This window comes from Pseudomonas sp. NBRC 111131 (assembly GCF_001320525.1).
Classification (GTDB): domain Bacteria; phylum Pseudomonadota; class Gammaproteobacteria; order Pseudomonadales; family Pseudomonadaceae; genus Aquipseudomonas; species Aquipseudomonas ceruminis.
Map to the genome: position 1 here is coordinate 1 of NZ_BCBH01000032.1, position 57,671 is coordinate 57,671.

Sequence of the window (57,671 nt, forward strand, 5' to 3'; positions counted from 1 at the left end):
CCCCGCGAAGACGCCCGTCAGGCCACCGGTGCCGTCGCAATCATCGAAGGCCGCTTGCTCACCTCGGCATACCACGCCGCCAAGCCGGGCTGGTGCTCCCGCCAGCCGAAATCAGGCTGGCGCAAGTCCAGGTACCCCAGCGCGCAGGCCACACCGATCGCAGCCAGATCAAAGCCCGATATCAGCTCCGCCAGGTGCTCCTGCTCCAGGTTGGCCAGGCTGCGGCGTATCTTCCCGCTCTGGGCCGTGAGCCAGCCATCCCAGCGCTTGTCCTCAGGACGCAGAAAGTGCTCATAGCGGCTCGACACGGACGCATCCATGATCGCATCGGCTTGCGACGCCAGGGTCATGCGCCGCCAACGCGCGGAACCTTCGCGCGGCAGCAGCGGCAGGCCGACATGCTGCAGGTCCAGGTATTCGCAGATCACCCGGCTGTCGTGCAGCACGGTGCCGTCCGCCAGGCGCAGGGCTGGAATCTTGCCAATGGGGTTGTCCTGGTTGAGCTGCTCGTCGCCGCTGACCGGGCTGATGTTCACAGGCTGCAGCGCGACCCGGTCGAGCTGGCCGGTTTCGTGGAGCACCACCATCACCTTGCGCACAAAGGGCGACAGCGGCGAATGGAACAGCGTCATCGTGGTCATGGATCAGTTGCCCTGCAGGCTGGGCGGCAGGCACACGCCAGTGCCACCGATCCCGCAGTAGCCATCCGGGTTCTTGGCCAGGTACTGCTGGTGATAGGCCTCGGCGAAATACACGGTCGGTGCCTGGTCGATCTCGGTGGTGATTTCACCGAAGCCGGCCTTGTTCAGCTCCGCCTGGAAGGTGTCGCGGCTGGCTTTGGCTTCCTCTAGCTGTTGCGGGGAGGTGCAGTAGATGGCCGAGCGGTACTGCGTGCCCACATCGTTGCCCTGGCGCATGCCCTGGGTCGGGTTGTGCAACTCCCAGAACATTGCCAGCAGCTCGCGGTAGCTGACCTTGTCCTTGTCGAACACCACCAGCACCACTTCGGTGTGGCCGGTCAGGCCCGAGCAGACCTCTTCGTAGGTGGGGTTGGGGGTGAAGCCGCCGGCGTAGCCGACCACGGTGCTGACCACCCCTTCTCGCTGCCAGAAGCGGCGTTCGGCACCCCAGAAGCAGCCCAGGCCAAAGATGGCGAAGTCGATGTTGCCTTCGAAGAATGGGCCGAGCAGGGGGGTGCCTTCGAACACATAGTGGAATTCGGGCAGGGACATTGGCGTTTCGCGGCCAGGCAGGGCCTGTTCCGCAGTCGGTAGGACGTTTTTGTTCACCAGGATTTCTGAACGCAGGACCATGGCCGTTCCTCTGTGTTTTTCAGTTGGATAGGTGTTGAGCCCTTCGCGGGGCAAGCCCGCTCCCACAGGATTGGTGTTCAGACGCGAACTTGTGGGAGCGGGCTCGCCCCGCGATGAGGCCCGAATGGGCTCTATAGTGCCCGAGCTTGCAGCCGCTGTCAGGCCATTGGACCGCGCGGGTAGCGCTTGAGTTTTTCCGCAAGCTCTCGCCCGGGAATCGGCCGGTCGAACAGGTAGCCCTGGCCCACATCACAGCGGTGCCGACGCAGGAATGCCAGCTGCTCCGGCGTCTCGATTCCCTCGGCCACCACCTTGAGCTTGAGGTTGTGGGCCATGGCCACCACCGCCGAAGTGATCTCCATGTCGTCCTGGTTGTCTGGGATCTCGTTGATGAAGCTGCGGTCGATCTTGATGATATCGATCGGGAATTTCTTCAAGTAGCTCAACGACGAGTAACCGGTGCCGAAGTCATCCATGGCCAGGGTAAGCCCCAGGGCCTTGAGTTCGTCGAGCTGGCGGTGCGTGTCTTCGGTCGCCTCCAGCAACAGGCCTTCAGTCAGCTCCAGCTCCAGCAGGTGAGGGGGTAGCGCTTCTTCCTTGAGGATCGAGCCAATCGAAGCCACCAAGTCGGGGTCGGAAAACTGCTTGGGCGAAAGGTTGATGGCCACGTGCAGGTTGCCCATGCCGGCTTCGCGCAGTTGCTGGCTCATGCGACAGGACTGGCGCACCACCCATTTGCCGATGGGGATGATCAGGCCGGTTTCCTCGGCCACGCTGATGAACTGGTCCGGGCGGATCATGCCGCGCTCGGGATGGTTCCAGCGCAGCAACGCTTCCAGCCCCAGCAACCGGCCACTGCGCAGGCACAGCTTGGGCTGGTAGAACACCTCCAGCTCGTTCTGGGTCAGGGCGCGGCGCAGGTTGTTCTCGACGAACAGCTTGTAGCTGGCTTCGGCGTTGAGCACCTCGGTGAACACCTGCACCTGGTGCTTGCCGTTGGCCTTGGCCTTGTGCAGCGCCAGGCCGGCGTTTTTCATCAGCGTGGTCGGGTCACTGCCATGCAGCGGCGCGCAGGCCAGCCCCACCGAAGCGGTGACGTTGATCAGCTGGTTGTCGACGAACATCGGCTTGTCGAGGGTACGCAGCAATTGCAGGGCGACGCCCTGGCCGTCTTCCAGGCTGGTGTCGTCGAGCAGCACGGCAAATTCGTTGCTGGCAAAGCGGGCAAGTACGCCACTGCTACTGAGGCTGTTGCGCAGGCGACGGGCCAGGCTCACCAGCAGTTTGTCGCCCGTCTGGTGGCCGAGGCTGTCGTTGATCCGCTTGAAGTTGTCGATGTCCACCAGCAGCAGGCAGATCGGGTTGTCGCCGTCGCGGGCGAAACGTTCGTCAAGGCTGCGGATGAACGCCGGACGGTTGCCCAGGTTGGTCAGGTTGTCCGTGTAGGCCAGGCGTTCGATGCGTTGCTGGGCCAGCTTGGTTTGCGTGACGTCTTCGTAGATACCGATGTAGTGGGTCAATTCACGGTTGTCGCCATACACCTTGGAAATCGACAGCTGCCCCCAATAGGGCTCGAGGTTCTTGCGCCGGCTCTTGAATTCACCTTGCCAGCTGTTGCCCATGGCCAGGCTCGACGGCGTGTCGAACAGCAGCTCGCTGAGGTTTTCCAGCGCTGGCAGCTCGGCCAGGTGATGGCCTTGGACCTCATCGGTGCTGTATTGGGTGATCGCGGTGAAGCTTGGGTTGACGTACTCCACCACGCCTTCGCGGTTGACCAGCAGAAACGCGCTGGCGCTCTGCTCTACGGCGCGCTGGAACAGGTGCAGCGCGCTGGCGGCGGTGCGCCGGTTGTGGTTGGTGATGACCTGGGCAAACTGGTCGGCCAGCTCGCCGGCAAAGGCGATTTCGTCCGATTGCCAAGCCCGTGGCTGGCCGGTCTGCTCCAGGCACAGCACGCCGATCACCTGACCATCGACACGGATACTGGCATCGAGCATGGCGTTGTTGTCGCCATACAGGCTGGCCGCTAGTTCGCGGGTACGCGGGTCGTGGTTGGCGTTGTGCGCGTCGATGGCGCGGCTGGCGTGCAGCGCGTCGAGGTAATCGGGAAAGCGGCTGGCGTCGATGGGCTCGGGCAGACGATGCGCCTGCTCAAGCCGGAACCACGCGCTGATCGGCTCCAGGCGCTGGTCTTCCAGGTACCAGATGCTGGCGCAATCGACCTTGTAGATTTCGCAGGCGCTGCGGGTGATCAGCTGGGCGGCTTCGAGCAGTGAGTTCTCTGCACTGTAGCGTTGGCGGGCGAGGCGCAGGATCAGGTCCTGCTGGCCGCGCACGCGGTCCAGGTGTTCGAGCTGCTCCTGCTGGGCACGCTGGTTGAGCTGCAGGGCCAGTTGCAGGCGATTGTTGCGCGACTCAAGGTCGTTGGCGTCCAGCTCCCCTTCATCTTCGGCCTGGTGTTCGAGCACCGTCAGAAAGCCGCGCAGCAGTTGGCGATTATGCTGTTTGTAGGCCTCACCGGCTTCGAGCAGGCACAGCGAACGCGGCTGGGCATGCAGGGTGTAACGTACGCGGTAGTAACCACGCGTGGCCAGTTGCCGTTGGATTTCGTCGTGCAGTTTGTAGCGGGCCTCGGGTTCCATGAGGCTGGCATAGGGCGAGTCGACCAGCGCGCAAAGCTCGGCAGCGGGCAGGCCAAACTGGCGCTCGCAGGCCGGGTCCAGGTAGAGCATTGCCCAGGTGGCTTCGTTGAGCCTTTCGAAACGCAGCATACCCAGCCGCGAGGGCACGGGAAGCTGCGTGACGACCTCGGCCGCCACACGGCTGGCGGCATCGGGTTGGCTTTTCATCGAGGACTCGCTTGAAGAGGGGGACGCGGCCTGGGCGGCGGCGCATCTGGCAAGGTTGCATCATGTCCCGAGGGCTGGCAAGCAGCCGTGTGGGCGTCATCTATATGTTTTCGGCTGCGGGGTTGGAAACTGTAGGTTGCTGCCGCTTTGGGGATGGTGTGCAGACCAATCGGCGGCAATAGGGGCACTGCTTTTTCCGTGGGAGCCGCGTGCCGGCGATGAGGCCCTCACAGGCAAAAAAAGCCCCGCCAAATGACGGGGTTGAGGTACGAGCGTGGCAGCTCGAAAAGGGTACCTGCCCCCCGAAGGGAGGCAGGCTGGCTGCGTGTTACAGCAGCAGGGTGCGGATATCCGCCAGCACGTCGCCCAGGCGCTTGGTGAAGCGCGCGGCGGCGGCGCCGTTGATCACGCGGTGATCGTAGGACAGCGACAGCGGCAGCATCAGTTTCGGCTGGAAGGCCTTGCCATCCCAGACCGGTTGCATGGTCGCCTTGGACACACCAAGGATCGCCACTTCAGGCGCATTGACGATCGGCGTGAAGCCGGTGCCGCCAATGTGGCCGAGGCTGGAGATGGTGAAGCAGGCACCCTGCATGTCGTCGGCCGACAGCTTCTTGGTGCGTGCCTTTTCAGCCAGGGCCGCAGCTTCGCCAGCCAATTGCAGCAGGCTCTTCTGGTCGACGTTCTTGATCACAGGGACCAGCAGGCCGTCCGGGGTGTCCACGGCAAAGCCGATGTGCACGTACTTCTTGCGGATGATGGCCTTGCCGCTGGGTGCCAGCGAGCTGTTGAAGTCCGGCAGTTCCTTGAGCAGGAAGGCGCAGGCCTTGAGCAGCAGCGGCAGCACGGTCAGCTTGACGCCAGCCTTCTCGGCCACGGCCTTCTGCGCCACGCGGAAGGCTTCCAGCTCGGTGATGTCGGCGGAGTCGAACTGGGTAACGTGCGGCACGTTCAGCCAGCTGCGGTGCAGGTTGGCAGCACCGACCTGCATCAGGCGGGTCAGGGCCACTTCTTCCACTTCGCCGAACTTGCTGAAGTCCACGGCCGGGATCGGCGGGATGCCAGCGCCGCCAGTCGCGCCGGCAGCTGCCGGTGCTTCCTTGGCCTTCTGCATGACCGACTTGACGTAGACCTGTACGTCTTCCTTGAGAATACGGCCGTGCGGGCCAGTCGCGGTGACCGCGCCCAGCTCGACACCGAATTCACGGGCCAGCTGACGCACCGCCGGGCCTGCGTGAACCTTGGCGTTGCTGCCGGCAGCCGGTGCGCTAGCAACCGGAGCCGGGGCAGCAGCCGGAGCGGCAGCGGCAGGTGCAGCAGCCGGAGCAGCTTCAGCCTTGGCCGGTGCAGCCGCGGCCGGTGCTGGCGCTGCGGCCGGGGCGGCGCCGGCGACTTCCAGCTTGAGGATCAGGTCACCGGTGCCAACTTCGTCGTCCAGCTTGGCAATCACTTCCTTGACCACGCCAGCGGCGGGCGAAGGGATCTCCATGGAGGCCTTGTCGGACTCCAGGGTGATCAGCGACTGGTCGGCTTCGACGGTGTCGCCGGCCTTGACCAGTACTTCGATGATCTTGGCCTTGCCCGACGAGCCGATATCCGGCACGTGGATGTCCTGCACGCTGGCCGCAGCAGGGGCGGCAGCCGGCGCTGGGGCGGCCTCGGCAGCTGGCTTTTCAGCGGCCGCTGCGGCAGGCGCCGGGGCCTCTGCCTTCTGTTCTGCGGCAGGCGCCTCGGACGCCGCAGCGCCCTCGGCTTCCAGGACCAGCAGCTCGTCGCCTTCTTTCAGGCGATCGCCCAGCTTGACCTTCAGTTCCTTGATGACGCCGGCCTTGGGAGCCGGGATTTCCATGGAGGCCTTGTCGGACTCCAGGGTCAGCAGGCTCTGGTCTGCCTCGATACGGTCACCGACCTTGACGAACAGCTCGATGATTTCACCTTCACCGCTGCCGATGTCAGGTACGCGAATGAGTTCGCTCACTTAAAAATACTCCTCAGCAGTCCAGTGGGTTGCGCTTGTCCGGATCGATGCCGAACTTGACGATGGCGTCGGCCACCACCTTCGGTTCGATCTCGCCACGGTCAGCCAAGGCTTCCAGGGCAGCCAGCACCACGAAGTGACGGTCGACTTCGAAGAAGTGACGCAGCTTCTTGCGGCTGTCGCTGCGACCGTAACCATCGGTACCCAGGACTTTGAACTCTTTGCTCGGTACCCACTGGCGAATCTGTTCGGCGAACAGCTTCATGTAGTCGGTAGAAGCGATGACCGGGCCTTTGCGGCCGGCCAGGCACTGCTCGACATACGTCTGCTGTGGCTTCTGGCCAGGCTTGAGGCGGTTGGCGCGTTCTACGGCCAGGCCGTCACGGCGCAGTTCGTTGAAGCTGGTGACGCTCCACACGTCGGCACCGACGTTGAACTCTTCACGCAGAATCTTCGCCGCTTCGCGAACTTCGCGCAGGATGGTGCCGGAGCCCATCAGCTGTACGTGGTGCGCGGCATCGCGGGTGTCTTCCTCGAGCAGGTACATGCCCTTGATGATGCCTTCCTCGACACCGGCCGGGATGGCTGGCTGCTGGTAGGACTCGTTCATCACGGTGATGTAGTAGAAGATGTCCTGCTGCTCTTCGGTCATCTTCTTCATGCCGTCCTGGATGATCACCGCCAGCTCGTAGCCGTAGGTCGGATCGTAGGTGCGGCAGTTCGGGATGGTGCCCGCCATCATGTGGCTGTGACCGTCTTCGTGCTGCAGGCCTTCACCGTTGAGGGTGGTACGGCCGGCGGTACCGCCGATCAGGAAGCCACGGGTACGGCTGTCGCCAGCGGCCCAGGCCAGGTCGCCGATACGCTGGAAGCCGAACATCGAGTAGAAGATGTAGAACGGCAGCATCGGCTGGTTGTGGCAGCTGTACGAGGTACCGGCAGCGATGAACGACGACATGGCGCCGGCTTCGTTGATGCCTTCCTCGAGGATCTGGCCCTTCTTGTCTTCGCGGTAGAACATCACCTGGTCTTTATCGACAGGCTCGTAGAGCTGGCCGACCGACGAGTAGATGCCCAGCTGACGGAACATGCCTTCCATACCGAAGGTACGGGCTTCGTCCGGGATGATCGGGACGATGCGCTGGCCGATTTCCTTGTCCTTGACCAGTTGCGCGAGGATACGCACGAAGGCCATGGTGGTGGAAATTTCACGGTCGCCCGAGCCGTCCAGGATCGCTTTCAGCGTTTCCAGTGGCGGGGTCGGCACGCTGAAGCTCTTGGCACGGCGCTGCGGCACGAAACCACCCAGGGCGGCGCGGCGCTCGGCCAGGTACTTAGCCTCGGCGGAACCTTCCTCAGGCTTGAAGAACGGCAGGTTCTCAAGCTCTGCATCCTTGACCGGGATGTCGAAGCGGTCACGGAAGTGACGCAGGCTGTCGACGTCGACCTTCTTGGTGTTGTGCGCGGTGTTCTTGGCTTCGCCGGCACCGGTACCGTAACCCTTGATGGTCTTGGCCAGGATGACGGTCGGCTGGTCTTTGTGGTTGACCGCCTGGTGGTAGGCCGCATAGACCTTGTACGGGTCGTGGCCACCACGGTTGAGCTTCCAGATTTCGTCATCGGACAGGTCTTCGACCATGGCCTTGAGCTCTGGGGTGTTGAAGAAGTGCTCACGCACGTAGGCGCCGTCTTTGGCCTTGTAGTTCTGGTACTCGCCGTCGATGACTTCGTCCATGCGGCGCTGCAGGGCACCGTTGGTGTCCTTGGCGAACAGTGGGTCCCAGAAGCGGCCCCAGACGACCTTGTTGACGTTCCAGCCACCGCCGCGGAACACGCCTTCGAGTTCCTGGATGATCTTGCCGTTGCCGCGAACCGGGCCGTCGAGGCGCTGCAGGTTGCAGTTGATGACGAAGATCAGGTTGTCCAGCTTCTCGCGGCCAGCCAGGGCGATTGCGCCCAGGGATTCCGGCTCGTCGCACTCGCCGTCGCCCATGAAGCACCAGACCTTCTGCTTGCCGGCCGGGATGAAGCCGCGGGCTTCCAGGTACTTCATGAAGCGTGCTTGGTAGATCGCCTGGATCGGGCCCAGGCCCATCGAAACGGTCGGGAACTGCCAGAAGTCAGGCATCAACCACGGGTGCGGGTACGAAGACAGGCCGTTGCCGTCCACTTCCTGACGGAAGTTGTTCATCTGGTCTTCGTTGATGCGGCCTTCCATGAAGGCACGGGCGTAAACGCCTGGCGAAGCGTGGCCCTGGAAGAAGATCAGGTCGCCGCCGTGTTCTTCGGTCGGGGCCTGGAAGAAGTAGTTGAAGCCGATGTCATACAGGGTGGCACTGGAGGCGAAGCTGGAAATGTGGCCGCCCAGGTCCGAATCTTTCAGGTTGGTGCGCATCACCATGGCCAGCGCGTTCCAACGCACCATCGAGCGAATGCGGCGTTCCATGAACAGGTCGCCAGGCATGCGTGCTTCGTGGGTGACAGGGATGGTATTGCGGTATGGCGTGGTGATCGCGTACGGCAGCTGGGAGCCACTGCGGGTGGCCAGCTCGCCCATGCGGGTCATCAGGTAATGAGCGCGGTCTTCGCCTTCTTTGTCGAGGACCGACTCCAGGGCATCCAGCCATTCCTGGGTTTCGATTGGATCGAGGTCTTGCATGGCTTGCTCCAGGGCGGAAAGGCCACCAGAATCGGGGGCCTGAGTTTGCGACTGGCCTTATGGGCAGACGTCGTGAATTCTTGGATTACCGGAGTGTGACCCGGCGGCGTGTAGTTTTACTACATTTGCTTTCGCATTTCATGCTTTTGCACGGTCGGGGTAGTAGTAAAACTACACAAATGTGACGTTTGGTCGCACCTTGGCTTGTGAGGAAAAACGTTCATGTTGGTTGGCGTTGTGTCGCGATCAGGTGATTCTTGATGTTTCTTGCCAATGATTCGTTTTTTTCAGCTATTTCCAACTTTTGTACGACAGTCCAACCGTGGTCCAGTTTCCTCGTGGCCGCTTTTTCCCCTCACTTTCACGCCGATCAAGGATAGACCATGCGCCTGCCTTTGCCGCTCGAACTGCCTGCCACCCTGCAACCGCTGGTCGCGCGTAATCAGCAGTTTCTGCTCGATGCGCTGGCTAGCCATCCACACCTTGACCTGAACGCTTGGAGCCCGGCGCACCGGCAACAGTTCGATCAGGTTGCCGCCGCCAGCGACTTCGTCCTGGGCCTGGCCCAGCGGGAGCCGGCCATGCTGTTCGGGTTGCTGGAAAGTGGCGAGGTAGACCGCCGTTATGCCCCGGGCGAGCTGCGCGGGCACATCGCCGCCGCGGCCCAGGCAGCGCAGGGGGAAGACGAGCTGGCGCGCAACCTGCGCCGTGAGCGCAACCGCCAGCAGCTGCGCATCATCTGGCGCGACATCACCCGGCAGGCCGAACTGGGCGAGACCTGCCGCGACCTGTCCGACCTTGCCGATGCGGCCATCGACGAAGCCTACCAGTGGCTGTACCCGCGCCACTGCCAGCAGTTCGGCACGCCGATCGGCAATCGCAGCGGCGAGCCGCAGCACATGGTGGTGCTGGGCATGGGCAAGCTGGGGGCGGTCGAGCTCAACCTTTCGTCGGACATCGACCTAATCTTCGCCTTCCCCGAAGGTGGCGAAACCGAAGGGGTCAAGCGCTCGCTGGACAACCAGGAGTTCTTCACCCGCCTGGGCCAGCGCCTGATCAAGGCGCTCGACCCGGTCACCGTCGATGGCTTCGTGTTCCGCGTCGACATGCGCCTGCGCCCCTATGGCTCGGCCGGGGCACTGGTACTCAGCTTCAATGCGCTGGAGCAGTACTACCAGGACCAAGGGCGCGACTGGGAGCGCTATGCCATGATCAAGGCGCGGGTGGTGGCCGGTGACCAGGCCGCAGGCGCGGTGTTGCAGGACATGCTGCGACCGTTCGTCTACCGCCGTTACCTGGACTTCTCCGCCATCGAAGCGCTGCGCACCATGAAGCAGCTGATCCAGCAGGAGGTGCGGCGCAAGGGCATGGCCGAGAACATCAAGCTGGGCGCCGGTGGCATTCGCGAGGTGGAGTTCATTGCCCAGGCCTTCCAGCTGATCCACGGCGGGCGCGACCTGAGCCTGCAGCAGCGGCCCTTGCTCAAGGTGCTGGCAACGTTGGAGGGCCAGGGGTACCTGCCGCCGGCCGTGGTTACCGAATTGCGCGAAGGCTATGAGTTTCTGCGCTACACCGAACATGCCATCCAAGCCATTGCCGACCGCCAGACGCAGATGCTGCCGGAAGACCACATCGACCGAGAGCGGGTGGCCTATATTCTCGGTTTCTCCGACTGGCAGGGCTTTCACGACCAACTGACCTACTGGCGCGGGCGTGTCGACTGGCATTTCCGCCAAGTCATTGCCGACCCGGATGACGAGGAGGGCGAAGGCGAGCTGGTGGTCGGTGGCGAATGGTCGCCGCTGTGGGAGCAAGCGCAGGATGAGGAAGCCGCTGGCCGTCAGCTGGAGGAGGCCGGTTTCCAGCAGCCTGGCGAAGCCTTACGCCGCCTGGCCGGGTTGCGTGCCAGCCCGCAGTTGCGCTCGATGCAGCGCATTGGCCGTGAGCGCCTGGATGCGTTTATCCCCCGGCTGCTGGCCCAGGCGGTGGAACACGACAACCCGGACCTGGTGCTGGAGCGTGTACTGCCCTTGGTAGAAGCAGTGGCGCGTCGGTCGGCCTACCTGGTGCTGCTCACCGAAAACCCCGGTGCCCTGCGCCGGCTGCTGACCCTCTGCGCCGCCAGCCCGTGGATCGCCGAGCAGATCGCTCGCTATCCGCTGCTGCTCGACGAGCTCCTGAACGAAGGCCGGCTCTTCAGCCCGCCGCTGGCGCCAGAATTGGCCGCCGAGCTGCGTGAACGGCTGACGCGTATCCCCGAGGACGACCTGGAGCAACAGATGGAGGCGTTGCGCCACTTCAAACTGGCCCACAGCCTGCGGGTGGCTGCCTCCGAGATCAGCGGCAACCTGCCGTTGATGAAAGTCAGCGACTACCTCACCTGGCTGGCCGAGGCCATTCTCGACCAAGTGCTGGCCCTGGCCTGGCGCCAGACCGTGGCGCGCCACGGCCAGCCGAAACGCAGCGACGGCAGCCTGTGCGACCCCGGCTTCGTGATCCTCGGCTACGGCAAGGTCGGCGGCCTGGAGCTGGGCCACGGTTCGGACCTGGACCTGGTGTTCATCCACGATGGTGACCCGCAAGCGGAAACCGACGGCGCCAAGCCTATCGACAGCGCGCAATTCTTTACCCGCCTGGGCCAGCGCATCATCCACCTGCTGACCACCCAGACCAACTCCGGCCAGCTCTACGATGTCGACATGCGCCTGCGCCCGTCGGGCGCTTCGGGGCTGCTGGTCAGCTCGCTCGGTGCGTTCGAACGTTACCAGCAGAACGAGGCATGGACCTGGGAGCACCAGGCCTTGGTGCGCGCGCGGGTGTTGGTGGGCTGCAAGCAGGTGGCAGCAGCGTTTGAGGGCGTGCGGGCCAAGGTGCTGGGGCAGCCCCGAGACCTGGACAAACTGCGTGCCGAAGTCAGTGAGATGCGCGCCAAGATGCGCGGCAACCTGGGCACTAAAGCCACCGCTGCCGGCACGGCGGCCAATGCCTTCGATGCGGGAGTAGCGTTCGACATCAAGCAAGATGCAGGCGGTATCGTCGATATCGAATTTATGGTGCAATACGCTGCTTTGGCCTGGTCGCACGACCATCCGGCCATACTCCGATGGACCGATAACATCCGCATTCTGGAAGAGCTGGAGCAGGCAGGGTTGATGCCGGCCAGCGATGCGATCCTGCTGCGTGAGGTGTACAAGGCATTTCGTTCGGCCTCACACCGCCAGGCCTTGCAGAAGCAGGCCGGGGTGATCGATGCAGCGCAGTTTGCCGATGAGCGCCGCCAAGTGCGGCGGATCTGGGGGCAGTTGGGGCTGACTTGAGGCCCAATGGAGCCTCGGTGGTACACTGTCCGCCACATAGCCTGAATATAAAGAGGGGAGGCCAGGCTGTAATGCAGCCTGCAGCCTCCCCGAGCGTTTCTGGACTAAGCATGAGAATACTGATCATTGGCCCCAGCTGGGTCGGCGACATGGTAATGGCGCAGACCCTGTTCCAGTGCCTGAAACAGCAGCACCCCGACTGCGTGATCGATGTGCTGGCGCCCGAGTGGAGCCGGCCGATCCTCGAGCGCATGCCCGAAGTGCGTCAGGCCTTGAGCTTCCCGCTCGGCCACGGCGCGCTGGAGCTGGCTACGCGCCGGCGTATCGGCAAGTCCCTGGCCGGCCAGTACGACCAGGCGATCCTCCTGCCCAACTCACTGAAGTCGGCGCTGGTGCCGTTCTTTGCTGGCATCCCCAAGCGCACCGGCTGGCGCGGCGAGATGCGCTTGGGCCTGCTCAATGATGTGCGCAAGCTGGACAAGGCCCGCTACCCGCTGATGATCGAGCGCTTCATGGCCCTGGCTTATGCGCCGGGGGCTGAACTGCCGCAACCCTACCCACGGCCAAACCTGCAGATCGAAGCGCAGAGCCGCGACGCCGCGCTGGCCAAGTTCGGGCTGGAGCTGGACCGCCCGGTGCTTGCCCTGTGCCCAGGTGCCGAGTTCGGTGAGGCCAAGCGCTGGCCGGCCGAGCACTACGCCGAGGTGGCCGATGCCCTGATTCGCCAGGGCTGGCAGGTGTGGCTGTTCGGCTCGAAGAACGACCACCCTGTCGGCGAGCAGATTCGCGACCGGCTGATCCCGGGTCTGCGTGAAGAATCGTACAACCTGGCAGGCGAAACCTCGCTGGCCGAGGCCATCGACCTGATGTCCTGTGCCAATGCGGTGGTGTCCAACGACTCGGGCCTGATGCATGTGGCGGCGGCGCTGAACCGCCCGCTGGTGGCCGTTTATGGCTCTACCTCGCCAGGTTTCACCCCGCCATTGGCCGAACAGGTGGAGGTCGTGCGCACCGGTATCGAGTGCAGCCCGTGTTTCGACCGCACCTGCCGCTTTGGCCACTACAACTGCCTGCGCCTGCTGGAGCCTGGCAAAGTCATCGCTGCCCTGCACAGCCTGGGCGGGCCGAACCTGATCGATGCCGTGGCCGAGGTCGACTAAGTGCGGGTACTGATCATCAAGACCTCGTCGCTGGGTGATGTGATTCACACCCTGCCGGCGCTCACCGATGCCGCCCATGCGATACCGGGCATCCGTTTCGACTGGGTGGTGGAAGAAGGCTTTGCCGAAATCCCCAGTTGGCACCCGGCGGTCGATGAGGTTATCCCGGTGGCCATTCGCCGCTGGCGCAAGCATCTCTGGCAGACCATCAGGAGCGGCGAGTGGAAGGCGTTCAAGCAACGCGTGCGCGCACGCAAGTACGACCTGGTGATCGATGCTCAGGGCCTGGTCAAGTCGGCCTGGCTGACTCGCCTGGTCAAGGCGCCGGTGGCGGGCCTGGACCGTTACTCGGCCCGCGAAGGCTGGGCCAGCCGCTTTTACGACCGACGCCTGTCGGTTGCGGTAGGCCAGCATGCGGTGGAGCGAGTGCGCCAGTTGTTCGCCCTGGCCCTGGCCTACGACCTGCCCGAGGGCATTGGCAACTACGGCCTGGACCTCGACCGCCTGCAATTGCCGCCGGCGGCGCCCTACGTGGTGTTCCTGCACGGCACGACGTGGGCGACCAAGCACTGGCCCGAGGCGTACTGGCGAGAACTGGCCGAACGTCTGGGCCGGCGCAAGCTGCAGGTGCGCCTGCCATGGGGCAACCAGGCCGAAAAGGATCGTGCCGAGCGCATTGCCCAGGGCTTGAACAACTGTCAGGTGCTCCCCAAGTTGAACCTTGCCGGTGTCGCCCGGGTGCTGGCGGCGGCCAAGGCCTGCGTAGCAGTGGATACCGGCCTGGGCCACCTGGCGGCGGCACTGGATGTGCCGACCATCTCGTTGTTCGGCCCCACCAACCCAGGCCTGACCGGTGCCTATGGCCGCGTTCAGGTGCACCAGGCCAGCGACTTCCCCTGTGCACCGTGCCTGCAGAAAAAGTGCACCTATAAACCGAGCGCCGACGACCTGCGCCGGTTCGATCTCAAACGCGAGTGGCCCTTGTGCTTCACTCGCCTGAATCCCGAGCATGTGGCGAGCCGCTTGAGCGCGTTGCTGCTGGCTGAGGATGTTCGTTGATGCAACTGGCTTTCGTGCTTTACAAATATTTCCCTTTCGGCGGGCTGCAGCGCGATTTCATGCGCATTGCCCTGGAGTGCCAGAAGCGTGGTCATCAGATTCGCGTGTACACGCTTATCTGGGAAGGCGACATCCCGCCGGGCTTCGAGGTGTTGGTGGCGCCGGTCAAGGCGCTGTTCAACCATCGCCGTAACGAGAAGCTCAGCGCCTGGATGGCGGCAGACCTGGCCAAACGCCCGGTCGACCGGCTGATCGGCTTCAACAAGATGCCAGGTTTGGACGTGTACTACGCCGCCGACGGATGCTTCGAGGACAAGGCCCAGAATCTGCGCGGTGGCCTGTACCGACGTTGGGGCCGCTACCGGCACTTTGCCGAGTACGAGCGGGCGGTGTTCGCCAAGGACGCCCATACCGAAGTATTGATGATCTCCGAGGTGCAGCAACCGCTGTTCATCAAGCACTACGGCACGCCTGTGGAGCGCTTTCACCTGTTGCCACCTGGCATTTCCCAGGACCGCCGCGCGCCGGCCAATGCCGCCGAGATCCGCGCCGAGTTCCGCAAGGAGTTCAACCTGGGCGATGACGACCTGCTGCTGGTGCAGATTGGCTCGGGCTTCAAGACCAAGGGCGTGGACCGCAGCCTCAAGGCCCTGGCCGCGCTGCCTTCGGCGTTGCGCAAGCGTACCCGGTTGATGGTCATCGGCCAGGACGACCCCAAGGTGTTCCAGTTGCAGAGCGCTACCTTGGGCCTGGGCGAACAGGTGCAGTTCCTCAAGGGCCGCAGCGATATCCCGCGGTTCCTGCTCGGTGCCGACCTGCTGATTCACCCAGCCTACAACGAGAACACCGGTACCGTGCTGCTCGAGGCCCTTGTGGCCGGGTTGCCGGTGCTGGTGTCGCAGGTGTGTGGCTATGCCCATTACATCGCCGAGGCCGACAGCGGGCTGGTGCTGGACGAGCCGTTCGAACAAGAGCAGCTCAACCGCTACCTGCAACGCATGCTCGAAGACCCACAGGCCCGTGCCGAGTGGTCGCGCAATGGCCTGGCCTTTGCCGATACCGCCGATTTGTACAGCATGCCGCAGCATGCCGCCGACGTGATCCTGGGGCAGGAGACCGCATGAAGCTGATACTGGCCGAACCGTTCAAGCGCCTGTGGGCCGGGCGTGATGCCTTCGAGGCTGTGGAGGCCTTGCAAGGCGAGGTCTACCGTGAGCTGGAGGGGCGCCGCACGCTGCGTACCGAGGTCGATGGCGAAGGTTTCTTCGTCAAGATCCACCGGGGCATCGGCTGGGGCGAAATCTTCAAGAACCTGCTGACCGCCAAGCTGCCGGTACTCGGTGCCGGCCAGGAATGGCGGGCCATCCAGCGCCTGCATGAAGTCGGCGTGCCGACCATGACCGCGGTCGCCTACGGTGAGCGCGGCAGCAACCCGGCCACCCAGCATTCGTTCATCGTCACCCAGGAGCTGGCGCCCACCATCAGCCTGGAAGACTTCAGCATCGATTGGCTCAGGCAGCCGCCGGAGCCACGGCTCAAGCGTGCGCTGATCGCCGAGGTGGCGAAGATGACGGGCGGCATGCACCGCGCCGGGGTCAACCACCGCGACTGCTACATTTGCCACTTCCTGCTGCACACCGACCGCCCGGTGACGCCAGAAGACTTCAAACTGTCGGTGATCGACCTGCACCGCGCCCAGACCCGGGCGAAAATCAGCCGCCGCTGGCGTGACAAGGACCTGGCCGCGCTGTATTTCTCGGCGCTGGACATCGGCCTGACCCGGCGCGACAAGCTGCGTTTCCTGCGCGGTTACTTCCAGCGCCCGCTGCGCCAGGTTCTCGCCGACGAGGCTGCGTTGCTCGCCTGGCTCGATCGCAAGGCGCAGAAACTCTACGATCGCAAGCAACGCTATGGGGATGCACTCTGATGGCGGGTTGGACACTGGCGCCAGGTTACGAACACCTGGCGGCGGACTTCGGCAGTCTCAATGCGGTGTTCGCCCTGCAGGGCGAGCGCCTGACCCGCGACCCGTTGAGCGAGGTCGTCCGCATCGAGCGTGACGGGGTCAACTATTACGTCAAGCGCTATACCGGTGCCGGCAAGCACATGCGCCGTTACCTGGGCCGGCCGCGTATCAAGGCCGAATGGCAGAACCTCAAGCAGTTCGCCAAATGGGGTATCCCCACCGCCGAAGTGGTGGCTTGGGGGCTGGAGCGCAATGGCCTGGCCTTCGGCCGTGGGGCGATGATCACCCGCGAGTTGCCGCGTACCGAAGACCTCTCGGCGCTGGCCGAGCGCAATGACCCACGCCTGGCCGACCGTGCCTGGGTCGACCACATCAGCCGGCAACTGGCGCGTCACACCCGTGTCATGCACCAGCACCGGTTTGCCCACAACGATCTGAAGTGGCGCAACCTGCTGGTCGATGACCAGGGCACGCTATTCTTCATCGACTGCCCGACCGGCGACTTCTGGCGCGGCTTCATGTGGCGCCATCGGCTGATCAAGGACTTGGCGTGCCTGGACAAGGTCGCCAAATACCACCTGTCGGCAACCCAGCGCCTGCGGTTCTACCTGCAGTATCGCGAGCGCGAGCGCCTGAACGCGCGCGACAAGCGGCGGATTCGCCAGGTGCTGAGCTTTTTCGAGGGAAGGGAATGACCGATTACCTGGCCAGCGCGGACCTTGCGCTGCTCAAACGCCATGGCCTGAACGACTTTGAGGCGCTATGGGCGCTGCAGCTCGACGCCGTGGACGAACCCAACACCGGCCGTGGCGGCTGGAGCAGCGTCTTCCGCCTGGAGCTCGAAGGCAAAGGCTATTACCTCAAGCGCCAGAGCGACTACCTGACCCGTACCCTGCACCGGCCCTTCGGCGAGCCGACGTTCGCCCGCGAGTTTCGCAATATCAGCCGTTATCAGAAACTGCACATTCCCGCCCTGCAGGCGGTGTTCTACGGCGAGCGCAAGCAGGGCGGCCAGCACCGGGCGATTTTGCTGACCCGCGCCCTGGATGACTGGAGCGACCTGGAAAGCCTGTTGGCCCAGTGGCCACAGCTCGACGATGCGACCCGCCTTGGCATCCTCCAGGCCTGTGGCCAGCTGGCGCGTACGCTGCATGCCGCTGGCCAGGTGCATGGCTGTTTCTATCCCAAGCACATCTTCCTGCGTCAGCGCCGTGAAGGCTGGGATGCCCAACTGATCGACCTGGAAAAGACCCGGCCGCTGTTGTTCGGCATGCGCGACCGGCTGAAGGACCTGGAGCCACTGCTGCGGCGTGCCCGTGCCTGGAGCGAGGCAGATGTGCGCCAGTTGCTGGCGGCTTATCTTGCCCAGCCGGGCGACAGCGCCCTGGTCGATAACTGGCTGCAACGCCTGACGCAACGCCGTCGTGAAAAAGAGGCCCGCTGATGCGTTTGTCTGAACTCAAAGGTGCCGGGCGCAGCCCATCGCTGCCGCTTGCCGTGACCCTTGCCGATGCCGCTGGCAGTGCCGAGTTGCAACTGCTGAGCCTGCTGCGGGTGTTGCCGGGCCAACGCTATGTGGGAGCGGGTATATGGCGTGGCACGCCGGTGCTGGCCAAGTTGTTGGTGGGTGGTAATGCCGCCCGCCACTTCCAGCGTGAGCTGGAAGGCGTGAAGTTGCTCGCCGAACAAGGCCTGACCACGCCCCGTCTGCTGGCCGATGGCCTCAAGGAAGGCGAAGGCGGCTGGTTGTTGTTCGAATACCTCGATGGCGCCCAAAGCCTGGCCGATGCCTGGGCCGCGGTGGAGCACCTGCCGGTGCTCGCCGATGAGCAGCACCTGGTGCTTGGCGAGGCGCTCACTGCCGTGGCGCAGATGCATGCCAAAGGCCTCTGGCAAGAAGACTTGCACTTGGACAACCTGCTGCGCCATGGCGGCAAGCTGTACCTGATCGATGGTGCCGGCATCAAGGCCGAGACCCCTGGGCAGCAGCTTTCGCGCCCGCGTGTGCTGGAAAACCTCGGGGTGTTCTTCGCCCAGTTGCCCAAGCGCCTGGAGCCGTTCATCGAAGAGTTGCTGGTGCATTACCTGCTGGCCAACGCCGAACACGCGTTGCCGATGGAAGCGCTGCAGAAGCAGGTGGACAAGGTGCGCACCTGGCGCCTGAAGGATTATCTGGAAAAGGCCGGGCGCGAATGCACGTTGTTCAGCGTGCAGCGCAACCTGTCCGGGCTGCGGGCGATCTGCCGCAATGAAGTGCAGAACATGCTGCCGGTGCTGGAACAGGCTGACGCACTGATCGACCAGGGGCACCTGTACAAGACCGGCGGTGCGGCCAGCGTGGCACGCATTGAGGTGAACGGCCGCAAGCTGGTGCTCAAACGTTACAACATCAAGAACACCGCTCACTGGTTCAAACGCTTCTGGCGCCCCAGCCGGGCCTGGCACTCCTGGATCGAAGGCCACCGCCTGGCGTTTCTCGACATCGCCACGCCGCGCCCGCTGGCGGTGCTCGAACAACGGGTCATGGGCTTGCGCAGCCGGGCCTTCCTGGTCACCGAGTTCGCCGATGGCCCAGACCTTACAGCGTGCTTCGCGCCCTATGTGGAAAACGGCGATGCGCCCGAAGAGCAGGTCGATGCCTTGGTGCACCTGATGCAGCAACTGATCCGCGAACGCATCAGCCATGGTGACTTCAAGGGCCATAACCTGTTCTGGCAGAACGGCCAGTGGTCACTGATCGACCTCGATGCCATGTGCCAGCATGCCACTCAGCTCAGCTTCGCCCAGGCATACGCCCGTGACCGGGCGCGCCTGCTGCGTAACTGGCCCAGTGGCAGTGCCTTGCATCAGCGCCTGGAGCGTTTGCTGCCCAAGCTCAACGAACAAGGCTAGGGCAGCGGCAGCCAGTCGCTGCTGCGTCCCGCCTGACGCACACGGATTCGCCACTGGCCGCCCTGCCAGCGAAGGACGGCCCAGGGCACCACGCCAGCCTCCTCGGCGCCGGGTATGGGTAGGTGATAATGGCCGGGCAACAGGTGACGGCGTAACGGTAACTTGCCGCGGCGGGTGTGCAGATAAAACTGGTCGGCGGCCTGAAACAGGCCGTCCACCCCGTCGACCGGGGAGCCGTCGAGGGGTACCTGCGCGCGGCAATCTTCGAACAGGCGCTGCAGGTCAGGCAGGCCGTCATACCACAGTACCGGCGAGTCGATCACCCAATTGCCATTGGCAAGGCGCTTTATCGGCTGAGTCAGGTAGGCGTCTGGCTGATTCGGATCGATGGCTCGCCAGCGGCGTCCGTCGAAGGACACCTTGAAATAGCGCTTATCGGCATCCTGAATGAAGTATTCGGAAAAGCCCTCGAAGGATGACACCTTTTCGTACACCTGCTCGCCATACACGCCGTCAATTCGATACCGCAGACTGCCGGTAGGGGCCGCGACGCTGAAGCGCTGAGGCAAGGGCATCGGGGGTTGCTTGGGCATGCCGCGCATGATGCGGCGCATCATGCCGGTGCTGGCAAGGCTGGTACCCGCATCGTTGATGTAGCTGAGCGCGTTGTACGCATGGTTCAGCACCCCATTGAGGTCTTCCTCGCGATAGGCCTCGATGCCGTTCCACACCTCCAGCACCATGCGCCCCAGTGCCAGTGGGATCATCACTTTGACCGGCAGGAAAACACTGATCAGGTCCAGCAAGGTCATGGCAAAGGTCAGCGCCTGGCTGGCATCGACTTGCGCAGTGGTGTGGCTTTCGGCATCGACCGCAGCCAGGAGGCTGCGTACTTCGGCGTGGTAGCAGGCGAAGAACAGATCGTCATCGACGGCGGGGGTCCGCAGGGCTTGGCCCAGCCCGCCTTTGAGCAACAACTGTTCGACCTTGGCCGCCGGCAGAAGGCCCAGACGCTGGGCGATGTAGTGGCGCAGGGCGGGCTTCTCGCGCAACTGCCTGAGCAGCGCACGAGGGCTGGAATACGAGCGCCAGGCGCGTCGGTCGGGGGCGTCTGGCGTGTAGAGCACGAACGAGGTGACGCTGGGGGAGGGACTGGCCAGCAGCAATACGCCTTGCAAGGTGTGTTGGTTGACCAAGCACTGGTGAACGGTTACGACATGTCCGTCCACGGGCGGGCGCAGGGTGTTGTGCGGCTGCGACAACACCTGCTGCACCCAGCGGTAATCGCGCTCCGACCAGGCGGGCGACAGGTGCCCGGCATAGCGCGCCTTGGTCGCTTCGGCGCGCATACGAGCCTGATTGACCTTGGCGTGGGCGTGCAGGCGCCAATGGCCTACGGGCGAGTCGATCAACTGGGTGCGCAGGTAGTTGCTGTAGCCATCGCCAACATTCAGGCTCCTGACCAGTGTCTTGATGTAGGCGCTGGTCAGTTCCCTCGGGGGGGCCGTGCCATCCTTGGCGATCACCCGTGCCGTCAGCCAGTAGTCCCAGTCGAACCAGGCCAGGTTACGCATGGCCAGCTCATCGAGTGGGTAGCTCACGTGAACGGTTTCCACCATCTGGTCCTTGACCTTTTCGAACCCCCGCCAGGTGACGTAGCTTGAGGGTTGCAGTGGGTAGATCCAAGGCCCGCTCTGGCGTGTGTGGGTGACGGCGACGTGCACGTTTTCCGGCGCCAATGCCAACCCTAGGTCGCTGCGAAGGTGCGCCTGCAGACGTTCTCTGACCCAGTGGCGTAGCGTGTTGCTTTGGCGGAATTGCCGCAGCGTGAGAATACCGGGTGCAGCGACGCTTTGCCCCACCGCGACGAGTTCCTGCATGCTTTGCATGATGTGCGTGAGCACGGCGGTGCTGGCCCCGCGTAACCAACTGGGCAGGTTCTTCTCGAGCAGCAGCGCGTAGCGGGTGTCGAGCAGTGCCTTGCTGCCTGCTTCAGCGCCGATCGCAATGGCCTTGCACAAGGTTTCGCCAGCGTCGGACGCACCCTGCGCCAGGGTTGCCCAGGCAAGGTTCAGGCGTTGCCGCTGGGCCTCGAGCAGGTATTGGACTTGTGCCTGCAAAGGATCATCGGCGTACCATTCATAGTGCAGGCGGTCGGCCTGCCGTGCGTTTTCCCTATGCCGCTGGCTCACCAGCAGTTGCAGGAGCGGCGCACTTTGCAGGGGGTCGGCAAGGCGTTCGCACAATTCCTGGTGCAGTTCAGTAAGCGAGGGGTAAACCTCTATGCCTTGGCACAGCCCGCAGAGCAGTACCGGGCCGGTTGCCTGCTCAGGGGTGAGGTTTTGCCCTTCCTCCATACCGGTGGCGATCACGAACATGCCGGGCAGCGCGGCCCGCCATGCCGGGCTGCTGCGCGACAGTACCGGGCGATAGGCCTGAGCCCGCTGAGCCAGCGGCTGGGGCCGCCGTTGCCAGGCGTAGGGCAGGTCGAGAAAGGTGCTGATGACGGTGGCCAGTGACGCATCCAAGGTCTGGTCTGCCTGACGCAAGGCGGCTTCGGCGTGCATCATCGCGCGGCGGATGTCGGCCAGGCGAACCTGTCGCGAGCGGCCTTGGCCGTCAGCGACGGCCCAGAACTCGGCAAGTTCACCCTGCAACTGCTGGCGCGATGGCAGCGGCTGCGTGGGCGCCGGTATGGCTTCGAGCAAGGCCAGCAATTGCTGGTTGAGTAAGTCGATACGTTGTAGGGGTAGCATGCTCAGCTCCTGGCTTCAGGGAGCGGGCAGGGTGAATGGGCGCGCAACGGGCAGGTGGTTGCCGGCTACCTCACCGCCACAGGGCGCGCAGGCTCAGCCATGCCGGTACGCCCAGGCCAAGCGAGGCGAGGATGTCCCAGGCACCATCACCCAATAGGGCGGCAAACAGCCCCAGCGCGCCGAGCAGGGCGATGACGGCCGGCCAGGCGAACACCCGGGCGGTGGACTGTGAACGGTGACTCATGCCTTGGCCTCCCGGGAGCGGCGATGCTTGCCGAGCCAGAGGTACACGCCACTGCCGAGCACGATGATGGTCAGCACGTCCAGCACGGCCCACAGGATTTGCATCGGCCGGCCGCCGTAGTCGCCGAAGTGAAGCGGTTGCGACAGGCCCATGGCATCCATGTACCAGGGGCGCTCGCCGACAGCGGTCACCTCTAACGTGCGCGCATCGATCAGCACAGGCGTGAACAGGTGCGAGCTAAGGTGCGTGGCGCCTTTCATGAACACCGCGTAATGGTGTTCGCTGGAAAAGCGGGTACCGGGGAATGCGATGAAGTCTGCGCGCATGCCGGGCGCGGCCTGTTCAGCGATGGCCAGCAGGTGCGTAGCCGGGGCGCGCTCGCTGAGCGGCGGGGCATCATGATAGGGCGCGATCATGGCGGCCAGGCTGTCGTTGCGCCAGGCGGCGATCACCAGGTCGGAGAGTGCGCTGATTACCCCGGTCACCCCAACCGTCATGGCCCAGGTGAGGGTGACGATACCGATCAGGTTGTGCAGGTCGAGCCAGCGCAGGCGGCGCGACTTGTCATGGCGCACGGTAGCGAAGCCCAGGCGGCGCATGAACGGCGCATAGAGCACGGTGCCAGAGATGATCGCGAGCACGAAAAGCACCCCCATGAAGGCCAGCAGCAGCTTACCTGGCAGGCCGGCAAACAGGTCTACATGCAAGCGCAGCATGACCATCATGAAGCCGCCGTTGGCTGCCGGCATGGCCATGGCTTCTCCGGTGCGGGCATCGAGCATGAAGGTGTGCGACGAATTGGGCTCGGTGGCGGCGGTGGCGGCGGTAATCGCCACCACGCCATTGCGCTCGTCCTCGTCGTAGCCGAAGTACTGCAGCACTTCGCCAGGGCGGTGTTGCTGGGCCTTGAGCACCAGTTGCTGCAGGTCCAGGTGCGCAGTATTGGCAGGCATTTCGCGCAGCTCAGGGGCGTCGCCGAGCATGTGTTCGAGCTCGTGGTGGAAGATCAGCGGCAGGCCGGTGAGGGCCAGCAACAGCAGGAACAGGGTGCAGACCAGGCTGCTCCAGGTGTGGATGAAGGACCAGCGGCGGATGGTTTGGCTTTTCATTTCATTTTGTTTCTCGAGGTCCAGAAAGACCAAAGCCGCCCCCGGGGGACGGCTTGGTCGGCGCGCAGGTGTCGTCAGGGCCTCACCATTTGTAGGTGGCGCTTGCGACGACGCTGCGCTCATCTCCGTAGTAGCAGTAGTAGCTGTCACAGGTGGAGAGGTAGTCCTTGTTGAACACGTTGGTCGCGTTGACCGCTACCGACGCGCCCTTGAGGCTGTTGTTCAGGCGCCCGAGGTCGTAGTGCACGGCCGCATCGAACACGGTGTAGGCATTGGCTTTGCCCAGGTAGGTGTTGGCCTGGTCACCATAGGTGTTGCCGGTATAGCGGGAGCCCCCACCGATGCCGAAACCGTCGAGCACACCGGTGTGCCAGGTGTAGTCGGCCCACAGCGAGGCTTGCTGGTTGGGCATCAGTTGCAGGCGATTGCCTTTGTACAGGCCGTCCTGCACGTCGGATTTGGCCAGGGTGTAGGCCGCAGTCACCTTGAGGTTCTTGGTGACGTCGGACACGGCTTCCAGTTCCAGGCCACGTACCTTCACTTCGCCGGTCTGGCTGGTAAAGGTCACACCCCCCTCGTTGTTGGTGACCGCGACGTTTTTCTGGGTCAGGTCGTACACCGCAGCCGACAGCAAGGTATTCGAGCCCGGTGGCTGATACTTGATACCCAGTTCCCACTGTTTGCCTTCGGTGGGTTTGAATGACTCCTGCGCCGAGACGCTTGCGTTGCTCGACGGCTGGAAGGACTCGGCGTAGGAAAGGTAAGGCACGAAGCCTGAGTCGAAGACATAGCTCAGGGCAGCGTTGCCGCTGAACTTCTTGTCGCGTTGGGTATTGGTGGCATCGCCCTGGTTGAAGAACGTGGTGCCGGTATGCACCCAGTCTTCCCGGCCGCCCAAGGTCAGGCGCCAGTTGCCCAGGGCCATCTGGTCCTGAACGTACAGGCCGGTCTGACGGGTTTTCTGGTTGTAGTCGTAGAAGGCTGTCGAACGGTCCGGGCGGGTGATCGGCAGCCCGTAGACCGGATTGATGACGTTGCTGTCCGGCACGGTGAAGTCGAAGATCGACAGGTAGTTGGTGTTGACGCGCTGGTGGTCCAGGCCGATCAGCAGCGTGTGGCTGATGTCACCGGTGGCGAAGTCACCCTGGAAGTTGTTGTCCACGGCGAACTGGCTGATGTCTTCATCGGTGTTGGTGGACATGCGGCTGACTGTTCCGTCGTCTTGCACAGGGCCACCGGGCGAGTAGTAGCTGCCGGGTGTGATGGTCTGGAACGCCAGGTCCGACTTGGTATAGCGCAGGTTCTGACGGAACTGCCAGACATCATTGATGCGGTGCTCGAAGGCATAGCCCAGCGCGTAGTAGGTGCGGTCGTAGAACTCGTAGTCCGGGTCGCCCAGGTTCTTGTGGTGGGAGATCTTGCCGAACGGCATGTCGAGCTTGGTGCCCTGGATGGGCCTGAACTGACTGGTGGCGCCGGTATCGTCGCGGGTGAACTGGGTCAGGAAGGTCAGCGAGGTGTCGTCGTCGATGTTCCAGGTCAGGCTTGGCGCGATGTTGTAGCGCTTGTCGTCGATATGGTCGATGGGGGTGCCACCATCACGGATCACGCCACTGACGCCGTACAGGAACTGGCCCTGGTCGTCGATCTTGCCAGTGCTGGCAAAGTTGATCTGCCGGTGGTTATCGCTGCCGTATTGCACCTCGATTTCGTGAGCGCTTTCAGCCTGGGGGCGGCGGCTGACCATGTCCAGCAAGCCGCCAGGTGGGGTCTGGCCGTAAAGCGAGGAAGCCGGGCCGCGCAGCAGGGCGAGGCGGTCGAGGTTCCAGGTCTCGGCTTTTGGGTTGGCGTACACGCCACGGGGCAGCGGCAGGCCATCGAGGAACTGGGTCGGCTCGAAGCCACGCACGCGCATCCAGTCATAACGGGTATCGCTGCCGAAGCTGGCGGACACGATGCCAGGCATGTACCGCACGGCGTCATCCAGGCTGTGCACGCCGCGGTCGCTCATTTGCTGGCGGGTGGCGACGGAGATGGAGCGCGGGATCTCCACCAGTGCGGTATCGGTCTTGGTGCCTACTGCGCTGCGCTTGGCCAGGTAACCTTCTACCGGGCCCCAGGCGTTTTCGCTGTCGCTGGCGGCGTTTATGCTGGTTTCCGGCAACGCCAGGCTGCCGTCTGGCACGGCCACCAGGCTGTAGCTGCCGACACTGCTTTGCTGCAGTTGCAGGCCGGTACCGCGCAGTGCGGCCTGCAGGGCGCCAAGGCCGTCGAACTGGCCGTTGACCGGCGCCGACGTGTGGCCGCTGACCAAGGCCGGGTCGATGACCAGCGCAATGCCCGACTGGCTGGCGATCTGGTTCAGGGTGCTGGCCAGCGGGGCGCTGGGCAGGTCGTAGGCACGCGGGGCGGGTTGCTCGGCGGCGCACAGGGCGGGGCTGGCCAACGGGGCGCCAAGGCCAATGGCCAGGGCCATCAGGCTGGGACGCAGGATACGATCAACAGCACGGGACATGCAGCGGCTCCTCGACGGATAAGTGCGAACTGCTTCCTTGCCGAGCGAGATTTCAGAAGTGACAGGGGGGTCTGAAAAAAAGTTGTATTTCTGTGCCGAGGCTTCGCGGGTTTACCCGCGAAGCCTCGGCAGGCCATCTACTTGGGAACCACGTTGACCCACCACTGCGTATGCCGCTCGATCTTCACCGGCAACGCCGGCACCAGCGAGGCCAGGGCCAGGTCTGTATTGTTCAGCGGGAAGCTCCCCGTGACACGCAGGTCGGCGATTTCATCGGCCACGCCCAGGTGCCCGTTGCGGTATTGCCCCAATTGGGCCAGCAGGTCGGCCAGGCGTACGTTGTCGACCACCAGCATGCCGCGGGTCCAGGCATCGGCACCGGCCACCACAGGGGTGACGGCGCTGAGGCCGTTGGCGTTCATCAGCACCTGCTGGCCTTCGCCCAGTACCTGCTCGTCGCCGCTGTTGCGGGGCATGGCGGCGACCGAGGACTGCAGTACCTCAAGGCGTGTGCCGTTGGCCTCGCGACGCACCAGAAAGCGCGTGCCCAGGGGGCGCAGGCGGCCATCGTCGGTGCGCACCAGCAACGGGCGCGGGTCTGCATGGCCGGTTTCCACCGAGATTTCACCCTGGTGCAGCACCAGCTCGCGTTGCCCGCCTGCGTAGTTGATGTCTACAGCGGTGTGGGTGTTGAGGCTCAACAGCGTGCCGTCTTCCAGGCGCAGTGTGCGCAACTCGCCAGTGGCGGTGCGCTGATCTGCCAGCCAGTAATTGACTGACAGCGACGGCGCGCCGAGCCAGGCCAGTAGTGAGCCGAGCAGCAACATACCGGCGAGCCCGCCGCCTGCCTTGCCAACCCGCCGACGCAGGCTGATACGCGATTGCTGCAGGACCTGGCGGGCGGGGCCGACTGCAGCGCTCACGCGTTGATCGAGGGTACCCAGCTGGCGCCAGGCACGGGCGTGTTCTTCACTGGCGGCGTGCCAGCGCATGAATTCGCTGCGTGCATCGGGCGTGCCGCTGCTGTCGTCCAGGCTGAGTTTCCAGGCAATGGCAGCTTCGAGAACCCGGGCCGAAACCGGTGAGTTGTTCACGTCGGCTCACCGTACAAGGCCACGTAGCACTGGCGCATGCCTTGGGCGAGGTACTGGCGCACGCGCGATACGGAAACGCCCAGGCGCTCGGCGATTTCAGCGTGGCCCATACCGTCCAGGCGGTTATGCAGGAAAGCGGCGCGGGCCTTGCTCGACAGTTTTCCAAGCAGCCGGTCGATGGCCTTGAGGTCTTCGAGGATCAGGTGCTGGATTTCCGGGGAAGGCTGTTCGGCCTGTGGCAGGCGCGCCAGCTCGGCCAGATACGCCTGCTCCAGCGCGGCACGGCGGAAGTGGTCGAACATCAACCCCTTGGCTACAGCGGCGAGGAAGGCGCGTGGCTCGCGTGGGGTATCCAGCCGCTCCCGGCCGAGCAGGCGCACAAAAGTATCCTGGCTCAGATCTTCGGCACGCTGACGGCAGGCCATGCTGCGTTGCAGCCAGGCGAGCAGCCAGCCGCGGTGGTCGCGGTACAGCGCACCGACCAGATCGGCATGTGGGCTCTGTGCAGAAGACAAGCAGCGTCCCCCCGGAACGAATGCATTAACTAACGATAATTATTCGCGATTGTTACAGAGGCAGGGGGTGGGGTGCAATGGACGCTTATCGGATTGCCATCCCCAGCGGTAGCGCCGGTAATCAGCGATCAGAGGCCGTGCCCCTGCACGCTACGCCGACGCCACCCGCGCAATCGCTGTTCGAGTTGCAATGGGCTGTCGAGTTGCTGGCGACGGGCCTGGCTGAACAGAATCAACGCCAGTTCGGCGGTGACCTGGGCATCGGCGCTGGCATGGTGGCGTTCGTCTACCTGCAGGCCGAAACGCGTCACCCAGTCGTCCAGGCCAGCCTCGCGCAGCACGGTGTCGGGGTTGAGCATCGGTGCCAGTTCGGCGACATCGAGAAAGGGATGCTGCAACCGATAGCCCAGGCTTTCTTTCAGCGCCCGGGCCAGCATGCGTTGATCGAACGGGGCATGGAAGGCCAGCACCGGGCTGGTACCAATGAATTCGAGCAGGTCAAGCAACGCCTCGGCTGGGTCGCAGCCTGCCGCCAGGGCGCTGGGGCCCAGGCCATGGATCAACACGCTGGCGTTGGTCTTCTGCGTGGGCCGGTGCAAGGTCCGTTCGAGCTGCTGAGAGAAGTCGATGGCACCATCTTCGATGGCCACGGCACCCACCGACAGCACCTGGTCACGGTTGGGGTTCAGGCCGCTGGTTTCCAGGTCGAGGACCACCCAGCGCTGCTCACGCAACGAGCAGACACCCAACGGTGCGGGTTTGGCCACGTGCGCCAGGCGCTGGCGCAAGGTGTCGTCCAGCAGGGGAGCTGCAGGGCGCAGCCAGGCGAACAGGCTCATAGCTGATACCGCAAGGCCAGGCTGCTCTGCAGGCGCTGCGCCTGGCGCAGGGATTCACGCAGGATGCGCCGGTCCAGGTGGTTGAGGCTGTCTGGATCGACCCGGTTGGAGTAGGGCAGGTTGTCGCGCGTCTGGCGCTGGTGCTGCTGCATGCGGGTTTGCTGAATGAAGTGGTAAGCCTCTTCATATGCCGCGCCATCGAGCGCCTCGATGATGCCTTTGTCGACCAGTTGGCGCAGGCGCTCCAGGGTGTTGCAGGCGCCGATGCCATGGGCCAGGGCGAGCAGGCGTGCACCATCGACGAAGGGGGTAAGCCCCTGGACCTTGAGGTCGAGGGTGGCAGCTTTGTCGTTGCCCTGACGGGTCAACACGAACTCGCGCAGGCGGCCAACCGGCGGCCGTTGGCGCAGGGCGTTGTCGGCCATCATGCGCTGGAAGATACGGTTGTCGGCGACCTGCTCGAGCATCTGTTGACGCAGTTGCTCACACCCTTGTTCGTCGCCCCACACCACGCGCAGGTCGAAGTAGATGCTCGAGCCGAGCAGGTTCTCCGGGCTGGCTTCGCGAACGAAGCCGGCAAAGCGCTGGGCCCATTCGGTGCGCGAAAGGCAGAGCTCGGGGTTGCCGGCCATGATGTTGCCTTTGCACAAGGTAAAGCCGCACTGGGCCAGGCACTGATTAATGTACTGCGCCAGAGGCAGCAGCCGTGCGCGAATGGCATCGGCCTCGCTGCCGTCGGGCGCTTCGAACAGGATGCCGTTGTCCTGGTCAGTGTGCAGGGTCTGTTCACGGCGGCCTTCGCTGCCGAAGCACAGCCAGGTAAATGGCACGCCAGGGTCACCGCGCTCGGCCAGTGCCAGTTCGATTACACGGCAGACAGTGTGGTCGTTGAGCAAGGTGATGATCTGGGTGATCTGGGTCGAGGAAGCGCCATGGGCAAGCATGCGTTCGACCAACTGGCCGATTTCGCCGCGCAACGATACCAGCGAGTCCAGGCGTGGCGCATGGCGGATGGTACGCGCCAGGTGCACCAGATCGACCCGTTGCAGGGAAAACAGGTCGCGCTCGGATACCACGCCGCACAGGCGGCGGTTTTCCACCAGGCAGACATGGGCAATGTGCCGTTCGGTCATGGCCATGGCCGCATCGAAGGCACTGGCACCAGGGCTCAGGTAGAAGGGCTTGGCGGTCATGTGCCGAGCGATGGGCGCGCCCAGGTCGGCATCGGCGGCAGCCACCACCTCACGCAGGTCACGCAGGGTGAAAATGCCCACCGGATACCGTTGCGGATCGACCACGACAATGCTGCCGACCTGCTGCTCGTGCATCAGCCGCACGGCATCACGCAGTGGCATGTCTGGGGCGCAGACCACCGGGTGGCGCATGGCCAGTTCACCCAGGGGAGCATTGAGTGAATATTGGGTGCCGAGGGTTTCTACCGCACGCTGGCGCACTTGCTGGTTGACTTGATCGAGCAGGCTGCTGACGCCGCGCAGGGCAAAATCTCGAAACACTTCTGACAGGGAGAACAGGCGGATGAACGCCGCCTTGTTCAGTTGCAGGCAGAACGTGTCTTCGCCGGCCAGATGTTCGGTGCGGGTGGCGCGTTCGCCAAGCAGGGCTGCCAGGGGGAAGCACTCGCCGCCGGTGATCTCGAATGTGGTTTCCACACCCGGTTTGACCAGGTGCTGGCGCTCACCGACAACGCGGCCCTGTTTGACGATGTAGAAGTGCTCCACCGGGCCGTCCGCCGGCTTGATGATGCTTTCGCCGCTGGCATAGAAACGCAGCTGGCACTGTTCCACCAGAAAGGCCAGGTGGCTGTGCTCCATCTGGTTGAACGGGGGGAAACGCTGCAAAAACTGCAGTGTGCCCTGGATGTTCTGCAGAACAGCGGTTCTGCCCGCCTGGCTGTAGGCGTCCTTTTTGCTCATGAAACTGACCGTATCGCTATGCCGAACTATATATATCTATATATAGGTGCGGCCTTGTTGTTCTCGGCCCCCATGGTCGGCTGGCGGCCGTGCGGTGCCCATTGGACGTAAGTCTATGAGCGGTGTGTGATCAATATCGCAAGGTGCGGTCTTACCGGTGAGCAAGATACTTTTGACGAGACGACCATGGCTGAGCATGACGACATCCTGAGTGACGCTGAACGCGAGGCATTGGCCGGAGTAAGTGCCCCCATGGCGCCCAAGCCGGTGGTGCTGGTGGTCGATGACAACCCGGTCAATAGCGAGGCGCTGTGCCTTTACCTGAAGAGTAGGGGCATCGACTGCATGAAGGCCGATGGTGCCCAGGAGGCGATGTTCAAACTGCATTACGAGCCGCGGATTGCCTTGATGATCACCGACCTGCGCATGGAGCCCAAGGATGGCCTGGAGCTGATTCGGCAGGTGCGTGAGTCGGAGCGGGCGGCGTTGTCGATCATCGTGGTGTCGGGCGACACCGATGTGAAGGAGGCGGTGGACGTAATGCACCTGGGGGTGGTGGACTTTTTGCTCAAGCCGGTGGATCTGGGGAAGCTGCTGCACTTGGTGAAGAAGGAGTTGAAGGTCGAATAACGGGGGTGGATGCAGCCCTATCACCGGCTTGCTGGCGATAGGGCTGCAGCGCAGCCTCTTACATATTACAGCCCGTTACGCGCCTTGAACTCGCGACGGCGGCGGTGCAGCACCGGCTCGGTATACCCGTTCGGCTGCTTGGCACCCTCGATCACCAGCTCCACAGCCGCCTGGAACGCGACGTTGTCGTCGAAGTTCGGCGCCATCGGACGGTACAGCGCGTCACCGGCGTTCTGCTTGTCGACCACCGCGGCCATGCGCTTGAGGCTTTCCAGCACCTGGTCCTGGCTGACCACGCCATGGCGCAGCCAGTTGGCCAGCAACTGAGCTGAAATACGCAGGGTGGCGCGGTCTTCCATCAGGCCGACGTCGTTGATGTCCGGCACCTTCGAGCACCCTACGCCCTGATCGATCCAGCGCACCACATAGCCAAGGATGCCTTGGGCGTTGTTGTCCAGCTCGTTGCGGATCTCTTCGGGCGACCAGTGGGTATCGGCAGCCAGCGGAATGCTCAGGATATCGTCCACAGACGCCGGTGTACGTGAAGCCAGCTCGCGCTGACGTGCCTGTACGTCGACCTTGTGGTAATGCAGGGCGTGCAGGGTGGCGGCGGTTGGCGACGGTACCCAGGCTGTGTTGGCGCCGGCCAGCGGGTGAGCGATCTTCTGCTCGAGCATGGCTGCCATCAGGTCTGGCATGGCCCACATGCCCTTGCCGATCTGCGCGCGGCCTTGCAGCCCGGTGGCCAGGCCAACGTCAACGTTGTTGTTCTCGTACGCGCCGATCCACTTCTCATTTTTCATGGCGCCTTTACGTACCACGGCGCCAGCCTCCATAGAGGTGTGGATTTCGTCGCCGGTACGGTCGAGGAAGCCGGTGTTGATGAACGCAACGCGCTCGGCGGCCGACTTGATGCAGGCTTTGAGGTTGACCGTGGTGCGGCGCTCCTCGTCCATGATGCCGACCTTGACGGTGTTGCGCGGCATGCCCAGCAGGTCTTCGACGCGGCTGAAGATCTCGGCGGCGAACGCCACTTCTTCAGGGCCGTGCATCTTCGGCTTGACGATGTACACACTGCCTGTGCGGGTGTTCTTGCGGCTGGTATTGCCGTTGAGGTTGTGCAGGGCGATCAGGTTGGTGAACAGCCCGTCCTGGATACCTTCAGGGATTTCGTTGCCTTGAGCGTCGAGGATCGCCGGGTTGGTCATCAGGTGGCCGACGTTGCGCACGAACAGCAGCGAACGGCCATGCAAGGTGACGCTGCCGCCGTTGGGCGCGGCGTATTCGCGGTCCGGGTTCATGGTCCGGGTGAAGGTCTTGCCACCCTTGCTCACGTTCTCGGCCAGGTCACCTTTCATCAGGCCCAGCCAGTTACGGTAGACGATGACCTTGTCGTCGGCATCGACGGCGGCGACCGAGTCTTCGCAGTCCATGATGGTCGTGAGCGCCGATTCCATCAGGATGTCTTTGACACCCGCGGCGTCGGTGCTGCCAACCGGGGTGCTGGCGTCGACCTGGATCTCGAAATGCAGGCCGTTGTGCTTGAGCAGCACGGCGGTAGGCGCGGCGGCGTCGCCGTGGAAACCGATCAGTTGCGCGTCGTCACGCAGGCCGCTGTTGCTGCCGCCCTTGAGGGCGACGATCAGCTTGCCGCCTTCGATGCGATAGCCGGTGGAATCGACGTGGGAACCGGCCGCCAATGGCGCGGCTTCGTCGAGGAAGGCGCGGGCGAAGGCAATGACCTTGTCACCACGCACCTTGTTGTAACCCTGGCCTTTTTCCGCGCCGCCTTCATCGCTGATGGCGTCGGTGCCGTACAACGCGTCGTACAGCGAGCCCCAGCGAGCGTTGGCAGCATTGAGGGCGAAGCGGGCGTTCATCACCGGCACGACCAGTTGCGGGCCAGCCATGTGGGCGATTTCTTCGTCGACATTCTGGGTCGTGGCCTGGAAATCGTCGGCTTGTGGCAGCAGGTAGCCGATTTCCTGGAGGAAGCTCTTGTAGGCTACGGCGTCATGGGCCTGGCCTTTGCGTGCCTGGTGCCAGGCGTCGATCTTGGCTTGCAGCTCGTCGCGCTTGGCGAGCAGGGCTTTGTTCTTTGGGGCGAGGTCGTTGATGATCTTCTCGGCACCCGCCCAGAACTGCTCGGCGACGATGCCGGTCCCCGGAATGGCTTCGTTGTTGACGAAGTCGAACAGGACCTTGGCGACCTGAAGGCCACCGACTTGAACGTATCCAGTCATTGCTTGCCTCACCTCTGCTCAGCTATTTCGCTTTCGCTCTTCTGTATTAAGCCTGTAGCGCTTCTCTAAACACGGCACCCGCAATGCGCGAGCGCGGTTGGGTGCGGCTCGCCAGACGGGCTGGCGGGCGGTTGGCGTATTTTCACAGGCGCCTTGGCAGACATCCAAACGACGTTTTGTAGTCCACGCCGACGCATACTACATGAAGCAGCAGGCAGGTAAACATCAGACTAAAAGCGTCGCTCTGCGACCGGTTGGTCGCGTAGGGTCATGCTGGGAATGGCTATGTTCGCAAAAAACGAGTGGATTGTTCCAGATAAATCTTGAAACAGTACACGATTAGTTGTGCGAACTGCCCTGCGGCAGGTTGCCGCGCCTTGCCTATACTGAGTCGACCCCCGTATTTTCGCCGCCTCGGGCGGCTCGACGCAGAGGTAGGGCCTGTGGACCATCTTGTACTGACCGTGATTGCCCCCGACAAGGCTGGCCAGGTTGAACGTATCGCCGAATGCATCGCTGAACATAGCGGCAACTGGCTGGAGAGCCGTATGTCGCGCATGGCCGGGCAGTTTGCCGGGATCTTGCGGGTGGCGGTGCCGGCGGAGAACTTCGATGAACTGGTGAAGGCACTCCAGGCGTTGGGCCAATACGATATCCGGGTGCTGATTGCCGAGAGCGGAATCGAGCCTTCGTGCACCTGGAAACCGATTGCCATGGAGCTTGTGGGCAATGATCGCCCGGGGATCGTGCGCGACATCACCCGTTTGCTGGCCGACCAGGGTGTGAACCTGGAGCGTTTCACCACCGAGGTGCGCCCGGCGCCGATGAGCAGCGAGCCGCTGTTCCATGCCGATGCGCTGCTGGCGCTGCCGTTGACCCTGTCGCTGGATGACCTGCAGCACAAGCTGGAAAGCCTGGCCGATGACCTGATGGTGGAGTTGAAGCTACGCCCAGAGGATTGAGCGGCAACTGCCGGGGGCCGCTTTGGGCCCCCTGCGGGTTATCCCGGTTTAACGGGGACGTCCCTGTGGATAACCTGGGGGCGTACCTCGCCAGCCCAATACCACCAAGGCCTCCCGCGATTTGGATAAAAAACGTACAGTTATCAGCAGCTTGTGCACAAAGCGCGGGGACGAGGGTGTGGATAACCTCTGGAGAGGTTCTGCCAGGCCACGAATTGCGTGGCCTGTAGAGTTTTGATCGTTTTTTGATCAGGCGCGTTTGCGCAGGTTCAACCAGGCATCGACGCTGTAGAGTGCCAGGCCGGCCCAGATACACACGAACGCTACCAGGCTGCTCGAGGACAAGTGCTCATCAAACAGCAGCACGGCCTGCAGCAATACCAGGGTCGGTGCCAGGTACTGCAAAAACCCCAGGGTGGTGTAGGGCAAGTGCCGCGCGGCGGCGTTGAAACACACCAGTGGCACCAGGGTAACCGGGCCGGCCGCCACCAACCACAGCGCTTCGTTGCTGGTGTAGAACGCGCCCTGCGCGCTCACGGCAGAGGGGTGTAGCAACAGCCAGCCAAGCGCCAGCGGCACCAGCATCCAGGTTTCCACCACCAACCCAGGCAGCGCCGCTACCGGTGCCTGCTTGCGGATCAGGCCATAGAAGCCAAAGCTCAGGGCCAGTACCAGCGATACCCAGGGCAGGCTGCCGACCTGCCACACCTGCTGCGCCACCCCGACCGCAGCCATCGCCACCGCGAGCCATTGCAGACGCCGCAGGCGCTCACCCAATAGCAGCATGCCCAGCAGCACGTTCACCAGGGGGTTGATGTAATAACCCAGGCTGGCCTCGAGCATGCGCCCGTTGTTCACCGACCAGACGTAGGTCAGCCAATTCGCGGCGATCAACGTGCCACTCAGGGCCAGAATCCCCAGCCGGCGTGGGTTCTCACGTAATTCGCGCCACCAGCCTGGGTGTTTCCAGGCCAGCAGCAGGAGCGAGCCGAACAGGGCCGACCAGAGCACCCGGTGAACGATGATCTCCACCGCCGGAACGCTTTGAATTGCCTTGAAGTAAAGCGGGAACAGACCCCAGATGATGTAGGCACTGAGGCCCAGGATGTACCCGCGTTGCGGGTTTGCGGCGTGCATGCAGAATCCTTGCTTAGGTAACTAAACACAACGACGGCTATTGTAGACAGACCCTCGTGTGCTTCTAGAACAATTTCAGCGGTTGCTCATCGAGTGCGGCGGTCTGCTCGCGCAGGGCAAGGATCTGGTCACCCCAGTAACGGGGTTGGCCGAACCAGGGGAAGCTGGGAGGGAAGGCCGGGTCATCCCAACGCCGTGCCAGCCAGGCGCTGTAGTGCAGCTGGCGCAGTGCGCGCAGCGGTTCGATCAGCGCCAGTTCGCGAGGGTCGAAGTCGTGGAACTCGTTGTAGCCGTCGATCAGTTCGGCCAGTTGCCCCAGGCGTTCCTCGCGGCTGCCGGCAAGCATCATCCACAGGTCCTGCACCGCCGGGCCCATCCGACAGTCGTCGAGGTCGACGACGTGATAAACCTCGTCGCGGTGCATCAGGTTCCCTGGGTGCAAGTCGCCGTGAAGGCGAATCTGCTTATGTGGGGTGCGCGCATAGATGTCCTCGACCCGCTTGAGCAGGTCGCGGGCTACGGACTCGAATGCGGGGAGCAGTTCCCGCGGCACGAAGTTGCCCTCCAGCAGGGTTTGCAGCGAAGCGTGGCCGAAGTTGTCCACAGCCAGCGCTTCGCGGTGTTCGAACGGTCGCGTCGCTGCAACGGCGTGAAGGCGACCGAGCAACTGCCCAAGGCGGTAGAGCTGGTCGAGGTTGCCAGGTTCCGGGGCGTGACCGCCGCGACGGGGGAACAACGTGAAACGAAAGCCCTGATGTTCGAACAGGGTCTGGCCATGGTGCTGCATCGGCGCGACCACCGGGACTTCGCAGTCGGCGAGCTCGGCACTGAAACGGTGCTCCTCGAGGATCGCTTCATTGCTCCAACGGCCGGGCCGGTAGAACTTGGCAATCAGCGGCTGCTGGTCTTCGATGCCTACCTGATAGACGCGGTTCTCGTAGCTGTTCAGGGCCAGTACGCGGGCGTCGCTGAGAAAGCCGAGGCTTTCCACGGCGTCGAGCACCAGGTCGGGGGTAAGCGTCGCGAAGGGGTGGGACATGAGTGCTCCGAAATGGGCTGCAAGGGCCAATGGTATCAGTGCCAGCCCTCGCGCGGGGCAGCCTATACCGGCACCCCCAGCAATACATTGGAGGGATGGAACTGAACCCGTATCACGCTTGCAGCAGCGACCGCCTCGCGTGCCAGCCAATCCCTTTCGGCAAACCCACACAGGGTCTGCCCATTCCCCAGCGCCAGCCGTACTTCACTGGGTTCATTGCCGTCGGCCAGCACCTCTTCGACGGTCGCATCCAGCACATTGCTGCCGGCCGCAGGCTCATCCGCTGCACCCAGCAACTGCACCCACCCGGCCTTGAGCAAGGCCACCACCATGGTGCCCAACGTCAGTTCCAGGCGCGCAGTACTGTCGTGGGTGATCAAAGCCTCGATTTCCAGCCCGCCGCCCAGTGCCAGGCTCACCCGATCATGGCGGCCTTCGCGGCGCAGGCCACTGACCTGCCCTTGCAACTGGTTGCGGGCGCTGGTGCGCAGCATCAGGCGCCCGAGCAGATCCAGGTCGCTGGACTCTTCGGCCGCTTCCAGAATTTGCGCTTGCAGGGCCTGCAGGCGCTGGTACAGGCGCAGCACCCGCTCACCTTCTACCGACAGCCGTGCGCCGCCACCGCCGCGCCCACCGGTACTGCGTTCGACCAGCGGTTGGCGGGCCAGGTTGTTGAGCTCGTCGATGGCGTCCCAGGCCGCCTTGTAGCTGATACCGGCCGCCTTGGCGGCACGGGTGATCGAACCTTGCTCGGCGATATGCTGGAGCAGGGCGATGCGTTGGGGCCGACGGGCGATGTGCTGGGTGAGCAGAGCGGGCAAAGACATGGTGGCGCCTATCTGAGACTGACCCGTCAAGCTTGCCCCGGTTTTGCCGTGCGTGCCAGGCAATACACGTCAACGCGTCGTGCGCCGGCGCTGCGCAGCAGCTGGGCGATGGCGTGTGCGGTGGCCCCGGTGGTCAGCACATCATCCACCACAGCCACATGCCTGCCCTTGACCGCATCTTCTGCGGCCAGGGCAAATGCCCGTTGCAGGTTACGGTGGCGAGCCCTGGCGTCCAGGCTTTGCTGGGCGGGTGTTTCGCGTGTGCGCAGCAGTAAGCGGTCGTTGCAATCTATTGCCAGGCCCTTTGACAACCAGCTTGCCAACATGCCGGCCTGATTGAAGCCGCGCTCGCGCAGTCGACGCCGGGCCAGAGGTACGGGTAACAGCAGCTCTGGCCTCGGCTGGCCTTCTTCGAAACGGTGGCGCAGGTTCAAGCTGAGCATTTCGGCCATCAAGCGGCCCAGCGGCCATTGGCTGTTGTGCTTGAAGCGGTGGATCAAGGTGTCCATCGGAAACCCATAGTGCCAGGGCGCAACCACCAGGTCGAAGGCTGGGGCACGGCGGCTGCACTGGGCGCAGGTCAGCCCGGCCATCGGCAGGGGCAACGCGCAGTGCAGGCAGTACTCATCCAGCCAGGGCAGCGCTTGTTCGCAGGCGATGCACAAGGGGTAGGGCTGCTGCGCACTTTCATCGCAGAGCAAACAGGCTTGATTAGTATTTATACACTTGTAAACCAGTGCTTTTAACCAAGGTTGACAGTTCATAGGCCTTCCATGACTATGCGAGCTATCCGTGATGCGCTGGTGGGCAGTCCTGTCCCGGCGCCAGCTACAGCCTAAACAAGGAAACACCGATGAGCGCCAGCACAACTGCAACAACACGTCACGACTGGGCCTTGGCCGAGGTAAAGGCCCTGTTCCTGCAACCGTTCAATGACTTGCTGTTCCAGGCGCAGACCGTGCACCGCGCGCATTTCGACCCTAATCGCGTCCAAGTCTCCACCTTGCTGTCGATCAAGACCGGTGCCTGCCCGGAAGATTGCAAATATTGTCCGCAGTCCGGCCACTACAACACCGGGCTGGAAAAACAGAAGCTGATGGAAGTGCAGAAAGTGCTGGAAGAAGCCGCACGGGCCAAGGCCATCGGTTCGACCCGCTTCTGCATGGGCGCGGCCTGGAAGCACCCGTCCGCCAAAGACATGCCCTACGTGCTGGAGATGGTCAAAGGGGTCAAGGCCATAGGCCTGGAAACCTGCATGACCCTGGGCAAACTCGACCAGGAGCAGACCCAGGCCCTTGCCCAGGCTGGCCTGGACTACTACAACCACAACCTCGACACTTCGCCAGAGTTCTACGGCAGCATCATTACTACCCGCACCTACGCAGAGCGCCTGCAAACCCTGGCCTATGTACGTGATGCCGGGATGAAGATCTGCTCTGGCGGCATCCTGGGCATGGGCGAGTCGCTGGACGACCGTGCCGGCCTGCTGATCCAGTTGGCCAACCTGCCCGAGCACCCGGAGTCGGTACCGATCAACATGCTGGTGAAAGTAGCTGGCACGCCGTTGGCCAATGAAGAAGATGTCGACCCGTTCGATTTCATCCGCATGCTGGCGGTCGCACGGATCCTCATGCCGAAGTCCCACGTGCGCCTGTCTGCCGGGCGCGAGCAGATGAACGAGCAGATGCAGGCCCTGGCATTCATGGCCGGCGCCAATTCGATCTTCTACGGCGAAAAACTGCTGACCACTGCCAACCCGCAGGCTGACAAGGACATGCAGCTGTTCGCCCGCCTGGGCATCAAGCCCGAAGCACGCGAAGAGCACGCCGACGAAGTGCACCAGGCCGCCATCGAGCAGGCGCTGGTCGAACAACGCAGCAGCGAACTGTTCTACAACGCCGCGTCTGCCTGACATGGCTTTCGACCTGGCAGCGCGCCTGGCCGAACGGCGCGCTGCGGACCTGTATCGGCAGCGGCCACTGCTGGAAAGCCCGCAAGGGCCGGAGGTGGTGGTGGATGGCCAGCCACTGCTGGCCTTCTGCAGCAATGACTACCTGGGCCTGGCCAACCACCCCGAGGTCGTCGCCGCCTGGCAGGCGGGTGCCGAGCGCTGGGGTGTCGGCGGCGGCGCGTCCCACCTGGTGATTGGCCACAGCACGCCGCACCATCAGGTTGAAGAGGCACTGGCTGAGTTGACCGGTCGCCCACGTGCGCTGCTGTTTTCCACCGGGTACATGGCCAACCTCGGCGCCATTACGGCGTTGGTGGGGCAGGGCGATACTGTGCTGCAAGACCGCCTCAACCATGCCTCGTTGCTCGATGGCGGCCTGCTCAGCGGCGCCCGTTTCAGCCGTTACCTGCACAACGATGCGGCAAGCCTGGCCAGCCGCCTGGAGAAAGCCAGCGGCAACACCCTGGTGGTCACCGACGGCGTGTTCAGCATGGACGGCGACCTTGCCGATCTGCCAGCGCTGGCCAAGGTCGCGCGGGCGCGGGGCGCCTGGTTGATGGTCGATGATGCTCATGGCCTGGGGACCTTGGGGGCTCAGGGCGGCGGTATCGTCGAGCACTTCGGCCTGGGCATCGATGATGTGCCGGTGCTGATCGGTACGCTGGGCAAGGCCTGTGGCACGGCGGGTGCCTTTGTCGCTGGCAGTGAAGCGTTGATCGAGGCGCTGGTGCAGTTCGCCAGGCCCTACATCTACACCACCAGCCAGCCGCCGGCACTGGCCTGCGCCACGCTCAAGAGCCTGGAATTGCTGCGCCGTGAAACCTGGCGCCGGGAACACTTGGCGGCGTTGATCCGCCAGTTCCGCCAGGGCGCCGAGCAGATTGGCCTGCACCTGATGGACAGCCCCACCCCGATCCAGCCGATCGTGATCGGCGACAGTGCGCAGGCATTGCGCCTGTCACGCATGTTGCGTGAACGCGGCATGCTGGTGACTGCCATCCGCCCGCCTACTGTGCCCGCCGGCAGCGCCCGCCTGCGGGTCACCCTGAGCGCCGCGCACAGCGAGGCGCAGGTGCAGCTATTGTTGAATGCATTGGCCGATTGTTATCCACAGCTGGAGGCCGCCGATGCGTAACCGATTGATCCTTTTGCCTGGCTGGGGGCTGGGCACTGCGGCGCTGGAACCGCTGGCCGCCAGTTTGCGCGCCCAGGATGCCCGTCTGCAGGTCGAGTTGATGCCCTTGCCGGAACTGCCTGACGCCGATGTACAGGCATGGGTCGACCATCTTGACCGCAAGTTGCCCAGCGATGCCTGGCTGGGGGGCTGGTCGCTTGGCGGCATGCTTGCCAGCGAGCTGGCGCGCAAGCGCGGCGACCACTGCTGCGGGTTGCTGACCCTGGCCAGCAACCCCAGTTTCGTGGCGCGGGGGGATTGGCCACATGGCATGGCGGATGACACCTTCGGTACGTTTCTCGACGGTTGCCGCAGCCATACCTCGGTGACCCTCAAGCGTTTCCGGACCTTGTGCAGCGAGGGTGCCCTGCAGCCGCGCACGCTGTTGCGCCAGCTGGGTGTCGGCGTGCCGGACACCGACCCGCTCTATCTGGCCACCGGGCTTGAAGTACTGGCCAAGCTCGATACCCGCGAAGCACTACAAACCTACGCAGGCCCGCAACTGCACCTGTTCGCCGGCAGCGACGCGCTGGTGCCCCCGGAAGCGGCCAAGGCGCTGTGCGAACTGCTGCCCGACGTCGAGGTCGGGCTGGTTGAAGACAGTTCCCACGCCTTCCTGCTGGAGTACCCACAGGAGCTGGCGGCGGGCATCAAGAATTTCCTGCATGAGAGTGGCGATGACTAACCTTTCCCATCCAACCCTGCCAGGCGCTTTGCCGGACAAGCGCCAGGTCGCGGCGTCGTTCTCCCGTGCGGCGGCCAGCTACGACAGCGTGGCGGCGCTGCAGCGCGCCGTGGGCATGAGCCTGTTGGAACATCTGCCCGACCCGTTGATGCCTTCACGCTGGCTGGACCTTGGCAGTGGCACCGGGCACTTCAGCCGTGTGCTGGCCGAGCGTTTCGCATCAGCAAGTGGGGTGGCCGTGGACATTGCCGAGGGTATGTTGCGCCATGCCCGCGGCGAGCAGGGTGGGGCCCAGTACCATGTGGCGGGCGACGCTGAGCGCCTGCCGCTGCGCGATGCCAGTGTCGACCTGGTGTTTTCCAGCCTGGCGGTGCAGTGGTGCGGGCAGTTCGCCAGTGTGTTGGCCGAAGCCAGACGGGTATTGCGCCCCGGCGGTTTGCTAGCTTTCAGCAGCCTGTGTGTCGGTACCCTTGATGAACTGCGCGCCAGTTGGCAGGCCGTGGATGGCAGGGTACATGTCAATCGCTTCCGCCGCTTCGAGGATTACCAGCGCCTGTGCGCGGCAAGTGGCTTTGAGTTACTGGGCCTTGAACGCCAGCCACATGTGCTGCACTACCCGGATGTGCGCAGCCTGACCCATGAGCTCAAGGCACTTGGCGCGCATAACCTCAACCCTGGCCGGCCTGCCGGTCTGACCGGCCGCGCCCGCATGCAGGGCTTCTTGCAGGCGTATGAAGCGTTTCGCCAGCCTCAGGGGCTGCCAGCCACCTACCAGGTGGTCTATGGTGTGTTGCGCAAGCCACAGGCATGAGAGGAGCGAGATGAGCCAGGTCTATTTCATCGCCGGGACCGATACCGATGTCGGCAAGACCACCATTGCCGCTGGCCTGCTGCATGCCGCGCGGCTGCAAGGCCTGAGTACGCTGGGCGCCAAGCCGGTGGCGTCCGGCTGCACCGTGACGGCAAAGGGGCTGCGCAATGCCGATGCCCAGGCGCTGATCGACCAAAGCACGTTCAAGCTGGCCTATGAAGCGATCAACCCCTTTGCCTTCGAGCCGGCCATCGCACCGCACGTGGCCGCGCGTGAGGCGGGCGTTGCGCTGGAGGTGCCTGCACTGCTGAAGGCAATGAAACACGTGCTGGATCAGGGCGCGGACTTCACCTTGGTCGAAGGCGCGGGTGGCTGGCGGGTACCGTTGTCCGATCATGCCAACCTCTCCGACCTGGCCATCGCCCTGAAGCTGCCGGTGATTCTTGTAGTAGGTGTGCGCCTGGGCTGCATCAACCACGCCCTGCTCAGCGCCGAGGCGATTGCCCGTGACGGGCTGCAACTGGCAGGCTGGGTGGCCAACATCATCGAGCCGCGCACTTCGCGCCTGGAAGAGAACCTGGCCAGTCTGGCCGAGCGCTTGCCAGCGCCTTGCCTGGGGCGCGTGCCCCGGCTCAAGCACGCGAGTGCCGAAGCGGTGGCGGCGCATCTGCAGCTGGATTTGCTGGATTAGTTGAGGGGCCGCTCAGGGCTGTCATATGTCCATGGCCTATCAACTAGCACTAGGCCATTAGGGATTTAAACGGGCCTTTTCTACCTTGGCCTGCTTTAATTGACCCTGCTCACATCCAGCGTCATTGGAGTTTTGACATGGAAATCACCGGTAGCTCCGCCTACTACGCGGGCCTCAGCGCCATTCAGACCGGGCAGAACCGCATCGACCAGGCCGCCGGCCAGATCGCCAACACCACGGTCGAACGCGCCGCCACCAGCCAGTCCAGCGACTTTCAGGCCGAGCGCCTGCGGGCGGTGGATCGCAGCCAACAGATGGACCTGGCCACCAGCACTGTGCAGCTTGCCCTGGGTAAAACCGAGGTCGAGCTGGGTGTGAAGGTTGCCAAAGCTTCCGACGAAATGCTCGGTCGCTTCATCGACACCTACGCCTGACCCTCAGGCACCCCCACGAAACCACCATGGAAGCGGGTTTACCCGCGAATGTGTCCTGCCAGAGACCCTTACGGTTTGGCAGGGCTTATTCGCCGGTAAACCTGCGGCTGCACGCGCGTTTTTTGTGCGATGGCATAAAAGCCATCTTTCGCGGCGTAAATGGCACCATAGTCCCTCCTTGACATCGGGCCATGCTAAACGTAAGTTTCAAACAACTGTTTGACCGAAAGCCACCCAAGAGCTGGTCGGTATCAGCGGTCTCCCCACCGGACTCATCACAGAGGTTCATCGCAATGCCTGATTACAAAGCCCCCTTGCGTGATATTCGTTTCGTTCGCGACGAGCTGCTCGGCTACGAGGCGCACTATCAGAGCCTGCCGGGTTGCCAGGACGCCACGCCTGACATGGTTGACGCGATCCTCGAAGAAGGCGCGAAGTTCTGTGAACAGGTGCTGGCCCCGCTGAACCGTGTTGGTGACCTGGAAGGCTGCACCTGGAGCGAGTCGGGCGTGAAGACGCCTACCGGCTTCAAGGAAGCCTATGAGCAGTTTGTCGAGGGCGGCTGGCCGAGCCTGGCGCACGATGTCGCCCATGGTGGCCAAGGCCTGCCAGAGTCGTTGGGCCTGGCCCTGAGCGAGATGGTCGGGGAGTCCAACTGGTCATGGGGCATGTACCCAGGCCTGTCCCATGGTGCGATGAACACGATTTCCGCCCATGGCACTGCTGAGCAGCAGGAGGTCTACCTGACCAAGCTGGTATCCGGCGAATGGACCGGCACCATGTGCCTGACCGAACCGCACTGTGGTACCGACCTGGGCATGCTGCGTACCAAGGCCGAACCGCAGGCCGACGGCTCCTACAAGATTTCCGGGACCAAGATCTTCATCTCTGCCGGCGAACACGACATGGCCGGCAACATTGTCCATATCGTTCTGGCCCGCCTGCCCGACGCACCCGCCGGCACCAAAGGCATCTCCCTGTTCATCGTGCCCAAGTTCCTGCCCACCGCCGAAGGCGGCGTGGGTGAGCGCAATGGCGTGAGCTGTGGCTCGATCGAGCACAAGATGGGCATCCACGGCAACGCTACCTGCGTGATGAACTTCGACAGCGCCACCGGTTACCTGATTGGCCCGGCGAACAAGGGCCTGAATTGCATGTTCACCTTCATGAACACCGCTCGCCTGGGTACCGCGCTGCAAGGCCTGGCCCACGCCGAGGTGGCGTTCCAGGGTGGCTTGAAATACGCCCGTGACCGTCTGCAGATGCGTTCGCTGACCGGCCCTAAAGCCCCGGACAAGGCCGCTGACCCGATCATCGTCCACCCGGACGTGCGTCGCATGCTGCTGACCATGAAAGCCTTCGCCGAAGGCAATCGTGCAATGGTGTACTTCACCGCCAAGCAGGTGGACATCGTCAAGTACAGCCAGGACGAGGAAGAGCGCAAGAAGGCCGATGCGCTGCTGGCCTTCCTGACCCCGATCGCCAAAGCCTTCATGACCGAAGTCGGCTTCGAGGCGGCCAACCATGGCGTGCAGATCTACGGCGGCCACGGCTTCATTGCCGAGTGGGGCATGGAGCAGAACGTGCGCGACAGCCGTATCTCCATGCTGTACGAAGGCACCACCGGCATCCAGGCACTCGACCTGCTGGGCCGCAAAGTGCTGATGACCCAGGGCGAGGCGCTCAAGGGCTTCACCAAGATCGTGCACAAGTTCTGCCAGGCGCAGGAAGGCGTTGAGGCGGTCAAAGAGTTCGTCGAGCCACTGGCTGCGCTGAACAAGGAATGGGGCGAGCTGACCATGAAGGTGGGCATGGCTGCCATGAAGGACCGCGAGGAAGTGGGCGCTGCGTCGGTGGACTACCTGATGTACTCCGGTTATGCCTGCCTGGCGTACTTCTGGGCCGACATCGCTCGCCTGGCTGCCGAGAAGCTGGCTGCCGGTACCTCGGAAGAGGCGTTCTACACTGCTAAGTTGCAGACTGCGCGCTTCTACTTCCAGCGCATCCTGCCGCGCACCCGCGCTCACGTGGCGGCGATGCTGTCCGGTGCCGGTAACCTCATGGCAATGAAGGAAGAGGACTTCGGTCTGTCGATCTGATCCTATCGTTTGCCAGCAAGCCGTCTGCCCTCACGGGCAGGCGGCTTTTGCATTTTTAGGGCGCTGCAAAAGCGGCCCCCTAAGATTCAGTAACAACAAAAGCTCAAGCCCTCCGCCCCTGCTGCCGTTACCCGTGTATTCATCTATTCATGTGCGCTGCCGATGAAGTAAGGGCACAATGCCATTATTGATCTGCCGGGTCGGAGATTACCCTTGTTTCGTCTAAACGCTGTACGCGCCAGCCACTTCCTGCCTTCGCTGTTCCTGTTGCTGGCAGGGCTTGCGGCGGCCTATGCAAGAGACCTTAGCGTCTTTTTCACCTCGCTGTTCAACGTGCTGCCCACCTTGGTCCTGTTGCTCGGCGGCGCCTATTGCGCCGTGTACCGCCGTCAACGCGAGCTGTTTCTGATGGTCACGGTGTACATCGCCTACTTCCTGCTCGATACCCAGACCGATTATTACCGCGACAACGGCCGCGTACGCGATGACGCGGCGGTGATCTTCCACCTGGTGTGCCTGCTTTTGCCTGCGCTGTTCGGCTTGTATGGCGTCTGGCAGGAACGTACCCACCTGGCCCAGGACCTGCTTGCCCGATTTGCCGTGCTGTTTGCCGTCAGCGGCGTGGCTGTGGCACTCGAGCAGAGTTATCCCGAGGCGCTGCTGAGCTGGCTGGCGGAAATCCGCTGGCCGTCGCTGCATGGGCAGTGGATGAGCCTGATCCAGATGGTCTATCCGCTGTTCATCGGGGTTTTGATCCTGTTGGTGGTGCAGTACCTGCGTGAACCCAGGCCGTTGCACGCGGCGCAGATCATCGGCTTGCTCGGCATTTTCTGGATGCTGCCGCAAACCTTCATCCTGCCGTTCACGCTGAACATCATGTGCAGCCAGGTGATGCTGATGATCGCCGCGGCCGTGTCCCACGAGGCGTATCAGATGGCCTTCCGCGACGAGCTCACCGGCTTGCCCGGGCGGCGCGCGCTGAACGAGCGCATGCAACGCCTGGGGCGCAACTACGTGATCGCCATGACCGACGTCGATCACTTCAAGAAATTCAACGACACCCATGGCCACGATGTGGGTGACCAGGTACTGCGCCTGGTGGCCAGCCGGTTGTCCAAGGTGACGGGTGGTGGCCGCGCCTACCGTTATGGCGGTGAGGAATTTGCGCTGGTGTTCGCTGGCAAGACCGCCGAGGAATGCCTGCCCCATCTGGAAGCCGTTCGCGAGATGATCGCCAACTATGCAATGCAGCTGCGTGACCAAAATAGCCGCCCGCAGGACGATAGTGCAGGGCGACAGCGGCGTATCGGCAGCGCTTCGAGCACGGTATCGGTGACCATCAGTATCGGTGTGGCCGAGCGCCAGGTGGAGCACCGTAACCCGGAGGATGTGCTCAAGTCCGCCGACCAGGCGTTGTACAGCGCCAAGGGGGCAGGGCGGAACTGCGTCATGGTGGACGGGCAGCAATCGCGCCGTGGGGCGATTCGCATGGCGTGACCGAAATGGACTTACTAGTCGCGTGATGACCCTATGTCTCGCAAAAGTTGTTCGGTTACACTGGATTCAATCCCCGTGCCGCGGTTTCGTGAGACCGCCCCGACCCGACCAGCGAGAGGTTGTGATGGCTGACTATAAAGCGCCCCTGCGCGACATGCGCTTCGTTCTGAATGAAGTCTTCAATGTGGCCGAACAGTGGGCGCAGTTGCCCCCACTGGCCGAAGCGGTCGATGCCGAAACCGCCCTGGCCGTGCTGGAAGAAGCTGGCAAGGTCACCAGCAAGACCATCGCTCCGCTCAGCCGCGCTGCTGACGAAGAAGGCTGCCACTGGGACAACGGAGCTGTGCGCACGCCTGCGGGCTTCATCGACGCCTACAACACCTACGCCCAAGGCGGTTGGGTTGGTGTAGGCGGCGACCCGCAATTCGGTGGCATGGGCATGCCCAAGTCGATCTCGGCCCAAGTCGAAGAAATGGTCAATGCCTCGAGCCTGGCCTTCGGTCTGTACCCGATGCTGACCGCAGGCGCCTGCCTGTCGATCAACGCTCACGCCAGCGAAGCGTTGAAGGAGAAGTACCTGCCGAACATGTATGCCGGCGTGTGGGCCGGGTCCATGTGCCTGACCGAGCCCCATGCCGGCACCGACCTGGGCATCATTCGCACCAAGGCCGAACCCCAGGCCGATGGCAGCTACAAGATCAGCGGCACCAAGATCTTCATCACCGGTGGCGAGCACGACCTGACCGAGAACATCATCCATCTGGTGCTGGCCAAGCTGCCGGATGCGCCGGCCGGGCCCAAGGGCATCTCGCTGTTCCTGGTGCCGAAGGTGCTGGTCAATGACGATGGCAGCCTTGGCGCGCGCAACCCGGCCACCTGCGGCTCGATCGAGCACAAGATGGGTATTCAGGCCTCGGCTACCTGCGTGATGAACTTCGATGACGCGGTGGGTTACATCGTCGGTGAGCCCAACAAAGGCCTGGCGGCGATGTTCACCATGATGAACTATGAGCGCCTGGGCGTGGGCATTCAGGGCCTGGCCTCGGCAGAGCGTTCTTACCAGAACGCCGTCGAGTACGCCCGTGACCGTCTGCAAAGCCGAGCCCCTACTGGCCCGCAAGCCAAAGACAAGGTCGCCGACCCCATCATCGTCCACCCGGACGTGCGCCGTATGCTGCTCACCATGAAAGCGCTGATCGAGGGGGGGCGTGCGTTCTCCACGTATGTGGCCATGCAGCTGGACAGCGCCAAGTACAGCGAAGACCCCGGTACGCGTAAGCGCAGCGAAGAGCTTGTGGCGTTGCTGACGCCGGTCGCCAAGGCATTTCTGACCGACCTGGGCCTGGAGTGCACGGTGCATGGCCAGCAGGTATTTGGCGGCCACGGCTACATTCGCGAGTGGGGCCAGGAGCAGTTGGTGCGCGATGTACGCATCACCCAGATCTATGAGGGCACCAACGGTATCCAGGCCCTGGATTTGATGGGACGCAAGGTGGTGGCCAGTGGCGGTGCCTACTACACGCTGTTCTCCGATGAGATCCGCCGCTTCATCGCCAGTGCGGGCAGCGACCTGGAAGAGTTTACCAAGCCTCTGGCCGCCTCCCTCGATCAGCTGGACGGGTTGACCGATTGGGTACTGGACCGGGCCAAAGGCAACCCGAACGAGATTGGGGCTGCGTCGGTCGAGTACCTGCATGCCTTTGGTTATGTGGCCTACGCCTACATGTGGGCATTGATGGCCCGGGCGGCCAAGGCTGGCGAAGAGGACCCAGCGTTCTACTCGGCCAAGCTGGGCACCGCACGGTTCTACTTTGCACGCCTGCTGCCGCGGGTAGATTCGCTGGTGGCGTCGGTGAAGGCGGGGAGTGAATCGTTGTACCTGCTGGAGGCGGATCAGTTCTGACGTGCGGTGCGGCCATGTGCCATCCTGATGGCTAATGGCCGCTTTTTTGTAAGCCTTTTCCTACGTAACGCAGTGACTTTTCGCCACTGGTTTCAGATTGGATCCACGGTTAATCTTTGTTCATGGACGTTGCGCAGGAAGCGCAAAGGACAGAACAGGGACAACGACGGATTTCCTGCCAGGGTGGCGGGGCGATAAGGATGTCACAGGGAAACAGTCTGGAAGACCCCGCTTCGGCGGGGTTTTCTTTGTGCGCGCTTTTTAGCCCAGCACATCCAGTGGCGAGGCCCCCAACTGGCGGGCGTCGGTCTCTTCCTCCAGCAATGTCCGCAGCAGCTCTACCGACGCCTGCTGGCGTTGGGCATCGCGGAACACCAGGCCGACCTTCAGCGGCACCCGTGGCTCGCTCAAAGGCTTCCACAGCAATCCTTGATCGTCTTCTGCGGCATCCTTGGCCCGGCCGGGCAGGATGGTGGCCAAAGCGGTGTGGGCCAAGCTGTCGAGAATCCCCCCCATGTTGTTCATCTCAGCCTGAACCTGCGGGCGGCGGCCCAGGCTGGCCAACTGTTCCTTCCAGATCTGGCGGATTTGAAATTCCTCACCGAGCATCAGCATCGGCAGCTCTGCGGCCTGGCTGATCGACACCTTCTTGAAGTCTTTCAATGCATGGGTATCGGGGATGACCAATTGCAGTTCATCTTCGTACAGCAGCAAGCCGTGCAACCCAGGTTGGCGCGGTGGCAGGTAGCTGATACCGATGTCCAGGCTGCCGTTGAGCAGGCGCCGCTCGATCTCAAGCCCTGACAGTTCGTAAATCTGGACCACCAGGTGCGGCTGGGCCTTGCGAACCCGCTCCAGCAACTGCGGTACCAGGCTCGGACGCACGGTCTGCAGAACGCCAATGGCCAGCGTGCGCAACGACTGGCCCTTGAAGTTGCGCATCGCCTCATGGGCGCGCTGCAGGCCATCGAGCAGCGGCAGGGCATGGTTGTACAAGGTGTGCGCCGCCAGGGTGGGCAACAGGCGCTTGTTGCTGCGCTCGAACAGGCTCAGGTCAAGGCTGTGTTCGAGTTGGCGAATCTGCTGCGACAGTGCCGGCTGGGACAGTGACAGGCGTTCAGCGGCACGGCCAACGTGGCCTTCTTCATAAACCGCGACGAAATAACGCAGTTGGCGGAAATCCATAAGCAACACTTATCAAAAAAGCTGGAAAAACGGAATGGCCGCAAGCGCCGCCGAAGCCTAGTCTATCGCCGTATTCCAACGGGTTACAGCGCTCAATCAACGCATTGTTACCCCGTTTGAAAAACACTTTTGATAGGCAAGGCAAAATTATCAAGCGCCGGCAACACGACCGGACCCTGGCCGCCCTTTACCGTGATTGGTTGGAGCCCCGATGAACCTGTTCAACCTGCGCCGCTCGGCCCCTGCCACGGTTGCCGAGCCTAAGCGTGCGCCGGTGTCCGTGCCGGATGCGCCGCCGTTGTCCCGCGAGCGCCTGATGCCGAGCACTGAGCGCGCGGCGCAAGTGTTTGTGCGGGGGCAGGGCTCCTGGTTGTGGGACAAAGAAGGGCACGCCTACCTGGATTTCACCCAGGGTTGTGCAGTCAACAGCCTTGGCCACAGCCCGAGCGTGCTGGTCAAGGCGCTGGGCAACCAGGCACAAGCGCTGATCAACCCAGGTGCAGGCTTTCATAGCCGTGGCCTGCTGGAGCTGGTCAACCGCCTGTGCCAGAGCACCGGCAGCGACCAGGCCTACCTGCTCAACAGTGGGGCTGAAGCCTGTGAAGGGGCGATCAAGCTGGCGCGCAAGTGGGGGCAACTGCACCGTAACGGCGCCTATCACATCATCACCGCCAGCCAGGGTTGCCATGGTCGTAGCCTCGGCGCGCTGTCGGCGTCCGACCCGCTGCCGTGCAACCGCTGCGAGCCGGGTTTGCCGGGTTTCAGCAAAGTGCCGTTCAACGACCTTGCTGCACTGCACGCGCAAGTCGATTCGCGCACCGTGGCCATCATGCTCGAGCCGATCCAGGGTGAGGCGGGTGTGATTCCGGCGACGCGCGAGTACCTGCAGGGTGTGGAGAAGCTGTGCCGAGAACTGGGCATCCTGTTGATCCTCGATGAGGTGCAGACCGGGATTGGCCGCTGCGGTGCGTTGCTGGCCGAAGAAACCTACGGCGTTCGCGCCGATATCATCACCCTGGGCAAGGGCCTGGGGGGCGGCGTGCCACTTGCCGCCTTGCTGGCCCGGGGTACGGCATGTTGCGCCGAGCCGGGCGAGCTGGAAGGCAGCCACCACGGCAACGCGCTGATGAGCGCGGCGGGCCTTGCGGTGCTCGACACCGTGCTGGAACCGGGCTTCTTCGAGCAGGTTCAAGACAGCGGGCGCCACCTGCGCGATGGCCTCAGCCGCCTGGCCGGTCGTTATGGCCAGGGCCATGTGCGTGGCCAAGGGCTGCTGTGGGCCATGCAGTTGCAGGAGCACCTGGCCAAGGACCTGGTGGAGGCTGCCCTGCAGGAAGGCCTGCTGCTCAATGCACCACAGGAGGATGTGGTGCGCTTTTCGCCGGCGCTGACTGTGAGCAAAGGCAACATCGATGAAATGTTGCTGCGCCTGGCGCGCGCGTTCGCCCGCCTGCATGCGCAGCAGCATGCCCGCCGAGAAGTCTCGGCATAGTACGAATTCAACGAACCGTCTGGCGTTTCTGCGCATCGCCCCTGGCCTGATTCATTTGGCTCGGGGCGTTTTTTTTGCCTGGCGTTTGCCTGTGGAACCTCTGCCGTACGCGGCTAGTCTGTGTTTAGACCCATTAAGGAGAGACGAGCATGGACTTCATTCGCATCATCATCGCCATCATCCTGCCGCCGCTGGGCGTATTTCTGCAGGTCGGCTTCGGCGGAGCGTTCTGGCTGAATATTCTGCTGACTTTGCTGGGGTATATCCCAGGGATCGTCCATGCGGTGTACATCATCGCCAAGCGGTGAGTGTGCTGGGGCTGCGCAGCAGCCCCAGGCGTTTACCGGGCCAATGCTCGGCAATAGAATTTCCACTCTTCTTCCAATGCATGCGCCAGGTTCTGGGCTTTACGAAAACCATGGCGCTCGCCCGCATAAAAATGCGCCTCGGCCTCGATGCCGTTGCACTTCAATGCTTCGAGCATCGACCGCGTCTGCTCAGGCACCACCACCGCATCCAGTTCACCCTGGAAGAAAATCACCGGCACCTTGATCTGCGCAGCGTGCAACAGCGGTGTTCGCTGCCGGTAACGCTCGGCGTCCCGGTTCGGGTCACCAATCAGCCAATCCAGGTAGTCGCCTTCGAACTTGTGTGTGGCGCGGCCCAGGGCAACCGGGTCGCTGACGCCGTAAAGGCTGGCTCCTGCACGGAACACATCGTGGAACGCCAGGGCGCAGAGGGTGGTGTAGCCGCCCGCGCTGCCGCCGCGAATGAATGCCTTGCTGGCGTCGATCAGGCCGCGCTCAGCCAGGTGCTCGACGGCGGCGCAGGCGTCCTGCACATCGCTGTCACCCCAGCGCAGATGCAATGCCTGGCGGTAGTCACGTCCATAGCCGGTGCTGCCGCGATAGTTCAGGTCGGCCACGGCAAAGCCTCTCTGCGTCCAGTACTGGATACGCGAGTCGAGCACCGGATAGCAGGCCGAGGTGGGCCCACCGTGAATGAAAACTACCAGGGGCGAAGCGCTGTCCCCGCCAGCGGCCGGGTAGAAAAAACCATGGGCGATCTCGCCGCCGCTGTCGTAGTGGATCGCCTGGGGCAGGCTGATGCATTCGGCCGGCAGTACCTCAACGCCGCCGGCCAGGATGCTTACCTCATGACTGGCCCGGTCGATGGCGATGACCGCTGGCGGGCTGATCGGCGAGGCAGCGATGGCGTAGAGGTGTCCGGCATCCATGGCCAGGCTGCGAAACCGGCTGTAGGCACTGGCGAACCTTTCTACCTGGCCGTCTGCGGCGCGTAGCCCCAGTTGCCCAAAGCCCCCTTCGAACCAACTGGCCAGGTAGCTTTGCGGCCCCATTGGCAGCCACGTGCTGGCGCCCAGTTGCCAGGGGGCGGCAGCGTGGTCTGCCGGTAGGGCGGGCAAGGCCTGCCAATGGTCATCGACCTCGCCCCACGGTTGCCAGAAACCGTTGCGGTCAGACAGGCAGTACAGGCGGCCTTCAGCGTCGAAACGTGGCTGTTGCAGCGACTCGTCATGGGCGGCAACACACCGCGTAGGCCCCCAGGTGCCGTCGTTTTGCCGTTGTCGACACATCAGCCGGGTGACCGTCCAAGGCTGTGCAGGACGGCTCCATTCGACCCAGGCCAAGCGTTTGCCATCGCTGCTCAGGGTGGGGGAGGCGTAGAAATCGGCGCCCTGGGCCAGGATCTCAAAGTGGCCCTCACCCAAGGCAACCAGGCGATGCTCGACCTGTTCGCCATGGCACTCCTCGACGGCCAGCACCTGCTCCTGGTGCCACTGGAGGTCGCCGTAGCGGGAGTGCAGGCTCTGAGTCAGGGCACGCGGTGGCGAGCCTTCGAGGTCCTGGGTGTAGACCTGCTGATCGTTCTCGTTGACGAACAGCAGCCCGTCGCCACCCAGGCAAAAGCTGCCACCGCCATATTCGTAGACCCGGCTGCGTACACTGAACCCATCGGGTGTCAGGCAGCGGGCCTGGTGGTCGCGCCAATGCCAGATGCGGCAGGCACCATCGGCCGGGCGGAATTCGTTCCAGAACACCCCATCGGCGCTGACCTTGAGCTCGGCGAAGTCGGTGCCGGCGGCGACCGCCTGGGCCGCGCTGAATTCAGCCGCGGGCGATGACACGTGAGTTTCGTTCATTGCGGAAGGTCATCTGTTCAATGGCAAGGTCGGCAGTTTCCGCCTCCTCGCGGGCCTTGAGGATGAGGCCATGGTCGGCCGACTTGGCGCACACAGGGTCGGCATTGCTGGCGTCGCCGGTGAGCATGAAGGCCTGGCAGCGGCAGCCGCCGAAGTCCTTTTCTTTTTCGTCACAGGAGCGGCACGGTTCGCGCATCCATTCATAACCACGGAAGCGGTTGAAGCCGAACGACTCATACCAGATATGGTGCAGGTCGTGGTCGCGTACGTTGGGGAACTGCACTGGCAACTGACGCGCACCATGGCAGGGCAGCGCGGTGCCGTCCGGGGTAATGGTGAGAAACAGGCTGCCCCAGCCGTTCATGCAGGCCTTGGGACGCTCTTCGTAGTAGTCCGGGGTGACGAAGATCAGCTTGCACGGGTTGCCCTCGGCCTTGAGTTTGTCCCGGTACACGTTGGTGATGCGCTCGGCGCGTTCGAGCTGTTCACGGGTCGGCAGCAGGCCCAGCCGGTTCAGGTGCGCCCAGCCATAGAACTGACAGGTGGCCAGCTCGACAAAGTCAGCTTCCAACGCGATGCACAGCTCGATGATGCGGTCGATCTTGTCGATGTTGTGCCGGTGGGTGACAAAGTTGAGCACCATCGGGTAACCGTGGGCTTTTACTGCCCTGGCCATTTCCAGTTTCTGCGCAAAGGCTTTCTTCGAACCGGCCAGCAGGTTGTTCACCTGCTCGTCGCTGGCCTGGAAGCTGATCTGGATATGGTCAAGGCCGGCCTCTTTGAAGGCGGCGATGCGCGCTTCGGTCAGGCCGATGCCTGAGGTGATCAGATTGGTGTAATAGCCCAGCCGGCGCGCCTCGCCGATCAGTTCTGCAAGGTCCTGGCGCACCAGCGGTTCGCCGCCGGAAAAGCCAATTTGCGCAGCGCCCATTTCGCGGGCTTCAGCCATCACCTTGAACCACTGCTCGGTCGACAGCTCTTTGCCCTGTTCGGCAAAGTCGAGCGGGTTGGAGCAGTAGGGGCACTGCAGCGGGCAGCGGTAGGTGAGTTCGGCCAGCAGCCACAGCGGCAAGCCTACCGGCACCTCAGGCGAGGACGATCCAGTGTTCGCCACGGGCCACCTCCATGAACTGCTCGATGTCATCGGCCACTTCCGGGACACCGGGAAATTGCTGTTCGAGTTCGTTGATGATCGCTGCCACGTCACGTTGACCATCGATCAACCCACCGATCAGGCTGGCGCTGTCGTTGAGCTTGATCATGCCCTCGGGGTACAGCAACACATGGCCTTTTTGCGCGGGTTCGTACTGAAAGCGATAGCCAGGGCGCCAGTGGGGTACTTGCGTGCGATCGAAACTCATAGGGCGATCCCCTTGTGCCATACCCGTTGCTGGGTGACGGTGTGATAGGGCGGGCGGTTCAGCTCGTAGGCCATGCTCATGGCATCGAGCATGCTCCAGAGGATATCCAGCTTGAACTGCAGGATTTCCAGCATACGCTCCTGGCCGGCCCGGGTGGTGTAGTGCTGTAGCGTGATCGCCAGGCCGTGCTCGACATCACGCCGGGCCTGGCCCAGGCGGGTGCGGAAGTACTCGTAGCCAGCGGGGTCGATCCACGGGTAGTGCTGCGGCCAGCTGTCCAGCCGTGACTGGTGAATCTGCGGGGCGAACAGTTCGGTCAGTGAGCTACTGGCGGCCTCTTGCCAGCTGGCGCGGCGGGCAAAGTTGACGTAGGCGTCCACGGCAAAGCGCACCCCAGGCAGCACCAGTTCCTGGGAGCGCAGTTGGTCGGGGTCCAGGCCCACGGCCTGGCCCAGGCGTAGCCAGGCCTCGATGCCGCCGTCTTCGCCAGGCGCGCCATCATGGTCGAGCAAACGCTGGATCCACTCGCGGCGCACTTCACGGTCCGGGCAATTGGCCAGGATCGCGGCATCCTTCATGGGGATGTTCACCTGGTAGTAGAAGCGGTTCGCCACCCAGCCCTGAATCTGCTCGCGGCTGGCGCGCCCTTCATACATCGCCACATGGTAGGGATGGTGGATGTGGTAGTAGGCGCCCTTGGCGCGCAGAGCCTGCTCGAACTCGGCAGGGGACATTGGCAGTGCGTCGCTCATGGTGCCTCCTTACAACTCGATGTTCATGCCGTCGAAGGCGACTTCCACGCCGCGGCGCTGGACCTCGGCCCGTTCGGCAGAGTCTTCGTCGAGAATCGGGTTGGTGTTGTTGATGTGGATAAGCACTTTGCGCTGGCGCGGGAAACCGTCCAGCACCTCGAGCATGCCGCCGGGACCGTTCTGCGCCAGGTGGCCCATCTCGCGGCCGGTGCGGGTGCCGACACCCCGGCGTTGCATTTCATCATCCTCCCACAGCGTGCCATCGACCAATAGGCAGTCGGCACCGTGCATCATCGACAGCAGCTTGTCGTCCACCTGGCCGAGGCCGGGGGCATAGAACAGTGTGCCGCCGGTACGGGTGTCCTCGACCAGTAGACCAAGGTTGTCGCCCGGGTGCGGGTCGAAGCGGTGCGGTGAGTAGGGGGGCGCGGCGCTGCGCAGGGGGAACGGGGTGAAGCGCAGGTTGGGGCAGGCGTCTATCACGAAGCTGCCTTCGAGCTCGATGCGGTTCCACTGCAGGCCACCGTTCCAGTGGCTGAGCATGTTGAACAGCGGGAAGCCGGTGGTCAGGTCCTGGTAGACCATGTCGGTGCACCACACCTGGTGCGGGCAGCCTTCGCGCAGGCTGAGCAGGCCAGTGGTGTGGTCGATCTGGCTGTCCAGCAGCACGATCGCGTTGATGCCGGTGTCGCGCAGGGCCCGGGCCGGCTGCATCGGCGCGAAGGCCTGAAGCTGGGCGCGGATGTCGGGCGAGGCATTGCACAGCACCCAGTGCACGCCGTCGTCGGACAGGGCGATGGACGACTGGGTCCGCGCCTGGGCGCGCAGGGTGCCGTCACGGTAGCCCTTGCAGTTGACACAGTTGCAGTTCCATTGCGGGAACCCGCCACCGGCGGCGGAGCCGAGAACCTGGATGTACATGGCTACTCTCTATGCTGTGCGAAAAACCGTACCTGAAAAACGAAAACGCCCCGGCGGGCCGAGGCGTGTAACCGCAAGCCGGGCTTAGCGGTTAGCGAAGTACATGGTGACTTCGAAGCCGATACGCAGATCAGTGTATGCAGGTTTGGTCCACATGGGATGACTCCTTCGGGATGGGTTTTGGTGGCTCAGCTACTACTTGGGTACCGCCATGCGCAGGAGGTTCCCAGAACTGGGATTGCGCTATCTTACAAGAAAAATTTGTACTGAAAGGTTAATTATCGGAAAAGTGCCATTACCGTTCGCGTAACAATCGCTGAGTCGGCTCAGCACCATGTAGAGTCTGGCGCGGCAGCGTTAGCTAGACACAGCCAAGTGGAACCTGTATCGAGCACGTTGCTCAGCAGGTGGTCCAGATCCGTCTGCCGCGTGTTCAGGATAGCCCTGCGCAGCGCATCCAGCCTGCCGGGTTGTGTAGCCAGGTGTGTCTGCCACGCCCATTCGGCGACATCGGCGTTGGCCATCGCGGGCTCGTCGAATTGCCGTGCCAGGGCTTGGCGGGCGGCCGGGTCAAGGGTGACACCTTGTTGCAGCAGCGTGAGCAGGTGGCCCAGGACCTGCGCCTGGCGGGTGTGGGGCGATTGCACGCCGAACAGCAGGCCGCTGACGCCCTCGACCTGACGAAAGGCGCTGAAGACCGCATAGCCCAGTTGCAGCTCCACCCGCAACCGCTGGTAAACCGGCCCTTGCAGCAGGTGCGCCAGCAGGCGGCCACAGGCTTCGCTGGCCGCAGGTAATGGGCAGAACAGCAGCAGGGCGTGTTCACTGCCTGGCACGTCGACGTGCTGCCAGCGATGGTTGGCCCAGGTAGGGAGGGGGCCAGGTCGCGAGCCCTGCCCAGGGCATTGCTGCAACACCGTACCCAGGATACCCAGCGCGGCATCGTCCAAGCCCGCGGCAAGGCCGTGCCAGTGTGCGTGCTGCCACAGGCTGTCGAGTTGCGGCTGTGCCAGCGTGCGTTCAGATTCAGCGACGGCCCGGGCGCCCAGCACCGCATCGGGCAGTTGCTTGAGCAAGGCCCTGATGGGGATCAGGGCCGGGGGCGTGGCCGCGCTGGGTTGCCAACTACTGGCTGGAGGCTTGAGCATCAATGCCAAGGCCTGTTCCACAGCCCGAAGCACTGCTGCCGGTTGCCCGGCACAGCGCAGTTGCCAGTACTCGCCAGCGGCACTGAACTGCAGCTGGACCGACGCGCGCTCGCAGCGTTCCTGCAGGGGGGCGAGCGCTCGCTCGAGCACACTCTGCAAGCGCTGGCGCACAGGCAAAGGTACATGCCAGCGCAGGTAAAGCGCGGCGTATTGACGAGCGCTTGGCAACGGGTCGCTGACCCTCAGCGCCGGCGGTAGAGGCTGCCCCCCGGTGTTGGGCAAACCTGCCAGCAGCAAGGGGTCAGGCGGGGGCACTTGCCACTGCCCATATGCCTGGCCCGGCAGGCCCTCGGTCAGTGTGCGCAG

47 protein-coding genes (1 of these 47 running past the window's edge) are annotated in these 57,671 nt (G+C 63.4%); 21 read left to right on the forward strand and 26 right to left on the reverse strand.

The annotated features are described in order from the left end of the window. Positions 1-17: 17 nt before the first annotated feature. From APH34_RS22660 to aceE, 5 genes are all read right to left on the reverse strand, one after another. Complete coding sequence (locus APH34_RS22660; protein ID WP_054903026.1) at positions 18-641, reverse strand: glutathione S-transferase; 624 nt, start codon at positions 639-641, stop codon at positions 18-20. A gap of 3 nt (positions 642-644) precedes the next feature. Further along, a complete protein-coding gene (gene msrA, locus APH34_RS22665; protein WP_054903027.1) occupies positions 645-1,313 on the reverse strand; it encodes a peptide-methionine (S)-S-oxide reductase MsrA in 669 nt (222 codons plus the stop codon). 158 nt (positions 1,314-1,471) lie between these two features. Further along, entirely contained in the window at positions 1,472-4,162 is a 2,691-nt protein-coding gene (locus APH34_RS22670) for a bifunctional diguanylate cyclase/phosphodiesterase (protein WP_054903028.1), read from the reverse strand. Between the two features lie 328 nt (positions 4,163-4,490). Next, positions 4,491-6,140: a dihydrolipoyllysine-residue acetyltransferase gene (gene aceF, locus APH34_RS22675; RefSeq protein WP_054903029.1), complete on the reverse strand. Its 1,650-nt coding sequence runs from the start codon at positions 6,138-6,140 to the stop codon at positions 4,491-4,493. 13 nt (positions 6,141-6,153) lie between these two features. Continuing rightward, positions 6,154-8,799 carry a pyruvate dehydrogenase (acetyl-transferring), homodimeric type gene (gene aceE / locus APH34_RS22680; protein ID WP_054903030.1) on the reverse strand — a complete coding sequence of 882 codons (2,646 nt, stop codon included), beginning with the start codon at positions 8,797-8,799 and terminating at the stop codon, positions 6,154-6,156. 383 nt (positions 8,800-9,182) lie between these two features. Between aceE and glnE the strand changes: the two genes are divergently transcribed. From glnE to APH34_RS22720, 8 genes are all read left to right on the forward strand, one after another. Next, positions 9,183-12,116 carry a bifunctional [glutamate--ammonia ligase]-adenylyl-L-tyrosine phosphorylase/[glutamate--ammonia-ligase] adenylyltransferase gene (glnE, locus tag APH34_RS22685; protein WP_054903031.1) on the forward strand — a complete coding sequence of 978 codons (2,934 nt, stop codon included), beginning with the start codon at positions 9,183-9,185 and terminating at the stop codon, positions 12,114-12,116. Positions 12,117-12,226: 110 nt separating this feature from the next. Then, positions 12,227-13,276, forward strand: a complete 1,050-nt coding sequence (gene waaF / locus APH34_RS22690) for a lipopolysaccharide heptosyltransferase II (protein ID WP_054903032.1) — start codon at positions 12,227-12,229, stop codon at positions 13,274-13,276. Beyond that, positions 13,277-14,335, forward strand: coding sequence for a lipopolysaccharide heptosyltransferase I (gene waaC, locus APH34_RS22695; RefSeq protein ID WP_054903033.1), 1,059 nt, complete (start codon positions 13,277-13,279; stop codon positions 14,333-14,335). It abuts the gene before it with no gap. Beyond that, a complete protein-coding gene (locus APH34_RS22700; protein ID WP_054903034.1) occupies positions 14,335-15,459 on the forward strand; it encodes a glycosyltransferase family 4 protein in 1,125 nt (374 codons plus the stop codon). The genes waaC and APH34_RS22700 overlap by 1 nt, the downstream gene beginning before the upstream one ends. Continuing rightward, entirely contained in the window at positions 15,456-16,262 is an 807-nt protein-coding gene (rfaP, locus tag APH34_RS22705) for a lipopolysaccharide core heptose(I) kinase RfaP (protein WP_054903035.1), read from the forward strand. The genes APH34_RS22700 and rfaP overlap by 4 nt, the downstream gene beginning before the upstream one ends. Further along, a complete protein-coding gene (locus tag APH34_RS22710; RefSeq protein WP_054903036.1) occupies positions 16,262-16,996 on the forward strand; it encodes a lipopolysaccharide kinase InaA family protein in 735 nt (244 codons plus the stop codon). The genes rfaP and APH34_RS22710 overlap by 1 nt, the downstream gene beginning before the upstream one ends. Continuing rightward, on the forward strand, positions 16,993-17,745 hold the full coding sequence (locus APH34_RS22715; RefSeq protein WP_054903037.1) for a lipopolysaccharide kinase InaA family protein: 753 nt from the start codon (positions 16,993-16,995) through the stop codon (positions 17,743-17,745). The genes APH34_RS22710 and APH34_RS22715 overlap by 4 nt, the downstream gene beginning before the upstream one ends. Beyond that, positions 17,745-19,193 carry a lipopolysaccharide kinase InaA family protein gene (locus APH34_RS22720; protein WP_054903038.1) on the forward strand — a complete coding sequence of 483 codons (1,449 nt, stop codon included), beginning with the start codon at positions 17,745-17,747 and terminating at the stop codon, positions 19,191-19,193. Before APH34_RS22715 ends, APH34_RS22720 begins: the two co-directional genes overlap by 1 nt. On the opposite strand, the gene APH34_RS22725 is transcribed toward APH34_RS22720, so the two are convergent. The 8 genes from APH34_RS22725 to APH34_RS22755 all read right to left on the reverse strand — a co-directional run bounded on the left by APH34_RS22725 (position 19,190) and on the right by APH34_RS22755 (position 30,199). After that, entirely contained in the window at positions 19,190-21,949 is a 2,760-nt protein-coding gene (locus APH34_RS22725) for a dermonecrotic toxin domain-containing protein (RefSeq protein WP_054903039.1), read from the reverse strand. The two genes, APH34_RS22720 and APH34_RS22725, sit on opposite strands and share 4 nt — an antisense overlap. Positions 21,950-22,019: 70 nt before the next feature. Beyond that, complete coding sequence (locus APH34_RS29645; RefSeq protein WP_177337048.1) at positions 22,020-22,193, reverse strand: hypothetical protein; 174 nt, start codon at positions 22,191-22,193, stop codon at positions 22,020-22,022. Then, positions 22,190-23,302, reverse strand: a complete 1,113-nt coding sequence (locus APH34_RS22730; RefSeq protein WP_054903040.1) for a PepSY domain-containing protein — start codon at positions 23,300-23,302, stop codon at positions 22,190-22,192. Before APH34_RS22730 ends, APH34_RS29645 begins: the two co-directional genes overlap by 4 nt. A gap of 82 nt (positions 23,303-23,384) precedes the next feature. Further along, the gene (locus APH34_RS22735; protein ID WP_054903041.1) at positions 23,385-25,817 is read right to left on the reverse strand and encodes a TonB-dependent siderophore receptor; all 2,433 of its coding nucleotides are present in this window, start codon (positions 25,815-25,817) and stop codon (positions 23,385-23,387) included. A gap of 137 nt (positions 25,818-25,954) precedes the next feature. Continuing rightward, positions 25,955-26,911 (reverse strand): FecR domain-containing protein, encoded by a 957-nt coding sequence (locus APH34_RS22740; protein WP_054903042.1) that lies wholly within the window; start codon positions 26,909-26,911, stop codon positions 25,955-25,957. Beyond that, positions 26,908-27,426, reverse strand: a complete 519-nt coding sequence (locus APH34_RS22745) for an RNA polymerase sigma factor (protein WP_054903043.1) — start codon at positions 27,424-27,426, stop codon at positions 26,908-26,910. Before APH34_RS22745 ends, APH34_RS22740 begins: the two co-directional genes overlap by 4 nt. 128 nt (positions 27,427-27,554) lie before the next feature. Then, a complete protein-coding gene (locus APH34_RS22750; RefSeq protein WP_054903044.1) occupies positions 27,555-28,265 on the reverse strand; it encodes a PolC-type DNA polymerase III in 711 nt (236 codons plus the stop codon). Further along, positions 28,262-30,199 carry a putative nucleotidyltransferase substrate binding domain-containing protein gene (locus tag APH34_RS22755; RefSeq protein WP_054903045.1) on the reverse strand — a complete coding sequence of 646 codons (1,938 nt, stop codon included), beginning with the start codon at positions 30,197-30,199 and terminating at the stop codon, positions 28,262-28,264. Before APH34_RS22755 ends, APH34_RS22750 begins: the two co-directional genes overlap by 4 nt. 186 nt (positions 30,200-30,385) lie before the next feature. Between APH34_RS22755 and APH34_RS22760 the strand changes: the two genes are divergently transcribed. Then, positions 30,386-30,829 carry a response regulator gene (locus APH34_RS22760; RefSeq protein ID WP_054903046.1) on the forward strand — a complete coding sequence of 148 codons (444 nt, stop codon included), beginning with the start codon at positions 30,386-30,388 and terminating at the stop codon, positions 30,827-30,829. Positions 30,830-30,894: 65 nt separating this feature from the next. Here APH34_RS22760 and APH34_RS22765 read toward each other — a convergent pair whose 3' ends face one another. Continuing rightward, the gene (locus tag APH34_RS22765; protein WP_054903047.1) at positions 30,895-33,072 is read right to left on the reverse strand and encodes a malate synthase G; all 2,178 of its coding nucleotides are present in this window, start codon (positions 33,070-33,072) and stop codon (positions 30,895-30,897) included. 443 nt (positions 33,073-33,515) lie between these two features. On the opposite strand from APH34_RS22765, the gene APH34_RS22770 reads away from it, so the two are divergent. Next, on the forward strand, positions 33,516-34,034 hold the full coding sequence (locus tag APH34_RS22770) for a glycine cleavage system protein R (protein ID WP_054903048.1): 519 nt from the start codon (positions 33,516-33,518) through the stop codon (positions 34,032-34,034). A gap of 249 nt (positions 34,035-34,283) precedes the next feature. On the opposite strand, the gene rarD is transcribed toward APH34_RS22770, so the two are convergent. The 4 genes from rarD to APH34_RS22790 all read right to left on the reverse strand — a co-directional run bounded on the left by rarD (position 34,284) and on the right by APH34_RS22790 (position 37,801). Beyond that, the gene (gene rarD, locus APH34_RS22775) at positions 34,284-35,171 is read right to left on the reverse strand and encodes an EamA family transporter RarD (RefSeq protein WP_054903049.1); all 888 of its coding nucleotides are present in this window, start codon (positions 35,169-35,171) and stop codon (positions 34,284-34,286) included. Between the two features lie 64 nt (positions 35,172-35,235). Beyond that, on the reverse strand, positions 35,236-36,210 hold the full coding sequence (locus tag APH34_RS22780; RefSeq protein ID WP_054903050.1) for a serine/threonine protein kinase: 975 nt from the start codon (positions 36,208-36,210) through the stop codon (positions 35,236-35,238). A 62-nt stretch (positions 36,211-36,272) separates the two neighbouring features. Next, positions 36,273-37,037 carry a TOBE domain-containing protein gene (locus APH34_RS22785; RefSeq protein ID WP_054903051.1) on the reverse strand — a complete coding sequence of 255 codons (765 nt, stop codon included), beginning with the start codon at positions 37,035-37,037 and terminating at the stop codon, positions 36,273-36,275. 26 nt (positions 37,038-37,063) lie between these two features. Further along, positions 37,064-37,801 (reverse strand): ComF family protein, encoded by a 738-nt coding sequence (locus tag APH34_RS22790; protein ID WP_054903052.1) that lies wholly within the window; start codon positions 37,799-37,801, stop codon positions 37,064-37,066. An 89-nt stretch (positions 37,802-37,890) separates the two neighbouring features. Between APH34_RS22790 and bioB the strand changes: the two genes are divergently transcribed. The 9 genes from bioB to APH34_RS22835 all read left to right on the forward strand — a co-directional run bounded on the left by bioB (position 37,891) and on the right by APH34_RS22835 (position 48,282). Next, positions 37,891-38,949: a biotin synthase BioB gene (gene bioB, locus APH34_RS22795; RefSeq protein ID WP_054903053.1), complete on the forward strand. Its 1,059-nt coding sequence runs from the start codon at positions 37,891-37,893 to the stop codon at positions 38,947-38,949. 1 nt (position 38,950) lies between these two features. Continuing rightward, a complete protein-coding gene (gene bioF, locus APH34_RS22800) occupies positions 38,951-40,123 on the forward strand; it encodes an 8-amino-7-oxononanoate synthase (protein ID WP_054903054.1) in 1,173 nt (390 codons plus the stop codon). Continuing rightward, on the forward strand, positions 40,116-40,847 hold the full coding sequence (locus APH34_RS22805) for an alpha/beta fold hydrolase (RefSeq protein ID WP_054903055.1): 732 nt from the start codon (positions 40,116-40,118) through the stop codon (positions 40,845-40,847). Before bioF ends, APH34_RS22805 begins: the two co-directional genes overlap by 8 nt. Next, entirely contained in the window at positions 40,840-41,658 is an 819-nt protein-coding gene (gene bioC, locus APH34_RS22810; protein WP_054903056.1) for a malonyl-ACP O-methyltransferase BioC, read from the forward strand. The genes APH34_RS22805 and bioC overlap by 8 nt, the downstream gene beginning before the upstream one ends. A 10-nt stretch (positions 41,659-41,668) precedes the next feature. After that, positions 41,669-42,349 carry a dethiobiotin synthase gene (gene bioD, locus APH34_RS22815; protein ID WP_054903057.1) on the forward strand — a complete coding sequence of 227 codons (681 nt, stop codon included), beginning with the start codon at positions 41,669-41,671 and terminating at the stop codon, positions 42,347-42,349. 137 nt (positions 42,350-42,486) lie between these two features. Beyond that, entirely contained in the window at positions 42,487-42,783 is a 297-nt protein-coding gene (locus tag APH34_RS22820) for a hypothetical protein (protein WP_054903058.1), read from the forward strand. A 293-nt stretch (positions 42,784-43,076) separates the two neighbouring features. Next, positions 43,077-44,882 (forward strand): phenylacyl-CoA dehydrogenase, encoded by a 1,806-nt coding sequence (locus APH34_RS22825; RefSeq protein ID WP_054903059.1) that lies wholly within the window; start codon positions 43,077-43,079, stop codon positions 44,880-44,882. Between the two features lie 213 nt (positions 44,883-45,095). Then, on the forward strand, positions 45,096-46,379 hold the full coding sequence (locus APH34_RS22830; protein ID WP_054903060.1) for a diguanylate cyclase: 1,284 nt from the start codon (positions 45,096-45,098) through the stop codon (positions 46,377-46,379). A 124-nt stretch (positions 46,380-46,503) separates the two neighbouring features. Further along, positions 46,504-48,282 carry an acyl-CoA dehydrogenase C-terminal domain-containing protein gene (locus tag APH34_RS22835; protein WP_054903061.1) on the forward strand — a complete coding sequence of 593 codons (1,779 nt, stop codon included), beginning with the start codon at positions 46,504-46,506 and terminating at the stop codon, positions 48,280-48,282. Positions 48,283-48,543: 261 nt separating this feature from the next. Here the strand turns inward: APH34_RS22835 and APH34_RS22840 are convergent, their stop codons facing one another. Then, positions 48,544-49,467: a LysR family transcriptional regulator gene (locus APH34_RS22840; protein WP_054903062.1), complete on the reverse strand. Its 924-nt coding sequence runs from the start codon at positions 49,465-49,467 to the stop codon at positions 48,544-48,546. A 211-nt stretch (positions 49,468-49,678) separates the two neighbouring features. On the opposite strand from APH34_RS22840, the gene APH34_RS22845 reads away from it, so the two are divergent. Further along, a complete protein-coding gene (locus tag APH34_RS22845; RefSeq protein WP_054903063.1) occupies positions 49,679-50,959 on the forward strand; it encodes an aspartate aminotransferase family protein in 1,281 nt (426 codons plus the stop codon). A 149-nt stretch (positions 50,960-51,108) separates the two neighbouring features. After that, positions 51,109-51,267, forward strand: coding sequence for a YqaE/Pmp3 family membrane protein (locus APH34_RS28900; RefSeq protein WP_009681539.1), 159 nt, complete (start codon positions 51,109-51,111; stop codon positions 51,265-51,267). 32 nt (positions 51,268-51,299) lie between these two features. Here APH34_RS28900 and APH34_RS22850 read toward each other — a convergent pair whose 3' ends face one another. From APH34_RS22850 to pqqF, 7 genes are all read right to left on the reverse strand, one after another. After that, the gene (locus APH34_RS22850; RefSeq protein WP_054903064.1) at positions 51,300-53,123 is read right to left on the reverse strand and encodes a S9 family peptidase; all 1,824 of its coding nucleotides are present in this window, start codon (positions 53,121-53,123) and stop codon (positions 51,300-51,302) included. Then, complete coding sequence (pqqE, locus tag APH34_RS22855) at positions 53,089-54,237, reverse strand: pyrroloquinoline quinone biosynthesis protein PqqE (RefSeq protein ID WP_054903065.1); 1,149 nt, start codon at positions 54,235-54,237, stop codon at positions 53,089-53,091. The genes APH34_RS22850 and pqqE overlap by 35 nt, the downstream gene beginning before the upstream one ends. Then, positions 54,209-54,484 (reverse strand): pyrroloquinoline quinone biosynthesis peptide chaperone PqqD, encoded by a 276-nt coding sequence (pqqD, locus tag APH34_RS22860; protein WP_054903066.1) that lies wholly within the window; start codon positions 54,482-54,484, stop codon positions 54,209-54,211. The genes pqqE and pqqD overlap by 29 nt, the downstream gene beginning before the upstream one ends. Further along, positions 54,481-55,236, reverse strand: a complete 756-nt coding sequence (gene pqqC / locus APH34_RS22865) for a pyrroloquinoline-quinone synthase PqqC (RefSeq protein ID WP_054903067.1) — start codon at positions 55,234-55,236, stop codon at positions 54,481-54,483. The genes pqqD and pqqC overlap by 4 nt, the downstream gene beginning before the upstream one ends. A gap of 9 nt (positions 55,237-55,245) precedes the next feature. Then, positions 55,246-56,157: a pyrroloquinoline quinone biosynthesis protein PqqB gene (gene pqqB, locus APH34_RS22870; RefSeq protein ID WP_054903068.1), complete on the reverse strand. Its 912-nt coding sequence runs from the start codon at positions 56,155-56,157 to the stop codon at positions 55,246-55,248. 84 nt (positions 56,158-56,241) lie between these two features. Then, positions 56,242-56,313: a pyrroloquinoline quinone precursor peptide PqqA gene (pqqA, locus tag APH34_RS28905; RefSeq protein ID WP_003243383.1), complete on the reverse strand. Its 72-nt coding sequence runs from the start codon at positions 56,311-56,313 to the stop codon at positions 56,242-56,244. A 170-nt stretch (positions 56,314-56,483) separates the two neighbouring features. Further along, positions 56,484-57,671, reverse strand: partial view of a pyrroloquinoline quinone biosynthesis protein PqqF gene (gene pqqF, locus APH34_RS22875; protein ID WP_054903069.1) — the 3' portion only. 1,101 nt of this gene lie beyond the right edge of the window; only the last 1,188 of its 2,289 coding nucleotides appear in the window; its start codon lies beyond the right edge, outside the window — the gene reads right to left on this strand; its stop codon occupies positions 56,484-56,486.

Bases quoted from the DNA above. Each gene is read 5' to 3' on its own strand.
- pqqB (WP_054903068.1), bottom strand. From the start codon at position 56,157: ATGTACATCCAGGTTCTCGGCTCCGCCGCCGGTGGCGGGTTCCCGCAA.
- APH34_RS22750 (WP_054903044.1), bottom strand. From the start codon at position 28,265: ATGAGCCTGTTCGCCTGGCTGCGCCCTGCAGCTCCCCTGCTGGACGAC.
- waaF (WP_054903032.1), top strand. From the start codon at position 12,227: ATGAGAATACTGATCATTGGCCCCAGCTGGGTCGGCGACATGGTAATG.
- APH34_RS22760 (WP_054903046.1), top strand. From the start codon at position 30,386: ATGGCTGAGCATGACGACATCCTGAGTGACGCTGAACGCGAGGCATTG.
- rfaP (WP_054903035.1), top strand. From the start codon at position 15,456: ATGAAGCTGATACTGGCCGAACCGTTCAAGCGCCTGTGGGCCGGGCGT.
- APH34_RS22660 (WP_054903026.1), bottom strand. From the start codon at position 641: ATGACCACGATGACGCTGTTCCATTCGCCGCTGTCGCCCTTTGTGCGC.
- APH34_RS22755 (WP_054903045.1), bottom strand. From the start codon at position 30,199: ATGAGCAAAAAGGACGCCTACAGCCAGGCGGGCAGAACCGCTGTTCTG.
- aceE (WP_054903030.1), bottom strand. From the start codon at position 8,799: ATGCAAGACCTCGATCCAATCGAAACCCAGGAATGGCTGGATGCCCTG.
- glnE (WP_054903031.1), top strand. From the start codon at position 9,183: ATGCGCCTGCCTTTGCCGCTCGAACTGCCTGCCACCCTGCAACCGCTG.
- APH34_RS22820 (WP_054903058.1), top strand. From the start codon at position 42,487: ATGGAAATCACCGGTAGCTCCGCCTACTACGCGGGCCTCAGCGCCATT.
- rarD (WP_054903049.1), bottom strand. From the start codon at position 35,171: ATGCACGCCGCAAACCCGCAACGCGGGTACATCCTGGGCCTCAGTGCC.
- pqqC (WP_054903067.1), bottom strand. From the start codon at position 55,236: ATGAGCGACGCACTGCCAATGTCCCCTGCCGAGTTCGAGCAGGCTCTG.
- APH34_RS29645 (WP_177337048.1), bottom strand. From the start codon at position 22,193: ATGAGTCACCGTTCACAGTCCACCGCCCGGGTGTTCGCCTGGCCGGCC.
- APH34_RS22845 (WP_054903063.1), top strand. From the start codon at position 49,679: ATGAACCTGTTCAACCTGCGCCGCTCGGCCCCTGCCACGGTTGCCGAG.
- bioB (WP_054903053.1), top strand. From the start codon at position 37,891: ATGAGCGCCAGCACAACTGCAACAACACGTCACGACTGGGCCTTGGCC.
- APH34_RS28900 (WP_009681539.1), top strand. From the start codon at position 51,109: ATGGACTTCATTCGCATCATCATCGCCATCATCCTGCCGCCGCTGGGC.
- APH34_RS22765 (WP_054903047.1), bottom strand. From the start codon at position 33,072: ATGACTGGATACGTTCAAGTCGGTGGCCTTCAGGTCGCCAAGGTCCTG.
- APH34_RS22780 (WP_054903050.1), bottom strand. From the start codon at position 36,210: ATGTCCCACCCCTTCGCGACGCTTACCCCCGACCTGGTGCTCGACGCC.
- bioF (WP_054903054.1), top strand. From the start codon at position 38,951: ATGGCTTTCGACCTGGCAGCGCGCCTGGCCGAACGGCGCGCTGCGGAC.
- APH34_RS22715 (WP_054903037.1), top strand. From the start codon at position 16,993: ATGACCGATTACCTGGCCAGCGCGGACCTTGCGCTGCTCAAACGCCAT.
- APH34_RS22670 (WP_054903028.1), bottom strand. From the start codon at position 4,162: ATGAAAAGCCAACCCGATGCCGCCAGCCGTGTGGCGGCCGAGGTCGTC.
- APH34_RS22730 (WP_054903040.1), bottom strand. From the start codon at position 23,302: ATGAAAAGCCAAACCATCCGCCGCTGGTCCTTCATCCACACCTGGAGC.
- pqqD (WP_054903066.1), bottom strand. From the start codon at position 54,484: ATGAGTTTCGATCGCACGCAAGTACCCCACTGGCGCCCTGGCTATCGC.
- bioD (WP_054903057.1), top strand. From the start codon at position 41,669: ATGAGCCAGGTCTATTTCATCGCCGGGACCGATACCGATGTCGGCAAG.
- APH34_RS22790 (WP_054903052.1), bottom strand. From the start codon at position 37,801: ATGAACTGTCAACCTTGGTTAAAAGCACTGGTTTACAAGTGTATAAAT.
- APH34_RS22735 (WP_054903041.1), bottom strand. From the start codon at position 25,817: ATGTCCCGTGCTGTTGATCGTATCCTGCGTCCCAGCCTGATGGCCCTG.
- msrA (WP_054903027.1), bottom strand. From the start codon at position 1,313: ATGGTCCTGCGTTCAGAAATCCTGGTGAACAAAAACGTCCTACCGACT.
- APH34_RS22805 (WP_054903055.1), top strand. From the start codon at position 40,116: ATGCGTAACCGATTGATCCTTTTGCCTGGCTGGGGGCTGGGCACTGCG.
- APH34_RS22785 (WP_054903051.1), bottom strand. From the start codon at position 37,037: ATGTCTTTGCCCGCTCTGCTCACCCAGCACATCGCCCGTCGGCCCCAA.
- APH34_RS22700 (WP_054903034.1), top strand. From the start codon at position 14,335: ATGCAACTGGCTTTCGTGCTTTACAAATATTTCCCTTTCGGCGGGCTG.
- APH34_RS22835 (WP_054903061.1), top strand. From the start codon at position 46,504: ATGGCTGACTATAAAGCGCCCCTGCGCGACATGCGCTTCGTTCTGAAT.
- APH34_RS22825 (WP_054903059.1), top strand. From the start codon at position 43,077: ATGCCTGATTACAAAGCCCCCTTGCGTGATATTCGTTTCGTTCGCGAC.
- APH34_RS22850 (WP_054903064.1), bottom strand. From the start codon at position 53,123: ATGAACGAAACTCACGTGTCATCGCCCGCGGCTGAATTCAGCGCGGCC.
- APH34_RS22710 (WP_054903036.1), top strand. From the start codon at position 16,262: ATGGCGGGTTGGACACTGGCGCCAGGTTACGAACACCTGGCGGCGGAC.
- bioC (WP_054903056.1), top strand. From the start codon at position 40,840: ATGACTAACCTTTCCCATCCAACCCTGCCAGGCGCTTTGCCGGACAAG.
- APH34_RS22725 (WP_054903039.1), bottom strand. From the start codon at position 21,949: ATGCTACCCCTACAACGTATCGACTTACTCAACCAGCAATTGCTGGCC.
- APH34_RS22840 (WP_054903062.1), bottom strand. From the start codon at position 49,467: ATGGATTTCCGCCAACTGCGTTATTTCGTCGCGGTTTATGAAGAAGGC.
- APH34_RS22720 (WP_054903038.1), top strand. From the start codon at position 17,745: ATGCGTTTGTCTGAACTCAAAGGTGCCGGGCGCAGCCCATCGCTGCCG.